Origin of the sequence: Halalkalibacter hemicellulosilyticusJCM 9152 (genome assembly GCF_000513115.1) — a bacterium.
GTDB classification, from domain to species: domain Bacteria; phylum Bacillota; class Bacilli; order Bacillales; family Bacillaceae_D; genus Halalkalibacter; species Halalkalibacter hemicellulosilyticus.
In genome coordinates, this window is the sequence record NZ_BAUU01000012.1 from 57672 (window position 1) to 115342 (window position 57671).

The 57671-nt window shown below is 36.1% G+C and carries 59 protein-coding genes, 2 pseudogenes and 2 riboswitches (2 of these 63 cut by a window edge); of the genes and pseudogenes, 21 read left to right on the top strand and 40 right to left on the bottom strand.

Annotated elements, in window-relative coordinates; all coding sequences use genetic code 11:
• The 8 genes from JCM9152_RS08915 to JCM9152_RS08950 all read right to left on the bottom strand — a co-directional run.
• Positions 1 to 937 carry the 5' portion of an assimilatory sulfite reductase (NADPH) flavoprotein subunit gene (locus JCM9152_RS08915; protein WP_035343335.1) on the bottom strand. The gene continues 905 nt to the left of window position 1, outside the view, so only the first 937 of its 1842 coding nucleotides appear in the window; the start codon lies at positions 935 to 937; the stop codon falls past the left edge of the window.
• A 284-nt stretch (positions 938 to 1221) separates the two neighbouring features.
• Complete coding sequence (tenA, locus tag JCM9152_RS08920) at positions 1222 to 1887, bottom strand: thiaminase II (protein ID WP_035343336.1); 666 nt, start codon at positions 1885 to 1887, stop codon at positions 1222 to 1224.
• A gap of 22 nt (positions 1888 to 1909) precedes the next feature.
• Positions 1910 to 2647 carry an ABC transporter ATP-binding protein gene (locus JCM9152_RS08925; protein WP_035343337.1) on the bottom strand — a complete coding sequence of 246 codons (738 nt, stop codon included), beginning with the start codon at positions 2645 to 2647 and terminating at the stop codon, positions 1910 to 1912.
• 13 nt (positions 2648 to 2660) lie between these two features.
• Positions 2661 to 3701, bottom strand: a complete 1041-nt coding sequence (locus JCM9152_RS08930) for an ABC transporter substrate-binding protein (protein WP_035343339.1) — start codon at positions 3699 to 3701, stop codon at positions 2661 to 2663.
• On the bottom strand, positions 3698 to 4486 hold the full coding sequence (locus tag JCM9152_RS08935; protein WP_035343341.1) for an ABC transporter permease: 789 nt from the start codon (positions 4484 to 4486) through the stop codon (positions 3698 to 3700). Before JCM9152_RS08935 ends, JCM9152_RS08930 begins: the two co-directional genes overlap by 4 nt.
• Positions 4487 to 4595: 109 nt before the next feature.
• Positions 4596 to 4706, bottom strand: a riboswitch (TPP riboswitch).
• Between the two features lie 53 nt (positions 4707 to 4759).
• Positions 4760 to 4957: a hypothetical protein gene (locus JCM9152_RS08940; RefSeq protein ID WP_035343346.1), complete on the bottom strand. Its 198-nt coding sequence runs from the start codon at positions 4955 to 4957 to the stop codon at positions 4760 to 4762.
• Between the two features lie 139 nt (positions 4958 to 5096).
• A complete protein-coding gene (locus JCM9152_RS08945) occupies positions 5097 to 5903 on the bottom strand; it encodes a histidinol-phosphatase (protein WP_035343505.1) in 807 nt (268 codons plus the stop codon).
• A 124-nt stretch (positions 5904 to 6027) separates the two neighbouring features.
• Positions 6028 to 6786 carry a DeoR/GlpR family DNA-binding transcription regulator gene (locus JCM9152_RS08950; protein ID WP_035343348.1) on the bottom strand — a complete coding sequence of 253 codons (759 nt, stop codon included), beginning with the start codon at positions 6784 to 6786 and terminating at the stop codon, positions 6028 to 6030.
• Positions 6787 to 7028: 242 nt separating this feature from the next.
• On the opposite strand from JCM9152_RS08950, the gene JCM9152_RS08955 reads away from it, so the two are divergent.
• The 6 genes from JCM9152_RS08955 (at position 7029) to JCM9152_RS08980 (ending at position 12319) form a co-directional block, all read left to right on the top strand.
• A complete protein-coding gene (locus JCM9152_RS08955) occupies positions 7029 to 7721 on the top strand; it encodes a DUF1538 domain-containing protein (RefSeq protein ID WP_035343351.1) in 693 nt (230 codons plus the stop codon).
• Complete coding sequence (locus JCM9152_RS08960; protein WP_035343353.1) at positions 7718 to 8446, top strand: DUF1538 domain-containing protein; 729 nt, start codon at positions 7718 to 7720, stop codon at positions 8444 to 8446. Before JCM9152_RS08955 ends, JCM9152_RS08960 begins: the two co-directional genes overlap by 4 nt.
• A 1-nt stretch (position 8447) precedes the next feature.
• Positions 8448 to 9146, top strand: coding sequence for a P-II family nitrogen regulator (locus tag JCM9152_RS08965; protein WP_035343507.1), 699 nt, complete (start codon positions 8448 to 8450; stop codon positions 9144 to 9146).
• A 238-nt stretch (positions 9147 to 9384) separates the two neighbouring features.
• On the top strand, positions 9385 to 10146 hold the full coding sequence (locus JCM9152_RS08970) for a TatD family hydrolase (protein WP_035343355.1): 762 nt from the start codon (positions 9385 to 9387) through the stop codon (positions 10144 to 10146).
• 98 nt (positions 10147 to 10244) lie between these two features.
• Positions 10245 to 11015 (top strand): glycerophosphodiester phosphodiesterase, encoded by a 771-nt coding sequence (locus JCM9152_RS08975; RefSeq protein WP_235715670.1) that lies wholly within the window; start codon positions 10245 to 10247, stop codon positions 11013 to 11015.
• Positions 11015 to 12319 (top strand): MFS transporter, encoded by a 1305-nt coding sequence (locus JCM9152_RS08980; RefSeq protein WP_035343356.1) that lies wholly within the window; start codon positions 11015 to 11017, stop codon positions 12317 to 12319. Before JCM9152_RS08975 ends, JCM9152_RS08980 begins: the two co-directional genes overlap by 1 nt.
• A 251-nt stretch (positions 12320 to 12570) precedes the next feature.
• Here JCM9152_RS08980 and JCM9152_RS08985 read toward each other — a convergent pair whose 3' ends face one another.
• Positions 12571 to 14049, bottom strand: a complete 1479-nt coding sequence (locus tag JCM9152_RS08985) for a methyl-accepting chemotaxis protein (protein WP_035343358.1) — start codon at positions 14047 to 14049, stop codon at positions 12571 to 12573.
• Between the two features lie 191 nt (positions 14050 to 14240).
• On the opposite strand from JCM9152_RS08985, the gene JCM9152_RS08990 reads away from it, so the two are divergent.
• Complete coding sequence (locus tag JCM9152_RS08990; RefSeq protein WP_035343360.1) at positions 14241 to 15197, top strand: L-lactate dehydrogenase; 957 nt, start codon at positions 14241 to 14243, stop codon at positions 15195 to 15197.
• Positions 15198 to 15235: 38 nt separating this feature from the next.
• On the opposite strand, the gene JCM9152_RS08995 is transcribed toward JCM9152_RS08990, so the two are convergent.
• Positions 15236 to 15700, bottom strand: coding sequence for an RrF2 family transcriptional regulator (locus JCM9152_RS08995; RefSeq protein WP_035343361.1), 465 nt, complete (start codon positions 15698 to 15700; stop codon positions 15236 to 15238).
• 189 nt (positions 15701 to 15889) lie between these two features.
• Here JCM9152_RS08995 and hmpA point away from each other — a divergent pair, with 189 nt between their 5' ends.
• A complete protein-coding gene (hmpA, locus tag JCM9152_RS09000; RefSeq protein WP_035343362.1) occupies positions 15890 to 17110 on the top strand; it encodes an NO-inducible flavohemoprotein in 1221 nt (406 codons plus the stop codon).
• Between the two features lie 98 nt (positions 17111 to 17208).
• On the opposite strand, the gene JCM9152_RS09005 is transcribed toward hmpA, so the two are convergent.
• Positions 17209 to 18381, bottom strand: coding sequence for an LL-diaminopimelate aminotransferase (locus tag JCM9152_RS09005; RefSeq protein ID WP_035343363.1), 1173 nt, complete (start codon positions 18379 to 18381; stop codon positions 17209 to 17211).
• A 169-nt stretch (positions 18382 to 18550) separates the two neighbouring features.
• Here JCM9152_RS09005 and JCM9152_RS09010 point away from each other — a divergent pair, with 169 nt between their 5' ends.
• Positions 18551 to 19183, top strand: a complete 633-nt coding sequence (locus JCM9152_RS09010) for a trimeric intracellular cation channel family protein (protein WP_035343364.1) — start codon at positions 18551 to 18553, stop codon at positions 19181 to 19183.
• 52 nt (positions 19184 to 19235) lie between these two features.
• Here the strand turns inward: JCM9152_RS09010 and JCM9152_RS21370 are convergent, their stop codons facing one another.
• Together JCM9152_RS21370 and JCM9152_RS09020 are read right to left on the bottom strand one after the other, a co-directional pair.
• Positions 19236 to 19799, bottom strand: a complete 564-nt coding sequence (locus JCM9152_RS21370; protein ID WP_052015794.1) for a hypothetical protein — start codon at positions 19797 to 19799, stop codon at positions 19236 to 19238.
• A complete protein-coding gene (locus JCM9152_RS09020; protein ID WP_035343366.1) occupies positions 19789 to 20166 on the bottom strand; it encodes a hypothetical protein in 378 nt (125 codons plus the stop codon). Before JCM9152_RS09020 ends, JCM9152_RS21370 begins: the two co-directional genes overlap by 11 nt.
• Positions 20167 to 20344: 178 nt before the next feature.
• Between JCM9152_RS09020 and JCM9152_RS09025 the strand changes: the two genes are divergently transcribed.
• Positions 20345 to 21406 carry an AbrB family transcriptional regulator gene (locus JCM9152_RS09025; protein ID WP_035343368.1) on the top strand — a complete coding sequence of 354 codons (1062 nt, stop codon included), beginning with the start codon at positions 20345 to 20347 and terminating at the stop codon, positions 21404 to 21406.
• Between the two features lie 81 nt (positions 21407 to 21487).
• Here the strand turns inward: JCM9152_RS09025 and JCM9152_RS09030 are convergent, their stop codons facing one another.
• Positions 21488 to 22867: a Glu/Leu/Phe/Val family dehydrogenase gene (locus tag JCM9152_RS09030; protein ID WP_035343369.1), complete on the bottom strand. Its 1380-nt coding sequence runs from the start codon at positions 22865 to 22867 to the stop codon at positions 21488 to 21490.
• A gap of 153 nt (positions 22868 to 23020) precedes the next feature.
• Between JCM9152_RS09030 and JCM9152_RS22825 the strand changes: the two genes are divergently transcribed.
• Positions 23021 to 23176 carry a hypothetical protein gene (locus JCM9152_RS22825; RefSeq protein WP_162831721.1) on the top strand — a complete coding sequence of 52 codons (156 nt, stop codon included), beginning with the start codon at positions 23021 to 23023 and terminating at the stop codon, positions 23174 to 23176.
• A 21-nt stretch (positions 23177 to 23197) separates the two neighbouring features.
• Here the strand turns inward: JCM9152_RS22825 and ytvI are convergent, their stop codons facing one another.
• Together ytvI and speD are read right to left on the bottom strand one after the other, a co-directional pair.
• Positions 23198 to 24307, bottom strand: coding sequence for a sporulation integral membrane protein YtvI (gene ytvI, locus JCM9152_RS09035; protein ID WP_035343371.1), 1110 nt, complete (start codon positions 24305 to 24307; stop codon positions 23198 to 23200).
• Between the two features lie 87 nt (positions 24308 to 24394).
• Positions 24395 to 25201, bottom strand: coding sequence for an adenosylmethionine decarboxylase (gene speD / locus JCM9152_RS09040; RefSeq protein ID WP_235715671.1), 807 nt, complete (start codon positions 25199 to 25201; stop codon positions 24395 to 24397).
• Positions 25202 to 25804: 603 nt separating this feature from the next.
• On the opposite strand from speD, the gene JCM9152_RS23245 reads away from it, so the two are divergent.
• The 3 genes from JCM9152_RS23245 to JCM9152_RS09055 all read left to right on the top strand — a co-directional run bounded on the left by JCM9152_RS23245 (position 25805) and on the right by JCM9152_RS09055 (position 27435).
• Complete coding sequence (locus JCM9152_RS23245) at positions 25805 to 26182, top strand: VanW family protein (protein ID WP_235715677.1); 378 nt, start codon at positions 25805 to 25807, stop codon at positions 26180 to 26182.
• A gap of 46 nt (positions 26183 to 26228) precedes the next feature.
• On the top strand, positions 26229 to 27182 hold the full coding sequence (locus JCM9152_RS09050) for a calcium/sodium antiporter (protein ID WP_035343375.1): 954 nt from the start codon (positions 26229 to 26231) through the stop codon (positions 27180 to 27182).
• Positions 27183 to 27252: 70 nt separating this feature from the next.
• Positions 27253 to 27435: an H-type small acid-soluble spore protein gene (locus JCM9152_RS09055; RefSeq protein ID WP_035343377.1), complete on the top strand. Its 183-nt coding sequence runs from the start codon at positions 27253 to 27255 to the stop codon at positions 27433 to 27435.
• Between the two features lie 89 nt (positions 27436 to 27524).
• Here the strand turns inward: JCM9152_RS09055 and JCM9152_RS09060 are convergent, their stop codons facing one another.
• The 6 genes from JCM9152_RS09060 to JCM9152_RS09080 all read right to left on the bottom strand — a co-directional run bounded on the left by JCM9152_RS09060 (position 27525) and on the right by JCM9152_RS09080 (position 33701).
• Positions 27525 to 28544 (bottom strand): Gfo/Idh/MocA family protein, encoded by a 1020-nt coding sequence (locus JCM9152_RS09060; RefSeq protein WP_035343514.1) that lies wholly within the window; start codon positions 28542 to 28544, stop codon positions 27525 to 27527.
• 268 nt (positions 28545 to 28812) lie between these two features.
• Positions 28813 to 30219 (bottom strand): NADP-dependent phosphogluconate dehydrogenase, encoded by a 1407-nt coding sequence (gene gnd, locus JCM9152_RS09065; protein WP_035343379.1) that lies wholly within the window; start codon positions 30217 to 30219, stop codon positions 28813 to 28815.
• A 183-nt stretch (positions 30220 to 30402) separates the two neighbouring features.
• The gene (locus tag JCM9152_RS09070; RefSeq protein WP_035343381.1) at positions 30403 to 31647 is read right to left on the bottom strand and encodes a hypothetical protein; all 1245 of its coding nucleotides are present in this window, start codon (positions 31645 to 31647) and stop codon (positions 30403 to 30405) included.
• Positions 31637 to 31900: a hypothetical protein gene (locus JCM9152_RS23250; RefSeq protein WP_235715672.1), complete on the bottom strand. Its 264-nt coding sequence runs from the start codon at positions 31898 to 31900 to the stop codon at positions 31637 to 31639. The genes JCM9152_RS09070 and JCM9152_RS23250 overlap by 11 nt, the downstream gene beginning before the upstream one ends.
• 89 nt (positions 31901 to 31989) lie before the next feature.
• Positions 31990 to 32733, bottom strand: coding sequence for a DUF58 domain-containing protein (locus tag JCM9152_RS09075; RefSeq protein WP_235715673.1), 744 nt, complete (start codon positions 32731 to 32733; stop codon positions 31990 to 31992).
• Positions 32730 to 33701, bottom strand: a complete 972-nt coding sequence (locus JCM9152_RS09080) for an AAA family ATPase (RefSeq protein WP_035343383.1) — start codon at positions 33699 to 33701, stop codon at positions 32730 to 32732. Before JCM9152_RS09080 ends, JCM9152_RS09075 begins: the two co-directional genes overlap by 4 nt.
• Before the next feature lie 535 nt (positions 33702 to 34236).
• Here JCM9152_RS09080 and JCM9152_RS09085 point away from each other — a divergent pair.
• A complete protein-coding gene (locus tag JCM9152_RS09085; protein ID WP_148296463.1) occupies positions 34237 to 34800 on the top strand; it encodes a hypothetical protein in 564 nt (187 codons plus the stop codon).
• Positions 34801 to 34811: 11 nt separating this feature from the next.
• Here JCM9152_RS09085 and JCM9152_RS09090 read toward each other — a convergent pair whose 3' ends face one another.
• Both JCM9152_RS09090 and JCM9152_RS09095 read right to left on the bottom strand, forming a co-directional pair.
• Positions 34812 to 36617 (bottom strand): sensor histidine kinase, encoded by a 1806-nt coding sequence (locus JCM9152_RS09090; protein ID WP_035343387.1) that lies wholly within the window; start codon positions 36615 to 36617, stop codon positions 34812 to 34814.
• 17 nt (positions 36618 to 36634) lie between these two features.
• Entirely contained in the window at positions 36635 to 37636 is a 1002-nt protein-coding gene (locus JCM9152_RS09095; RefSeq protein WP_052015795.1) for a BMP family ABC transporter substrate-binding protein, read from the bottom strand.
• A gap of 175 nt (positions 37637 to 37811) precedes the next feature.
• Positions 37812 to 37926: riboswitch (TPP riboswitch) on the top strand.
• Positions 37927 to 38051: 125 nt separating this feature from the next.
• Between JCM9152_RS09095 and thiC the strand changes: the two are divergent.
• Positions 38052 to 39823, top strand: a pseudogene (gene thiC, locus JCM9152_RS09100) (phosphomethylpyrimidine synthase ThiC).
• Between the two features lie 59 nt (positions 39824 to 39882).
• On the opposite strand, the gene sda reads toward thiC, so the two are convergent.
• From sda to JCM9152_RS09110, 3 genes are all read right to left on the bottom strand, one after another.
• On the bottom strand, positions 39883 to 40035 hold the full coding sequence (sda, locus tag JCM9152_RS21825; RefSeq protein WP_158318429.1) for a sporulation histidine kinase inhibitor Sda: 153 nt from the start codon (positions 40033 to 40035) through the stop codon (positions 39883 to 39885).
• A 173-nt stretch (positions 40036 to 40208) separates the two neighbouring features.
• Positions 40209 to 40856, bottom strand: coding sequence for an MOSC domain-containing protein (locus JCM9152_RS09105; RefSeq protein WP_035343390.1), 648 nt, complete (start codon positions 40854 to 40856; stop codon positions 40209 to 40211).
• Positions 40857 to 41075: 219 nt separating this feature from the next.
• Positions 41076 to 42362 (bottom strand): glycoside hydrolase family 18 protein, encoded by a 1287-nt coding sequence (locus JCM9152_RS09110; RefSeq protein WP_035343391.1) that lies wholly within the window; start codon positions 42360 to 42362, stop codon positions 41076 to 41078.
• Between the two features lie 114 nt (positions 42363 to 42476).
• Here JCM9152_RS09110 and JCM9152_RS09115 point away from each other — a divergent pair, with 114 nt between their 5' ends.
• Positions 42477 to 43349: a dimethylarginine dimethylaminohydrolase family protein gene (locus JCM9152_RS09115; RefSeq protein WP_052015796.1), complete on the top strand. Its 873-nt coding sequence runs from the start codon at positions 42477 to 42479 to the stop codon at positions 43347 to 43349.
• Positions 43350 to 43542: 193 nt separating this feature from the next.
• Positions 43543 to 44889 (top strand): amino acid permease, encoded by a 1347-nt coding sequence (locus JCM9152_RS09120; RefSeq protein WP_035343393.1) that lies wholly within the window; start codon positions 43543 to 43545, stop codon positions 44887 to 44889.
• Here JCM9152_RS09120 and JCM9152_RS09125 read toward each other — a convergent pair.
• The 5 genes from JCM9152_RS09125 to JCM9152_RS09145 form a co-directional block, all read right to left on the bottom strand.
• A complete protein-coding gene (locus JCM9152_RS09125) occupies positions 44876 to 45505 on the bottom strand; it encodes a LysE family translocator (protein ID WP_035343395.1) in 630 nt (209 codons plus the stop codon). The two genes, JCM9152_RS09120 and JCM9152_RS09125, sit on opposite strands and share 14 nt — an antisense overlap.
• A gap of 113 nt (positions 45506 to 45618) precedes the next feature.
• A complete protein-coding gene (locus JCM9152_RS09130) occupies positions 45619 to 45900 on the bottom strand; it encodes a hypothetical protein (protein WP_035343400.1) in 282 nt (93 codons plus the stop codon).
• Between the two features lie 365 nt (positions 45901 to 46265).
• Complete coding sequence (locus JCM9152_RS09135; RefSeq protein WP_035343402.1) at positions 46266 to 47147, bottom strand: hypothetical protein; 882 nt, start codon at positions 47145 to 47147, stop codon at positions 46266 to 46268.
• Complete coding sequence (locus JCM9152_RS09140) at positions 47144 to 47674, bottom strand: RNA polymerase sigma factor (protein ID WP_035343408.1); 531 nt, start codon at positions 47672 to 47674, stop codon at positions 47144 to 47146. Before JCM9152_RS09140 ends, JCM9152_RS09135 begins: the two co-directional genes overlap by 4 nt.
• A gap of 233 nt (positions 47675 to 47907) precedes the next feature.
• The gene (locus JCM9152_RS09145; protein WP_052015797.1) at positions 47908 to 48213 is read right to left on the bottom strand and encodes a hypothetical protein; all 306 of its coding nucleotides are present in this window, start codon (positions 48211 to 48213) and stop codon (positions 47908 to 47910) included.
• Between the two features lie 137 nt (positions 48214 to 48350).
• Here JCM9152_RS09145 and JCM9152_RS09150 point away from each other — a divergent pair, with 137 nt between their 5' ends.
• Positions 48351 to 48776, top strand: a complete 426-nt coding sequence (locus JCM9152_RS09150; RefSeq protein WP_035343413.1) for a CBS domain-containing protein — start codon at positions 48351 to 48353, stop codon at positions 48774 to 48776.
• 130 nt (positions 48777 to 48906) lie between these two features.
• On the opposite strand, the gene JCM9152_RS23665 is transcribed toward JCM9152_RS09150, so the two are convergent.
• On the bottom strand, positions 48907 to 49041 hold the full coding sequence (locus JCM9152_RS23665) for a hypothetical protein (protein WP_260505923.1): 135 nt from the start codon (positions 49039 to 49041) through the stop codon (positions 48907 to 48909).
• Between the two features lie 245 nt (positions 49042 to 49286).
• Between JCM9152_RS23665 and JCM9152_RS09155 the strand changes: the two genes are divergently transcribed.
• Together JCM9152_RS09155 and JCM9152_RS09160 are read left to right on the top strand one after the other, a co-directional pair.
• Positions 49287 to 49700: a DUF4395 domain-containing protein gene (locus tag JCM9152_RS09155; protein ID WP_035343415.1), complete on the top strand. Its 414-nt coding sequence runs from the start codon at positions 49287 to 49289 to the stop codon at positions 49698 to 49700.
• A gap of 14 nt (positions 49701 to 49714) precedes the next feature.
• A complete protein-coding gene (locus JCM9152_RS09160) occupies positions 49715 to 50959 on the top strand; it encodes an MFS transporter (RefSeq protein WP_035343417.1) in 1245 nt (414 codons plus the stop codon).
• A gap of 234 nt (positions 50960 to 51193) precedes the next feature.
• Here the strand turns inward: JCM9152_RS09160 and JCM9152_RS09165 are convergent, their stop codons facing one another.
• From JCM9152_RS09165 to helD, 7 genes and pseudogenes are all read right to left on the bottom strand, one after another.
• The gene (locus tag JCM9152_RS09165; RefSeq protein WP_035343419.1) at positions 51194 to 52057 is read right to left on the bottom strand and encodes a 5'-3' exonuclease; all 864 of its coding nucleotides are present in this window, start codon (positions 52055 to 52057) and stop codon (positions 51194 to 51196) included.
• 82 nt (positions 52058 to 52139) lie between these two features.
• Complete coding sequence (gene zwf, locus JCM9152_RS09170; protein ID WP_035343422.1) at positions 52140 to 53621, bottom strand: glucose-6-phosphate dehydrogenase; 1482 nt, start codon at positions 53619 to 53621, stop codon at positions 52140 to 52142.
• Positions 53622 to 53920: 299 nt separating this feature from the next.
• The gene (locus JCM9152_RS09175; protein ID WP_035343423.1) at positions 53921 to 54613 is read right to left on the bottom strand and encodes a class I SAM-dependent methyltransferase; all 693 of its coding nucleotides are present in this window, start codon (positions 54611 to 54613) and stop codon (positions 53921 to 53923) included.
• Between the two features lie 565 nt (positions 54614 to 55178).
• Positions 55179 to 55253 (bottom strand): annotated as a pseudogene (locus tag JCM9152_RS24285) (YjcZ family sporulation protein); the annotation flags it as partial.
• A 218-nt stretch (positions 55254 to 55471) separates the two neighbouring features.
• The gene (locus tag JCM9152_RS09185) at positions 55472 to 56101 is read right to left on the bottom strand and encodes a CAP domain-containing protein (protein ID WP_035343427.1); all 630 of its coding nucleotides are present in this window, start codon (positions 56099 to 56101) and stop codon (positions 55472 to 55474) included.
• A 203-nt stretch (positions 56102 to 56304) separates the two neighbouring features.
• On the bottom strand, positions 56305 to 57291 hold the full coding sequence (locus JCM9152_RS09190) for an aldo/keto reductase (RefSeq protein ID WP_035343428.1): 987 nt from the start codon (positions 57289 to 57291) through the stop codon (positions 56305 to 56307).
• Positions 57292 to 57358: 67 nt separating this feature from the next.
• Positions 57359 to 57671: the final stretch of an RNA polymerase recycling motor HelD gene (helD, locus tag JCM9152_RS09195; protein ID WP_035343430.1), read on the bottom strand. The gene runs 1994 nt beyond the window's last position; the window shows 313 of its 2307 coding nt (coding positions 1995-2307); the start codon falls outside the window, past its right edge — the gene reads right to left on this strand; its stop codon occupies positions 57359 to 57361.

Below are 57671 nucleotides of genomic sequence, written 5' to 3' on the forward strand. Positions count from 1 at the left end.
CTGTCACTATTTCTTCTGAATCCCAGTTTAATTCTTTCAATAGTAACTGAACTAACTCTGGATCATTTTCAGGATAAATCCCTAACGCATCACCCGGTTCATATGTAAGACCTGAACCTTCTAATAATAATTCAAGATGACGTGTCTCCTTATTTGAACCACGCCCGTTCAAATTTAAATTTTCTAATACTTCTGCTTGAAATGGATTCGTTCGAGAATACTCACTTTCACCAGAGGAAGCAGTCGGCATTTCTGCTAGTACTTCTGTTGATTGTGCCACTCCTTCATTTAATCCATTAAGAACACCTTCAATCCATTCTGCCGCAGGTTCATCAAAGTCTAAGTCACAGTCTACACGAGGGTATAAACGCGTACCTCCTAGCTCTTCTAATCGTTGATCGAATTCCTTACCTGTTTGACAGAAGAATTCATATGAACTATCGCCAAGAGATAAGACTGAGTAGCGAAGAGAGTCTACTTTTGGTGCGCGCTTTCCATGAAGAAACTCATGGAACGTTAAAGCATTATCCGGTGGATCACCTTCACCATGTGTACTCACAAGAATGAGTAAGTTTTCAACCTTTTTTAAATTTTTCGGCTTAAAGTCACTCATAGAAAGAACGGTACAATTAAACCCTTTTGAATCTAACATCTTTCCTGCTTGTTCAGCAAGACCTTGCGCATTACCAGTTTGTGATCCAAATAAGATCGTCACATCCTTAGAAATCACTTGTTCCACAACTGGTGTAACATTAGTAGCTGTAGTATTTCCAGTAGATTGGTTTTCCGTTACTGATACAGGTGCTGAAGCTGCTTGTGTAGCAGCTAAGTATCCCGTTAACCAAATTTTCTGTGATTCTGTTAATGTTGGTAAGAGCTTATTTAATTGCTCTACCTGTTCTTCATTAAACGGACTGTTCAAAACATGAAGTTGCAACAAATTCCACCTCACAATTAAATATAAACTAATCTTACTTGATTTTATGTAATAGGACTAGTTTTGACATAAAAATCATTCATTATTTCGGTTATAATTAAAAAATGATTACTATAATGATAGCTTCACTATTCCTATAAGTCAAGTTGGTTTTACTGCGAAATCCTTTATTTTTAACGTTTGATCTTTTTTCAAACAAAATAGAAGAAGCTGGAACAAAAGTGTTTTTAAAAGCTAAACACTTTTGTTATGTCCCAGCCTCTTCCAATGCATTTGAGTGATGATTATACTGGCCATTCTTCTAATGTATAGGCCATCTCCCAGAACATATATTCATACTTACTACTCGTAACAAAAATCTCCTCCATTCTTTTCTTCTCACCATCAGAAGCTTTACTCGCCCAATCATCTAAACGGTTAATTTGCTCCTGAACAAGATCTCCAAACCACTCATCACCATACGTATCAATCCATTTTTGATAAATGGCTACCCCTGGTTTAGCTCCCTTAAATTTCTCACCGATTTCCCAATAAAGCCAATAACACGGAAGAATAGCAGCAATCACATCTCCCAATGTTCCTTTATACGCCGATGCAAATAGGTGATTCGTATACGCAACTGCCGTAGGTGCAGGGTTTTCAACAGTTATGTGCCCTTCTTCTGATAACCCCAATTCCTTCGCAAATCCTTCATGTAACATATGCTCTGCATCAAAGGTCGATTTAGCATGAAATGCCATGCGACTCGTTGTATAGAAATCAAGCGCTTTAGCAGCACCAATCGATTGAACCTGAGCAAATTTTGATAAATAATAAGAATCTTGTTTCACATAATGCTTGAATGCATCAAGAGATAAAGACCCATCGGCTACACCTGTTACAAATGGGTGTTCAAAGCTCGCATTCCAAATCGAGTCAACTTGCTTTCTTAAATGTTCCGAAAATTTCATAAAAGTCATCCTTTCCATTCCTTTATTGTAAAGATTGCATCAATTGCTTCTTTAAGGATATATACTCTTCTGTTAAGACCATTTCCTTATTTCTCGGTCTTGGCAACGTTACGTTATATTCGGCAATGATGTTTGTTGGTTTAGGAGCCAAAACACAAATCCGGTCTGATAAAAAGATTGCTTCATCAATGCTATGTGTAATAAACAATACAGAACGTCGTAATTTGTTCCAAACGGATAATAACCATTCATGCATATGTTCTCTTGTTAATGCATCAAGCGCTCCGAAAGGCTCGTCTAATAACAACATTTCTTTTTGATGAAGAAATGTTCTCAAAAGAGCAGCGCGTTGTTTCATTCCACCTGAAAGAACATGCGGATAATAATGCTCATAGCCTTCAAGTCCAAATAAAGGTAAGAGTTCAAACGCCTTTTTCTTAGATTCTGCTAGATTTTGCTTACTAATTTCTGCTCCTAATAGAGCATTTTCTAATACCGTTTTCCATGGTAAAAGTAAATCTTTTTGCATCATATAACTTGCATGATTCCGTTGACCGACAATCGAATGGCCATTGAGAAGAATTTCACCAGCGTTCGGTATCTCTAAACCAGATATTAAATTGAATAATGTACTTTTACCACATCCACTAGGACCAATAAGAGAGACAAATTCTCCTTTTTCGATAGTTAGATGCAAATCATTAATGACGTTCGTATGATCAGAGAACGTATAGTGAATATTCGATAATTGTAAATGCATGATATCTCCTGTTCTAAGGAAGAAACTGATTCGTCATTGCTTCTTCTATTGGTACATCTACTTCAATCAATTCATTATCCAGCATCCATTCGGTATAAGTACTCCAAACATCTGTGCTTTGATACCCCCACTTCTCCGCTTCTCCTTGATAACGTTCACTTAACCACTCCTGAGAAGCACGTATTAACTCAGCATCTGTTTCGGGAGTTGCCTCGATTAAGATGTCTGCTGCTTCATCGACATGATCAATGGCAAATTCATACCCACGACTGATGGCACGCATAAACTTCTCAACAAGCTCTGGCTGTTCTTCAACAACAGAATCACTACTAATAATAACCGGAGAATAATAAGAGAAAACAGGATCAATATCTGTTAAATAAATCATGTTTATCTCTTCGCCACGTACCTCAGCCTCAACACCCGTCCATCCATAGAAAATCCATTGAAAATCGATTTCCCTTGATGTATTAACGAAAAAGTCAGACGTTCCCACCGTGACATTTTCAACTGTTGAAGAATCAGCGTCTACTGTTTTCATGACTTCTGATATCATGACATCTTCCTGTGGAGATCCCCAGCCACCATACGTCTTTCCTTCAAAATCAGAAGGTGATGTGATATCTTTTTCAACTGGTGATGCAAATCCCGACGTATGCTCTTGAATAATCGCAGCTAATGACACAACCGGAATATCACTTGAACGTGCCACCGTTACACTATCCTGTGAACTTATTCCGAAGTGGGCTTGCCCAGAAGCAACGATTTGATCCGCTCCTTCTAACGCTGGTTCGATGATTGTAACGTCTAATCCTTCTTCTTCAAAATACCCATTTGCTTTAGCCACATAAATCCCAGTATGGTTCGTGTTAGGTACCCAGTCCAATACAATGGTCGCTTCTAGTTGGTCTTCTTTTTCCTCTGTTGCAGCTTGTTCATTATCGACTTCATTCAATTTAGGCGAATCGTTATTGCTTCCACCCTCTGAACTACATCCAATTAAAGCAAAACTAGTCATAACACTCATGCTGATCATAAATAAACCTTTTTTCAACTTTCTCCACTTCCCTTTTTCATATGTTTATACTTCCAAGGCATCGCCCATCTACTAATAAGGACGGTGATAAAAAATAGCAAACAACTTAAAAATGATATAATCATAATTGAAACAAACACTTTATCGGTTGCAAAAGAATTTTGAGCTCGAACTAAATAAATGCCTAAACCTTTACTTGCCCCGACCCACTCAGAAATTACTGCAGCTAACACACTGTAGGTTGCACCAATTTTCAATCCAGTAAATAAGTATGGGAGTGCATGCGGAAATCGAACATAGCGCATAGTTTGCCAACGTGAACTCCCCATTGATTGTAATAACCTCATCATATCCCGATCACTTGATTGCAGACCTTCAATCATGTTCACAACTACAGGAAAAAATGTCACTAAAGCGACGACTAGAACTTTTGGTAAAATGCCATAGCCAAACCAAATAATAAGTAAAGGTGCAATCGCTATAATCGGAATTGTTTGAGAAAAGAGAAGCAATGGATACACACTCTTTCGTAATATTACTGATGCATCAAGTGATAGAGCAATGACTAATGCAACGATAATTCCTAAACTAAAGCCAAGTAATGCTTCAGCAGCAGTAATCCAAATATGTTCCGGCAATAATGTCCACGACTCACCAAATGCCAGAAAAATCTCAGACGGGGCTGGTAGAATATAAGGTTCTATGCCGGTGATCCGAACGATAAGCTCCCATATGAGTACAAACATAACCACAGTGACAATAGCTGGTGATCCAGCTTTTGTCACATCCTTCAATTCTTTCATGAATACCCCCTCTTCTACTTCCCTGACTGGACTATCGATTAGTTTATATACAAATGATAAAAAAACGTCTACATGCATAGAGGCATGTAGACGTTCATTCAATTACGTATACAAATAAATCATACATCCCTCCGCTGGAATTACCCAGATCAGGTTAAAGGGTCGATGTCTTCAACGGGACATCCTCTCAGCCAACCTCATAGCTCCCCGAGTACTATTCAATTCTAGTAAATGATACCACACTATCGATTATTAGCCAAATGATTTATTCGACTAACTCATTAACTCCGAAATCCACCATAAAAGCAAAACAACGACTAGAATAATAGGAAACACGAGAAAGTAAATCCATGACATATGTTTCATACTTTTTTTACTATCATATTCTTCATCCGAAGCTGCTGTTAATTTTAACGTAATAACAAGTGCAACGACACAAACAACAAATGAAAGCAGGACAGGAAATAGCATATGTGACTCCTTTAGAAACATTAAGTTCTCCACATTGTAACATGACATTTTTATAAAAACGAACTTTAACAACATAACTATAATAATATTATGTTAACTTATTGAATATAAGCTCAAAAATAGAGCTTACATTCATACTTTATAAAGAAACATGCACAGCCTTCCTATTAATAAAATACGTCCATTCCTTATAACCGATTTCTCTTAATCTTTTCCTGACAAGGTCAAAATCATCCGCTATTCGTTCAGGTGTATGAGCATCGGAACCAAAGGTGACTGGAACACTGTAAAATAATGCTCGTTCCAGAATGTCATCTGCCGGATACCACCCTCGAACATCCTTCGTTTTACCAGATGTATTTATTTCAATGGCGACTTGTTGTTCTCCGATTATTTTTAACGTTTTGTCAACAGCTTCCGTTTCTAAGTCTGAAAATGGAGGATAATACCCTTTCATCGCATCAATATGCCCTAATATTTGAAAAAGTCCACTTTTAGCTGATAAAGCAATTTGTTCATAATAGTTTTCTTTCACTTGAACTCGTTCTGATTCAGTTAATAAATCAAACCGACCACGTTGAAAAATATTTATGTCGTGAACAAAATGGACAGAGCCAATAATATAATCAAATGGATACAATTCGAATTGCCTTTGGTAATGAGTCATATGATCAATGAAAAAATCACTTTCAATTCCTAAAAGCACATGAATCTTACTCGCATATTTCTCCTTAAGCTGTAATACTTCCTCTACATAGCTGTTAAATTCACTTTTCTGCATCGCAATTCCTGGATAGAGATGATCCTCCTCACTGTAAAAATGCGGAGTATGGTCCGAGATACCAATATAATCTAAATTTAATTGAATGGCTTGTCTAATATAATCTTCTATTGTACCAATTGCATGTCCACAACGTTCGTGATGAGTATGTAAATCAAATTTAATAGTCATCGTTTCACCCTTTACAATAAGTCCTTCAAACAAATTTTACCATACTTCACTAAGTTATGCTGCCCAACTTCGTTACATATACGAAAAAGAATGGCTCTCTTTTTTGAACAAGCTACTACTATGATTTTATAATCGACAGTGGCAAATCTTTAAATCTTGTAAGCTGGTCATCCGATGTATTCTGATCTGTAATGATCTTTTGAACACTTTCTAACGAACCAATGCGTGCAAATGCTTGAACACCGAATTTTGAATAGTCAGCAAGCAAAAATGTTTCATCAGAAATTTCCATCATTTTTTTCTTAACAATAGCTTGAAGTTCATTTGAATCACTAATCCCTCTATCATGGTGAATACCTTGACAGGAAAGAAATGCTTTATTGACATGATAATGTTCAAGAGAATCAGTTGAAACTGGACCTACAAATGATAACGAGCGAGGAAGTAACGTGCCGCCAAGAGAAATAACCGTTACTTTATCATGCTGTGCTAATTCCATAGCCACCTTAAGTGAATTCGTTACTACCGTTAAAGCCATATTAGGCAAGAGCTTTGCCATATACCAAGCAGTCGTACTTGCATCTAAAATAATTCGGTCATGCTCATTAACATATTCAAGCGCAGCTTTGGCAACATTTGTTTTCTCTTTTACATTTCGAATTTCACGCTCAAAATAAGGAGCTTCTATTTGATTCGTCTTCATACTAACCGCTCCACCGTGACTTCTTCTTAGCTTCCCTTCATTTTCTAGCCGTTCCAAGTCACGTCGAATCGTTTCTTCTGTAACATTGAACAATTGGCTGAGCTCTGTTACTCGAATACTACCGCGTTCATTCACAAGTGCTGTTATCTTTTCGTGTCTTTCTGCTACAAGCATCTAGTCACCCCATATAAACCTTTGTTTATTTTTGTTTGCTTTTATTTTATCATGTTTGATTGGTTGATCATAGTGTATCTTATTATTTTATATATAAGAACATGTGTGATGAAACGACATCATAAAGGTTTAACAACTCCACATACGGGAATAGAGTTAATGTGTTTTCTCCTTTCTGTGAGTAAGAAAAACACAGGTTTCACACGATGATAGAATAGCTGAATCAATGAGAGGAGAATGAAATGAACGATATAAAGGATCAAGCTAAAGAAGTTATTTTTGCCATATTACCAATAACATTTGTCATCATTATTTTACAGTACACCATCATTTGGTTACCTACAGATGTTTTTATTCAATTTTTAATAGGTGTTTTTATGGTAAGTTTAGGTCTTTTTCTGTTTTTACTCGGTGTACATATTGGGTTGCTTCCTATAGGGGAAATGATCGGATCTACTTTACCAAAAACAAAAAAAATCAGCTTAATTTTATTTTTCGGCTTTTTATTAGGCTTTGTAGTCACCGTTGCTGAACCTGATGTTCGTGTATTATCAAGTCAAATTGATGACGTTTCTGGTGGAGACATCTCTCAAATGGTGCTTATCTATTCTGTAGCAATTGGCCTTGGCATTTTCGCTGCCTTATCCTTATTACGAATTGTATACAACATCCCTTTAAAATGGCTATTACTAGGCGGTTATGCCATTGTTTTTGTTCTAGCTGCATGTACACCTGAATCTTTTATTCCAATATCATTTGATGCCGGTGGTGTTACGACAGGGCCGATGGCTGTACCTTTTATTTTAGCTCTAGGCGTAGGAGTAGCATCTGTCATTCGTGGTAAAACTTCATCAAGTGATAGCTTTGGATTAGTCGCTCTTGCATCGATTGGTCCGATCATTGCTGTATTGATTTTAGGGGTGATTTACGGATGATATCCCGAATATTCGAAGGCTTTGCAGAAACCATACTTGAAGTAACGTTTGCACTGATTCCACTACTTATTTTCTTTTTAGTTTTTCAATTTATCTTTTTAAAATTAACAAGAAAGAAGCTGTTTCGTATATTTATTGGAATCGCATTATCATTTATAGGGCTGACGTTGTTTTTGCAAGGAGTACATGTTGGTTTCTTTCCTGCTGGTGAGCTTATGGGAGAAAAGTTAGGCGAACTCAACTACAATTGGGTTGTGATTCCCGTTGGTTTCTTATTAGGGTTCGTAGCAACTTTTGCTGAACCTGCTGTGAGAATCCTTAATACTCAAGTAGAAAAAGTATCTAGTGGCTATATTTCAGAGAGAATGATGTTGTACACGTTGTCCATTGGTGTTGCATGTTCAATCGCTTTATCAATGTTTCGTATATTAAGCGGCTTTCCTTTATGGTATGTCATTATACCAGGCTATCTACTTGTCATGATTTTAATGTTCTTCTCGACAAATACATTTATTGCAATTGCTTTTGACTCGGGCGGAGTCGCAACAGGTCCGATGACTGTCACATTTATACTAGCAATTGCCGTCGGTATTGCTTCAGTTATTGAAGGACGCGACCCACTAATGGATGGATTTGGTATGATTGCCCTAGTAGCACTAGCCCCTATTTTATCTGTTCTTATTTTAGGTTTAATTTTTGAAAGAAAGCGAGCTGAATCTAATTAAAATGGACCTTAACTTAAACTATTCACTTATTATTACAATTGTAAAAAAGGGAGACGCCAAGCATATTGTCAAGTCTACGAAGAAAGCAGGTGCTGAAGGCGGAACGATCCTTTTAGGACGTGGTGTGGGTATACATGAGAAAAAGCATTTTCTTGGTATACCTATTGAACCCGAAAAAAATATTATTTTAACAGCTGTCCCCTCAAAAATTGTTCACAACGTCATTGAGCAAATAAATGTAGATTATTCAATCGACAAACCTGGAAAAGGCTTAGGAATCGTCTTACACATAAAATCGATTCTAGGTTTATGCCATGTTCAAAACATTGAAGACAAGAAGGAGAATGAGAAACCAATGTCAAAAGAATCTATACACTTTGAGTTAATTGTCACAATCGTCAATAAAGGTGACTCTGAAAAAGTCGTCAATGCTACGAAGAAGGCGGGCGCTGAAGGGGGAACTATTATTTCTGGGCGCGGAACAGGTATACATGAAAAAGCCAAATTATTAAATTTAGCAATTGAACCTGAAAAAGAGATTATTTTAACATTAATTACAAAAGAGAAAACGAAACAAGTACTCGCACAAATTGAAGAGGATGTACAAATTAATCAACCTGGTAAAGGAATTGGATTTATTTTGGATGTTGAACGAACAATTGGGATTCATCATCTTCAAGCAGAATTAAATAAAAAATAGCACGGTTTATCATCTCGCATTAAAAACGCAGGCTGGGACATAAGAGTTTTCATAAAGGTGAAGTCGAACAAATACACAGAGGTACAAATGAACCACTTCTAAAAAACGGGGAGCACACATTGTTCAGATTCTCAGCCAAACACTTTCGTTATGTCCCCCCCTCTATTGAAAGGGTACAAAAAAAGTTAAAAACCAACTTTTTCAGTGTCCTTATTGAATGTACAAAGGAGCTATGAACATGATTGATGCACATATTCATTTAGATCAATATGATTATTTAACTTTACCTGAAAAGATAGCTCAATGGCAGCAAGCAGGAGTAAAACAAGTTATCGCCGTATCTACAGATCTCTCTTCTTCCTATAAAACTCTCGAATTACAACTTCGCTTCCCCCATTTTGTCAATGCCTGTATTGGGTTTCATCCAGAATTTTCTTATCCAAAAAGCCATGATGTAATAGAATTTAAACAGCTTCTTAAAGACGAACGTTCAAGAATTACTGCAATTGGTGAAATTGGTTTGCCTCATTATGAACCAAAGCAAGTTGACAAACTTTCCTTTTTCACAGAATTACTAGATGAGTTGCTATTGTATGCTTACCGATATGAACTTCCCGTTTCCTTGCATGCCGTTCATGATAAAGCGGCAACTGTACTTACCTTATTAAAGAAACATAAAATTAAACAAGCTCATTTTCATTGGTTCAAAGGACCTCACGATGTATTATCTGACATCGTGAATGCCCAGTATTATATTTCCGTCACACCAGAGTTATGCTACCGTAAACGAGACCAACTTCTGCTTCACAACGTCCCGCTTACTCAATTACTAATCGAAACAGATGGCCCATGGCAATACAACGATTCATTTCAAAAGCAAGAAACGACGCCTCTTATGTTAAAGAATATTGTCGATTGTATCGAACAACAGTTAGGGGGTCCTAAATTAAACATTGCGAGGCAAATCGAACTTAATACAAAGCAATGCTACCTATTGTAAAGAGGTTAAACGTTTTGTAAAGCATAAAAGAGCGGCAGGATTATTTCCACTTTTCCCGAAAGAATAATAGAGTTAACAATGAAGGAGAGTGAAATGACTTGAATAGAACAATGATTTTTGCACATAGAGGTTTCTCTGCACGATACCCAGAAAATACGATGGCCGCATTTCGAGCTGCTTATGATTGTGGAGCCGACGGAATTGAGTTAGACGTCCAATTAACAAAAGACCGTATTCCAGTCATTATTCATGATGAAACCATTGAGCGAACAACGAATGGAATTGGCTTCGTAAAGGATTTCACCTTCAATGAACTAAGGAATTGGGAAGCTGGAACTACTAAAAATAATCAGGAACAGAAATGTTTCATCCCTTCATTAGACGAATATTTCCAATGGGTCAAGCACACGAATTTGATAACGAATATTGAACTGAAAAATGGCGTGATTCCATATGAAGGGCTTGAGGAAACCACCCTTGAAATGATTGCTACATATGAATTAGAAGATCAAATCATTTTATCATCATTTAACCATTATAGCCTCGCCAAAATTGCTAAATTAAACCCTAACATTGAAACCGCGATTTTGTTTATGGAGGGATTATATAAGCCATGGGATTATGCACGGACAGTCGGAGCACGTGGATTACATTGCTTTTACCCTGTTGCTCAAAAGCCTATATTAGTTCAAGCTGCTAAAGAACAAATAGCCGTCAGACCTTTCACGGTAAATGAGGACGAGGATTTAAAGCGTCTCATCTCTTATCAGTGCCCAGCCGTTATTACCGATCACGTTGATCAAGCTTTATCGATTCGTCAAAAATATGATGATCATTCCAAGATGAGTAAAATTGAGGAGAGAACATAATGAATACTCAAAGTGCTCCTACCTTTTCCTACAAAAAGATAGCTGCGATCGGTAGTGGTTTCTTTGCCCTAACGATGATTTGGACATTCTACAATGCCTACATGCCGTTAATTTTAGGTGATTTCATTGAATCAAGAGCGATTCGCGGGGTCATTATGGGGCTAGATAATTTGCTTGCTGTCTTATTAATCCCTTTAATCGGCTCTTGGTCAGATAGGCTACAATCACCACTTGGGAATAGACTACCGTTTATCATAATAGGAATGCCTATCGCAGCCATCTTTTTCATTCTCATCCCGTACAGCGCTACCGTCACACTTTGGCTATTACTTCTTATTGATGTTATTTTTTTATTGGCGATGACGGTATATAGAGCACCTGTCATTGCCCTTATGCCCGATCATACACACCCCTCCAAACGATCCACTGCTAATGGCGTTATCAATCTAATGGGAGGAATTGGGGCCATTATGGCATTATTTTTACTATCTAACTTGTTTATCATAAATCGAGCCTTCCCATTTATTGTTGCCGGTATTTTTCTTATGCTATCATTTATCCTACTGTACTATATTGTCGATCGGAAACCACCTTATTCTAGCAATTCAAACGATAGCTTAGAAGAAACACAAGCTTCATTATCCTTTTCACATTCTTTACTCAAATTAAAAGAAAAACAATATCGAGGTCATCTTTTCATTCTCATTGCTATTTTTCTTTACTTTATTGGTTATTCAGGTATGGAAGCACAATTCACTGTATATGCTGTCGAATATTTACAGTTAGATGAAAATGTTGCAGGTATGACACTTGGATTTTTTAGTCTCTCATTTGTATTGTTTGCCATCCCAGCCGGTATTCTCGGTTCTAAATTAGGGAAAGCACCGACGATGTTTATTGGACTTATTGCGTTACCATTACTCTTTATTCTTATTCCGCTACTCCCTCTGTTCGTTAGCGTGACTAGTAATCATTCGTTTGTAATCATACTCCAAGCTGTCCTATTTTTAAGTGGAATTGCCTGGGCTTTCATTAATGTTCAAGCATATCCATTAGTTGCTGACTTAGGAGGTGTCCATCGCATCGGCTTTTTTACTGGGTTATACTACTTGTTTTCTATGGCTTCTTCTATTATTGCACCAGGCTTACTAGGTCTTTTCATGGATTTTATTGGACACTCTAGTTTATTCTATTGTGCAGCAATTACTTTCATCATCGCTTTCTATTTCTTAAAAAAAGGACACACTATTATTTCATCACATCACCATCATCAACAACTAACAAGCACCGACGTACAAGGATAATAGCCGCCACAGGTTCGTTCCATTGCGCTCCATTTCACTATGAGAATCACCCGCCGTTTTAGAGCGACAATCTTTATAAAATACTCATTCCGTTTTCCGTTCATCATGTAAAAAAACAAAAGAAGGCAACTATCGAAAACGCAAAAATGATCCGGAACCAATTTTTGGATAATAGAAAAAGGTGAATTTGAACGTGCTCAAATTCACCTTTTTCATTACAGCTAGTTATATCACAGCCTCACTCATCATTTTTATTGCTGCTTCTCAATAATGTCTTGAGCACGTTCTGTTGTCGCAGCGATTAATGCCGTAACTTCCTCATTACCGTGCTTTAATGTTTCGATCGTTGCTGTTAATTCCTCTAAACTAGCCGACGTTTCATAGATGATACTAGCTAATGAACGTGTTGAATTATCCACGTTCGTTGATTGTTCTTTTACTGTATCTGACAACGTATCGAACTCGTCAAACTGTTGTACTAATTGCTGAATCGTACTCGTAATCCCATCAAAATTATTTTTCACTGTATGTGTTGACTGTAAAATCGTCTCAAACTGACTGCTACTTAGTGAAAGCTTCTCAACCGTTAATCGATTTTGACCATTCACTTCATGCAAATTACTAGTAATCTTCTCGGTTGTTTGATGTGTAATATCAGCTAATTTCTTAATTTCATTTGCAACAACTGAAAAGCCTTTTCCCGCTTCTCCCGCTCTAGCTGCTTCAATTGAAGCATTTAAAGCAAGTAAATTAGTTTGCTCAGTTATTTCACGAATATCACTCGTAAAAGTGGTCGTTTCCTCAATTTTCTCTGTTAATGTTTGAAAGGTTTGATTTAACTCACCAACAAACGTTTGCAATTCATTCATTGAAGATTGTAATCCAAGAATTAGTTTTTGACCTTCGTTCGCTTGATCCGATGTTGCATTCGTTTGACCTTTTAATTGTGTTGATTTTTCATTTAATTGCTTCATCATCGTTAATATTTCCTGAGCATTCATTGATATTCCAATAACTTGTTCACTTTGCGTTTGACTTCCTGCTGAAATTTGATTAATGGCCGTTGCCATCTCACTTTGAGATTCATTATTCGTTCTTAGCTTCTCATTAGCTTCCTTAACATGATTCGTAATATCCATTAAACCTGTTACGAGGAATTCTTTTTCTGTTGTTTCATTATGATTAGCTTCCTCTTCTTTAGTGAGCATTTCTTGTAATGCGGAAGATTGTTGATGGTTAATTCGAATCATTCCATAGAGCACTAATGCCATTAGTATATAAATTAATAAAACAAAAGGTTGTAAAGAAGCATACAATTCATGTTGAGATTCCCCTATTGAAAATTCAACAAGAATCATTGCAAAACCTAATAATAGCCCCAGAATAAAAATTCGATGACGATAGTGGAAAGCAGAAAACAGTAAATAGAAAAAAGCGATGAAAATAATACCAAATCCTCCACCTAAAAAGATCGAATATGATATCGTATATCCAGCAACAATGACTATAAAACTATATGGAAATACAGCTTCTTTCTTTAATATGTAAGAAACGACGAGAAAGACTACGAATAATACGAGCACTTGACTTAAATAATAGATTCCTTTCCCCGTTTCTCCTTGTACAAAGGATAAAATAGCACCTACTAATAGGCTTACGGAAAAAATGATAAGCATCATTTTGTTTTTCACTTTAAAATCACGATTGATCATCTCTTGTACACGATTCATCTCTATTCCCCTTTGCGACTAAAATTATGTGTATTAAATCATGCTACTATTTTACCATTCATTAATCTATTTGTCTTTTTAAAAAAAGATGTGGATAGTTTGTGAAATGTTGAGCAAGATTAACTTGGATCATTGGAAAAGTGATATACTACTTATATAGTAAGATCACAATGAATGAAGGATGTGATGAAATGGCAAACATTAAACTAAATCGTGTTGCGTTAATTGGAACAGGATTTGTCGGATCTAGTTATGCATTTTCACTTATTAATCAAGGCATTGTCGATGAGCTTATATTAATTGATTTAAATGAAGAAAAGGCAAACGGTGATGTCATGGATCTTAATCATGGGAAAGTTTTTGCACCACAGCCTACACATGTACGATTCGGAACATATGAGGATTGTCATAATGTAGACATCGTTGTCATATGTGCTGGAGCTAATCAAAAGCCTGGAGAAACAAGACTAGATCTTGTCGAGAAAAATGTAAATATATTTAAAGGCATTGTTGAACAAGTGATGGGTAGTGGATTTGATGGTATTTTCTTAGTCGCTACAAATCCTGTTGATATTTTAACTTATGCGACTTGGAAGTTTAGCGGCTTGCCTAAAGAGCGTGTTATTGGTTCTGGGACAACACTTGATACGGCTCGTTTCCGTTTTATGCTTGGGGAATATTTTAATGTGTCACCTTCAAATGTACACGCGTATATTATTGGGGAGCATGGTGATAGTGAATTGCCTGTATACAGTCTCGCTGATATTGGCGGCGTTCCTATTATGAAGATGATTGAACGTAATGATCAATATAAAATCGAGGATTTACAGCCGTTATTTGAGAATGTTCGGGATGCAGCTTATCACATTATTAAAGGAAAAGGCGCTACCTATTATGGGATTGCTATGGCTTTAGTTCGTATTACTAAAGCGATTTTAAACAACGAAAATGCTATTCTAACTGTATCTGCTCACCTTGATGGACAATACAATCAAAAGGATGTCTATATTGGTGTTCCTACTATTATTAACCGCGAAGGAATTAGGGAAATCGTTGAGCTTGAATTAAATGAGGAAGAATCCGTTGCTTTTCATAAAAGTGCTCACATTTTAAAAGACATACTCGCCCCCCACTTTAAACTAAACTAAACATCATGCAATGAAGTTGCTTTTATAACAACAGGAACTTAACCCTCCTGTTGTTTTTTTTCTAAAGAATTAGATGAAAGATACTGAGAGAACATTTCTTTATTTTGTAAAATATCCTCCAATGTATACTGATCTAACACGTTAAAATAGGCTACCAACGCTTCATTTAAAACATGCTTCAAACCACATACCGGTGAAATGATACAATCATTTCGTGAAGCATCGAAACATTCCACTAAATGAAAATCATCCTCTGTTTTTCGCACAACTTTCCCGATATTAATTTCTTTCGGATTAATCGATAATCTTATTCCACCGTTTCTCCCTCTAATCGTTTCAATTAATCCCCACTTCCCTAGTTCATATGTGACTTTCATTAAATGATTTTTTGATATTTGATAGAAATCAGCAATTTCTTTTATATTAGAAAGCTCCTCTTTATCTTTTAATGCCAAATAAATGAGTACTCGTAATGAGTAATCCGTATAATTCGTTAATCTCATAGTAAGCCCCTTGTTTATTACAATGTTTTTTGTAAGTGAAATTATCATAACATAGTTTATTTTAAATTAATAACAACAACACTCGAAATGTGAACACTTTCAAAACATGTATATAAAATATTGCTTTTACCACCATCGCCTTTTACAATTAAAGATGTATTTAAAATATATGTTTAATGGAGGTTTATTATGTTATCGACAAAAACGATTAAAATTATTAAATCTACTGCACCGATTTTAGCAAATAAAGGAGTTGATATTACAAGCCATTTTTATGAATCTATGTTTAACGATCACCCTGAGCTATTGCATATATTTAATCATGCGAATCAAAAAAAAGGACGACAACAAACCGCTTTAGCCAACACTGTCTATGCTGCAGCACAAAACATTGATCAGCTGGAAGTATTATTGCCAAAAGTAAAACAAATTGCTCACAAGCACCGAAGTTTGCAAGTGAAAGCTGAACATTACCCTATAGTAGGTGAATATTTATTAAAAGCAATTAAAGAAGTATTAGGTGAGGCTGCTACTGAAGACATTTTTAACGCATGGGAAGAAGCATATGGAGTGATTGCTCAAGTGTTTATTGATGTGGAAAATGAAATGTACGAAGAAGCGGCTCAGCAAATAGGTGGATGGGATGGTTACAAAACATTTAAAGTGATCCGCAAACAAGTAGAGAGTGAATGCATTACTTCATTTTACTTACATCCAGTAGATCAAGATGTGATCCCAAACTTTAAACCGGGACAATACGTCACGGTTCGTGTACAAATACCTGGTGAGAAATATTTATCAAACCGACAATATAGTTTATCCGATATACCTGGAAAACCGTACTTGCGTATATCTGTAAAACGCGAAAGCGAACACCAACCAGAAGGAAAAGTCTCTAATTATCTTCACGATCAAATTGACATTAATCATGAATTAGAATTAACAGCTCCTGCAGGTGAATTCACACTTAATGAAACAAATGAGAAACCCATTTATTTTCTAAGCGGAGGTGTTGGGATTACCCCATTATTAAGCATGGCTAAATATGTTGCTTGGCATAACCCTAATCGAAAGCTTACATTTATCCACGCTGCAAAAGATGGTAAGACTCGTGCTTTCCAAGAGGAAATTAAACAACTCATGACTTTGCTAAAAAACGGCAAAAGTATTACGTTTTTTAGCGAACCGAAAAAGGATGACCATTTACATGAGGATTATGATTATAAAGGCTTTATTAAGAAGGAACATATAACAGAAATGATTACAGATCAAGGAATTTTTTATATTTGTGGCCCTGTCCCTTTCATGAAACAAATGATTTCTTATTTAAATGATCCAGGATTACAGGATAGTGAGGTTCGTTATGAATTCTTTGGACCAGCGATGGCGATAGCACCTGTGACATCATAAAATTAAATCATTTAGAAAGAGACTGGGGATAACGAAAGTGCTCAACTGAGAAGCGATTTAAGCTCCGTTGTTTAAACACTTTTGTCCCAGTCTCTAAATTAACTCAATGTCTTAAAAAAAGAACTTGTTTTTAATTGGTTGACCGCAGTTTGTAACACCACTTCGTCCTGTACAAAAGCCATTCTCATATAACCTTCACCTTCTGAACCAAATGCTGTCCCTGGGATCATGACAACCCCTGTTTCATCAATAAATCGATAGGAAAGTTCCAAGGAGCTAATCTCAAATGGTATTTTCGCCCAAACAAACATCGAAGCTTGAGGTTGATCAACTTGCCATCCTATCGAGTGTAAACCGGATACTAACGTATCTCTTCTTTTCCTATAAATGTCTCTTAAATGGTCACTAAAGTTTGAGCGATCATTTAAAGCGCGAGCTGCAGCTTTCTGAATAGGAATGAACACCCCGAAATCAAGATTCGATTTTAACCGTTTTAATGCCTGAATAACAGTAGCGTTACCGACAACATACCCAATTCGACAACCTGCCATATTAAAGCTTTTGGATAAAGAATTAAATTCAATGGCAACCTCTTTTGCCCCCTCTATCGACAGCAAACTTATTGGCTTTTTTTCATAATAAAGCTCGGAGTATGCAAAGTCATGTAAAATGAAAATGTCATGCTTTTTTGCAAAATGAATGAGCTTCTCAAAGTAGTCTTTATCAGCCATGTTTGGAATTGGATTTCCTGGTACGTTCAAAATCATTAATTTCGCTTTTTCTCTAATCTCACTTGGAATAGCCTCGAAATTAGGTAAAAACTGATTTTCTTCACTTAGGGGCATTGAATAAGGAATTGCTCCTGCTAGGCTAATACCTGCTGCATAAGCTGTATAACCAGGATTGGGTACTAAAATAACGTCTCCTTCATTTGCAAATACGCTCGGAAGATGAACGAGTCCATCCTGTGACCCCATTAAGCTTAATATTTCATGTTGGGCATGCACTTCTACATGATAATGACGAATATAATAAGAGTGAATCGCTTCATGCAATTCCGTTATTCCTTCTAATGCATACTTATATTGACTCAAATCTTGTACTTGAGACACTAATTCCTCAACAATAAAAGACGGCGGAGGTAAATCTGGACTCCCAATGCTTAAATCAATTAAACTGCTACCTTCCTTTATTTTCTTTGTTTTATATGCGGATAATTCATTAAATATACTTGTTTGAAATTGCTCCATTTTCTTAGATAAGAACACCATAAAAACTCCTCATTTCTTCAAATTCTATTGCTAATTATAACATTTTATCCACTCACACGAGTATATCCGAACAAATTAAGCAAAATCTACGAAAAAGTTCACTATTTTCAGTGTTTTTGCTTTATAATGTTTGTTAGACATCTGTGAAAGATAAGGAGTGTGCTGCGCTGTGGTGTGGGATGTATTAAATATAATCGGAACGATCGCCTTTGCTTTAAGTGGAGCCATGGTCGCACTAGATAAAGAATGTGATTATGATTTATTAGGTGTTTATGCTTTAGGCTTTTGTTGTGCCTTCGGTGGAGGAGCCATTCGAAATTTACTGATCGGTGTCCCTGTATCTGCCTTATGGGAGCAAGGGACGCTGTTTATCGTTGCTTTTATTTCTATCACCCTTTTATTTATTTTTCCTAGTATCTTTATGAAACATTGGCATAAATGGGGACATACAATGGATGCTTTTGGACTTGCTGCATTTGCGATTCAAGGAGCTATGTTTGCTAAAGAAGCACAACTGCCTCTTATTGCTATTATTACAGCAGCCGCATTGACGGGTTGTGGCGGTGGTGTAGTTCGTGATTTACTAGCAAAGCGTCAGCCGATGATTTTTAGAAAGGAAATTTATGCTCTATGGGCCATGTTAGCTGGACTATTAATCGGTTTAAATATATTCCCAACCGGTATGAGTTTATATATTTTACTTGGCCTCATTGTCACATTACGATTATTGTCCGTCCATTTCGACTGGCAACTTCCTAAATTTCAATTCAAACAGTCCAACTCCCCAACTTATAGTAAATAGAGCACAGTAAACAAGGATGAACTTAGCTTCTCGCTAGATTCATCCCTGTTTTTTAAAAAATTTCACTGATCACTTCAGACAATGACATTTCACTATCTACTTCATACGTACCGGGTTTCAAGCTATTTGCCAAACCTTGATCTTCTACTTCATCAAAGAAATCCATCGCCCGATCAATAATATTGGCTCTTTCAAGAGCTTGTCCTACATCAATACTCGTCATACCAGGGGTAACTGTTAATATCGTTCGATATATAACAGACGCTCCATCACTATTTTCATCTTGATCTTCTAACTCACTGATTCTATCACGTAATTCATTTAACTCTTCCTCATGACTTTCATCTAGTTCATCAAGAATCGTTTGCCATTCTTCCTCTGTTCTGACCAAGTAACCTTCATTTATCAGTTCTGATGTCATATCATCTAACGAATATCCATCTTCAGTCAATTGTTCATTAATATGTTCATCATCAGAGTCTGAGTGTACATTTTCATCAGTAGCCTCATTTTCTAATTCTTCTGCGGAGCCTGTGTCAACAACGTAGGCGATTCCACAGATACCACCTGCCATCAGGAGTCCTGAAGCAAATGCTCTGACCGTCTTAGCTGTCATTTGCTGCTTGTCTCCTTTCTTGCTTAACTTCTATATATGGAGTTAATAGCAAAATAACCTCATTTTCTGTTAAACCTTTTTCATGAGCAATTCCTTCCATAGAATATCCTCTTCTATGAAGGTCTAATAATTCACGTAGTACTTTACGTTCTTGAGATGTTTTCGACGGAACCTTTGCTTCTTGTGCAATAATATCCTGATCAAGTTCTAAATCTCTTATTTGCTGTTGCAAATGATCAACCTCTTGCATTACGGAAACTGAAAATTGTTCCATTTGTTTCTTCTCTGCTGATTGTTCCTTAGAAAAGAGCGACCAACAAAGCAAAATAATAGCTACTATAAAAATGAGAAGTAAAGCCCATCCCATCTGTTATACATCCTCCCTCAACCTTACGATTTTCAATCATTCTTATTATACATTGAAAGTGATGCAATTACGATTTAAAATAAGAAAATATGAAAATAGTCAGTAGTTCGACATAAATGATGTTCTATTTTATGAAAATAGTATGAGTAGCCTGTAAAAAAGTTGGAGTGATACTGTTATGAATATTTTACGCATTAGTGAAGTTCTATTCATTAGTCTTTTAGGTGGAGTCATCGCTTCTTCTATTTCTCTTCCCCTTCCATGGGTTCTAGGTCCATTACTATTTGTTGTAATCTGGAAGACGATAAGTAAGAGAGACATGATTTGGCCCGATTTCCTTAAAAATAGTGGGCTAACGATCTTGGGCATTTACTTTGGTCTTTATTTTACATTTTCTTCAGTCCAAATGATTTTTCCATTCTTATTTCCATATGTACTGCTTACAATTATTCTGATCATCATATGTATCATGATCGGAACTCTTATTTCAAAATCATTTCACATCGATCAAGTAACGAGTGTTTTAAGCACGATCCCTGGTGGACTGACTGAGATGGTCATTGCAAGTGAAAATCTGAAAGCTAACTCTTCATTTGTTCTTATCTTTCAAACGATTCGACTTGTGACAGTTCTTTTCACTGTACCATCTGTTATAATTATTTTTTTTCACACATCAAATCCAAATCGTGAATTCGTTTCTCAAACAAATGAGTCATTTTTACATGTTGAATTATCACTTCTTTGGTTCATTATACCTATTAGTATTGGATTTCTCCTAAAAGAGAAAATTCCAGCAGGAATCGTTCTAATTCCGATGCTTGTGACAGCATTTTTTAATATGTCAATGATTGATTTACCAACCGTCCCACCTCTGTTCGTCGTGCTTGCTCAATTATCAGTTGGAATCGGATTAGGCATATCGATATCCATTAAAGATATACAAAAAGGCGGTGCTTACTGTATTCATTTTCTCATTGCGACACTGATCATCATTTCTATTTCATTTGGATTAGGTTCCATATTAGCATTTTTTACTACAATGGATTATGCTACAGCTATATTGAGTATTGCACCAGGCGGACTTATTGAAATGGCCTTAACCGCTTCTTCTGTTGGTGCAGATCCAGCCGTCGTTAGCTCTTTACAAATGATCCGAATCTTACTCATCATCACGTTAGTTCCTTTAGCATTACAATGGTATTTTTCACATAAAAGCAAACGATTAAAGAAATGCTCATAGCAAGAACCGCTTATCTATTTTACGATAAGCGGTTCTAACTTAAATAGAAGTTAAGAAGCATAAAACGAAGATAACAGTTTCTTAATATAACTTTCCTTGTTTAAATAATACAGTTGAAAGCTTCATAACAGAATGGATATAACAATTTTGTCTAAGTGGGAACGGATCTCCAAAGAACCGTGGTAAAATCATTTCCATCGTCGTTTGCATCTTATTATAGAGCATATGAATAATCTCATCTTCTGTATGAAATTGTGTCTCTCTCCCTTGTAGCCATTCAAAATATGAAACAATAACTCCACCTGCATTAGCTAAAATATCTGGAATGATGATTTTCCCTTGTTGATTAATGATCTCATCAGCTTCTGCTGTTACAGGAGCATTTGCTCCTTCAACAATGATTTGAGCTTTCACATCATTGACGTTTTCACTATGAATTTGGTCTTCAAGCGCTGCCAAAATTAATACATCTACATCTAAAGACAGAATCTCATTGTTAGAATGGATCGTTGCTTTAATCCCGTGCTCGTTTAATTGTACTTCGTTTATTGGTAAATCACCGTTATGAGCCATCGTATATTTGACTAATGTTGGAATATCTAGCCCTTCTGAATTATATAGCATGACATTTCGATCACTGACGCTTATTACTTTGTTTTGTAAATACGTACAATGATACGCTTCTAGTGCTGCAACTGAACCTACATTCCCAAAGCCTTGAATCGCGATTTGTAATGGTTTATTTTCAAAAGCTAGCACTGTTTTAGCAAACTTGTTATTCGTACTCGTTAACAATGATTTATGATCATCCAAAAATTGGTGTAACATATACCGTAATGAGAAATAGACCCCTTTTCCGGTCGCTTCTCTTCGCCCTAAAGAACCACCATTCGCAATACTTTTTCCGGTAAAACTACCAAAATACGCTTGTCCAGGTCTAATACTTTTGTATTCTGCCATCATCCAATCCATTTCTCTTTCACTTGTTCCTACATCTGGTGCAGGAATATCCTTATCTGGCCCAAGGCTATCACTAAAATATTGCACATATTTCTTACAAATTAAATGTAGTTCCTTTATCGATTGTTCACGTGGATTGACAATGACTCCGCCTTTTCCACCTCCAAAAGGAACATCATGAAGTGCATTTTTCAATGTCATTAAAGCCGCTAAATTAATAACCTCCTCCTCTTGTACCGTTTCATGAAAGCGAATACCTCCTTTATACGGTCCTAGTGCATTATTGTGTTGAACTCGAAAGGATGGAATCCGAACGACATGTCCATTTTCTAATGAGATCCTTAAAAAGGACTTATGTACTTGATTTGGTGTCGATAAAATGGCCACTAAAGAAGCGAATGCTTGGGCTCTAGATTCTCCTGTTAATTCGGGTAAAAAGCTTTTGTCTTCCATTAGCGCATCTAACGATTGTTTCACAATTTCACTTGTCTGCTTTGCCATTAATAAACCTCCATTATTTTCAGTAAGTCAGTATAGTATTCTCTTACCACTCTTTTTCATGTCTTAAACTTACCATTTCGTTCTAACATAATGACAACCATATTTGCGGAAACTATCATTAATCACATATATGAAAAGGAGCTGAAGAAGAATATGTATGAAGACATTCCCGATGATCGTTACACTGCTGCAAGACTCGATCATCATCTTATTGATGAAATAAAAGCGTTAGAAACTCGCTTAAACAAAGAAGCGAATAAAGAAGTTCGGTTAATTGCTTATGAAGAAAGCCAACACAATCCTTCTTAATAAGGTACATGGGTGAGAGCATTACATTTTGCTTTCACTCATTATGTAATACCAAAGATCATGCCAAACATTTTCTTGATATAATGTAACAATGACAACTAATAGCATCGGTCCAAGTGCTAATCCAACCACACCAAATAATTGAAAGCCAATGAATAAAGACATGAGCATTAACAAAGGATGTAAGCCCATATTTGAGGATAACACTTTCGGCTCAATTAATTGTCGTACGAGCATGGCAATCCCGAATAATATAAATAAACCTATAGCAAACAAAACATCTCCAATCACAAGTGAATAAATAGCCCAAGGAATTAAAATGATACCTGTTCCTACATAAGGAATAAAATCAATGAGCCCAATGATAAGAGCGACTGTTAAAGGGTGTTCTACACCAATTATAACAAACCCTAAAAAATAAATAAGTGCAGTTATTGAAATAAGGATACACTGTGCATATACATAGCCAATGACTTTATGTTGTAATGCCTTGAAAATAGATTGACTTCGTTTTAAGAAATCTGTTGATGCGGTCGTTTTGATTTGAGACATATAAACATTCCAATCACGACTAATAAAATATAATGCTAACAATGTAACAATCATGGCCGTAAACGTTATTGGTAATGCAGATACAATATGAGAAAGGCCATTAGCAATAGACTGACCTACTGAACTCAATAATATCGCCAACTGCTCTCCTAGTTGCTCAATTCCATTCTCCAAAAAAGAGCGCTGCGGAGCATTTAAACGTTCAATAAACCCAATACTAGTATGCCACAATGGCAAGATTTGATTGTTTATATAAAATTGCAAGGAAATCGATGCCTTTTCAATATAGGGAGGTAAATAATGTGATAAGTAACGAATGCCATCAATGACTAACCAACTAACAAGTGTAAGTATTGATCCTAATACTCCAAATATAAAAAAAATGGCTACCATAACAGATACGGTTCTTGGTAGCCTTATTCGCATTTCAAAAAATGACACGAGTGGATTCATCATAAAAGCTAGAAGCACAGCTATAAGAAATGGAAAAGTTAAAGTAAATACGACAGAAATTAAATACCAGCTTAATATAAGTACAATGATTAGCAAAAGTAAACGAATGATATAACTAGATTTCACTGTACATTCTCCTCTTCCTCAGCCTGCTTGCTTAAGACATTACATAAACTCTTTCTTTTAAAAATACGTATGAACGAGCATGTCAATCTATTCATTTTTCGTTACATGACCATAAAAAATTTCATCCATTTCATTCTTAACTTTTGTTGTTATCCAATTCTTATCCACATTTGACAACTGATTCCGAGGTGTGAACAGATAATCCTCTAATCGAAATTGCTTAAGGCGACATTTGGTGTAATAAATATGGTCATGATGTAAGTTTACATCCATCATTTCATACTCATCCTTCACGTGATCAGGTATATAATCTTGAATCGAATCAATATCATGATCGATAAATATTTTATTTCCGTTTACATCTCTTGTAAAACCGCGCACACGATAATCAATGGACATCATGTCCGTTTCAAATGAATGAATTAAATATGGTAGTGCCTTTAGTGGTGAAATTTCTCCACAAGTCGAAACGTCAATATCTGCTCTAAACGTACTAATCCCTTCGTATGGGTGATATTCTGGATACGTATGAACCGTTATATGGCTTTTATCTAATTGCATCACAACCGAATCAGGTAGAGGTCCTTTTTCATTTGTATAATGTGTTGGAATTTCTACAACGGGACCTTCTGAAACAAGAATCGTCACACTAGCACCCTGTGGTACGTAATCTTGTTTGGAAACATTTAAGACATGCGCTCCAATTATCTCGGTTACATTTGTTAATATATGCTGAAGTCGATCAGCATTATACTGTTCATCAATATAATTGATATACGATTCTTTTTCTTCCTTCGTTTCTGTATAGCAAATGTCATACATATTAAAGCTTAGCGTTTTCGTCAGATTATTAAATCCGTGCAATTCAATCCGCTTGTTATCCCGATCCTTCAAATTCATTTCCCCCTTTAACCATACCTTTAGTTTTACCATTCCCCAAAAATAACTAACCAAACAAGAGTAAAAAACCAAAACTCCCTTCAATAGAAAAGGGACAATTGACTCATACTAACAGGAGGAGGTTAAATACATGATGCTTTCATTGTTCTTATTTCTTGCACTTCTACCTACACCTGTTGAAGAACCTTTAATGATTTATCATGAAAATGAGTTAATTTATTCAATTGATCATCAAGCACTACAACACCCATTGCTAGGAACGGAAATGATTAATCACAAACAATTACATGAAATAATACGTACGATAGAAACGGTTGTGCAAAAGCCGGCAAAAAATGCGACAATTGCTGAAAATGGTGATATGATTGCTGAAGAAAATGGGTATCGCTTGAATCACTTTTCCATGAATCAATTAATTGTAAAATATTACTACGAACATGGAAGCAGCAAAATTGATGCGCCTATCATCCCAACCTATCCGAAAGTTGACACTGAGTTACTTGCTCATATTAAAACGAATCATATTAGTTCGTTCAGTACTTATTTTAATAAGCGCAACAATAAACGATCACATAATATTAAATTGGCTGCAGCTCCATTAATAATTATGTTGTTTTTCCAGGTGAAACTTTTTCATTTAATCATGTCGTCGGAAAAAGAACGATTGAACGAGGTTACTTACCAGCGCCAATCATCATTCGCGGTGAACTTTCTGAAGGTGTCGGTGGTGGAATTTGTCAAGTTTCATCAACACTGTACAATGCAGTTGATTATGCTCATATGAAAATTATCGAACGCTACAGTCATAGTAAACGTGTTCCTTATGTACCTCCTGGTCGAGATGCTACAGTTAGTTGGTATGGCCCAGATTTCACTTTCCAAAATAATTATAATCAACCGATTTTAATACGAAGCTTTATTTACGGCGGTCAACTGACTATTTCTTTATTCTCCTCAGACGATATTAATGTTTAAATGAAAAATCAATACGGTACGTGAAATTATAGTGAGGTGGATCGATTTGACTTATCTCTTATTAATTCTAGGTTTTCTTTTACTAATTAAAGGGGCAAATTGGTTTGTAGATGGTTCCGCTTCTATTGCACATTCCTTAAGCATCTCTCCACTTATAATCGGCTTAACGATTGTTGCTTTTGGAACGGGGGCTCCTGAAGCTACTGTCAGTATTATTGCTGCCTTAGAAGGTAATTCTGATGTGACAGTTGGAAACATTGTCGGAAGTAATTTATTAAATTTATCTTTAGTCGTCGGACTAACCGCTTTTATTTTCCCATTGAAAGTAGAATCTGTGACAATCCGTAAAGAGATTCCTTTTGCTTTTTTATCAGCTGTCGTTTTACTCGTACTATTATTTGATTCAACCAATCAAGATACTTATTTTTTGATTTCTCGAAGTGATGGGGTCATTTTACTTTTATTTTTCACTATTTTTATGTATTACGTTTTTGAAGCAGCCAAAAATAGTCGAAACGATTCAATTGAATCAACGAATCATGCACCCAATCACTCTCTAAAAAAAAGTATACTGTTCTCGATCTTCGGACTTACTGCTATTGTTCTTGGCGGCTACTTTGTCGTAGAAACAAGTACAACGATTGCCTATCAATTTGGTATGAGCGAGACACTTGTAGGTTTAACGATCGTGGCAATCGGTTCTTCATTACCAGAGCTAGTTACCTCCATTACAGCTGCTATGAAAAAGCATAGTGAGATGGCCTTAGGCAACGTAGTTGGGAGTTCAATCTTTAATGTTTTCTTTGTACTCGGACTTGCCTCATTAATTACACCATTAACTGTCTCAAGTAAAATAATCATTGATTTAATTATTTTACTTGTACTCACAATTATGCTATTTATCTTCTCAAGAACGAGCTATACCGTTGCTAAAGCAGAGGGATTTATTTTAACCTTAGCCTATGTAGCTTATTTAATTTACATTATTATTCGGAATTAAATAACAGCATATTGCCTTATTAAACTGTCTACACTACTACTGTAAGTCAAATTACCAAAGGAGAGTAAACATGAATACTTTACGAGCTAAGGAAATTTCTCAGTCTCCTGATATGAAACATGTTACTTATTTAGATCAACAAATATATATTCAGCATGTCGATGAACAAAATGCAACTGCACGCATTTTTCCATTACACGAACCAGGCAATGAATTTGACGTTAATGTAGACCAGCTTATTGAGCACCATTGATGTATAATCAGTAAAAGAGACTGTCAGACAAAGGATACTGAAAAAGTATGTCCTTTTTCATTGACCTCGATAGACAGTCTCTTCTTTTATCATTTTATTTTCACCCGTTTCCCTGTTTTAGCGCTTTCAATCGCAGCAAATACCATTTTCATACTCTCTACATTGTCTTCACAATCGGTTTCTGCTTTCTCACCATTTTCAAGAGCAAGAAACATATCATCGAGAGAACGATGGTGCCCATCATTTCCACTTTTGTTCACTTCAATCGGTCGACTCTCATATTCGTGTAAAAATGTCTGCCCTTGATTAGGGAGTATCGTTTCATAATACAGTTCGTCTGAACCATCCCAAATGACTGTTCCTTTAGTGCCAATCATTCGCCAACTCCCATCCCATGAAGTTGGTGCACCTTCAGCACACCAAGACCCATTATAGGTGAAAACTGAGCCATTAGACATCTCAAATATACAATAAGCATTCGCTGCCCCAGAATACCACGAACCTTTTGGATTATACTCGTGACAATAGACCGAAACAGCGTCAGCCCCACTAATAAAACGAGCTTGGTCGAATGTATGAATAGCCATATCAATAATAAGTGGGCTTTCCATCGCATCTCTAAAGCCACCGAAGTGAGGTGCAAGAAAAAAGTCCGCATGAATTGATTGTTGATCTCCAATGATTCCCTTTGTAAGTTGCTCACGTAAAGAACGAATCGAGTATGAATATCGTCTATTTTGCATAATAGCATAAAAACGATTGTATTCCTTTGCTGCTGATACAAGCTGTTTAGCAGCATCTAAACTTGTCGCCATTGGTTTTTCACAAATTACATCACAATGATGACGAAAAGCTTCTAACGTTACCTCTTTATGTACTTCAGGAATGGTCGTATTAAAGACGAGGTTGGCATTCGTTTTACTTGCTGCCTCTGCAACTGAATAGAAAAAGGGAACATCTAATTTAAAGCGTTCAGCAACTTTCCTAGCACTATCCTCATTTATATCTACTAAAGCAACGATTGTTGCATCCTTTTTGTTTTGAACATAGTCCACCCAAATGTGTGACATTGCCCCACAACCTACTAATATAATTCGAAAAGATTTCATCAATAAAAGTCACTCCTTTTCTTCATTTCATTAAGAAGCCTGCTCTTCTCTAAAAACACCCTAACCACTACTCAGAGCTTAGCATAAGAAAAACGCGACAGTGTCTTTTCTTTAAAGCGGCGTGCGGAGCCATCGCTCTCCTTTGAGTTTGCCAACATCCTCTATCCTTTTCCCACATGCCTTCCTCGAATTTTATGCTTTCTTAGCTTTTAAAAAAAGCTGTTCAAAAAGGAAAACCTTTCCGAACAGCCAATGGTAGTAGAATTGCTTATTCCATCCAATTTGTATGGAATACCCCTTCTTTATCAACACGTTGATACGTATGAGCACCAAAATAATCACGTTGAGCTTGTAGTAAGTTAGCCGGTAAGACTGCAGATCGATAGCTATCATAATACGCTAATGCACTAGACAGTCCAGGAACAGGAATACCTAACTTAACAGCTGTTGCAACAACGTCACGTGCGGCATCCTGATAATTTTCAACAATTTCCTTGAAATATGGATCAAGTAATAAATTTGCAAGGCGCGGATCACGATCATACGCTTCCTTAATGTTTTGTAAGAAGCGCGCACGAATAATACAACCGCCACGGAAAATCATTGAAATATCCCCAAGCTTTAAATCCCAATCATATTCTTCAGAAGCCACTTTCATTTGCGCAAAACCTTGGGCATAAGAAACAATTTTACTTAAATAAAGGGCTTTGCGAATTTTTTCAATAAATTCTTTCTTATCTCCATCAAAAGATTGATTAGGACCATTTAAAATCTCACTTGCTTTCACACGTTCATCCTTCATGGCAGAGATAAAACGTGAGAATACAGATTCAGTAATGATTGAAAGTGGAACACCTAAATCCAATGAACTTTGCGAAGTCCACTTTCCTGTTCCTTTTTGACCAGCTGTATCTAAAATGACATCAACAAGTGGTTTGCCCGTTTCATCATCTATTTTTGTGAAAATATCTTTCGTAATCTCGATTAAATAACTATCGAGCTCACCTTCATTCCACTCATTAAATGTTTCATGCAGCTCTTGAGCGCTTAACCCTAAAACATTTTTCATTAAATGATAGGATTCACAAATTAATTGCATATCGCCATACTCGATCCCATTATGGACCATTTTCACATAATGTCCAGCGCCATCAGGGCCAATATATGTCGTACACGCATCGTCACCAACTTTTGCGGAGATCGCCTCAAAAATCGGTGCTACTAGTTCATAGGCTTCTTTTTGACCTCCAGGCATAATAGAAGGACCTTTTAATGCGCCCTCCTCCCCACCAGAAACTCCCGTTCCAATGAAATGAATACCCGATTCAGCCAATTCTTTATTTCGACGGCGTGTATCTTCGAAGAATGTGTTACCACCATCAATTAAAATATCGCCTTTATCTAAATGAGGTAATAGTTGCTCAATTGTCGCATCAGTTGCAAAACCAGCTTTAACCATTAGCATGATTTTTCTAGGTGTTTCTAATGATTGAACAAATTCTTCTATACTATATGTACCAACGACCTTTTTACCTTCTGCTTCCTTCAACATTTGTTCTGTTTTGTCAGAAGATCTGTTAAAAACAGAGACAGAATATCCTCTGCTTTCAATATTCAGTGCCAAATTTCGCCCCATAACAGCAAGGCCAATAACACCTATTTGTTGTTTACTCATCTCTACCACTCCTCTTTTTTAACATTTTATTATTCTATCATATATTCGTCATCATTTTATCATGAACATGATAATTTTCAAAAAAAATCGACTATTTTTGTTTCATTCGGAGTTTTTCTATTGAATCAAGATCACGATCTTCTATTTTTTCTTGACTATATCGCGCTTGATTGTAGAGGTGATCTAGTTTTTGAATCGTTTCTCTATCTGTAGCTGTTGCCGCTCCACCTCATGTAGCATTTGACGTGGAGTAAGAACGTTACGATAGACTTCCCCGCGCTTCATTCTATCATGTATGAGCGAGCGATAGATAAATCTAACCTTTTCAACATTTGATAATGAATCCCATTTCACACGTCTTTCCGTGATCGTAGCTACTACATGTTTAACATCATTAGTTTTACTTTTCACCCATTTTTTTATGCTGAATAAGTTTTCCTTTTCATCAACATAAATATTAACACCATCAGTAGAATCATCTCCTGATATTATTCGTGTCATCATCTTCTTCAAATACAGAATGATATTCTTAATAAACGATTTTATTTTTCGATTTATAAAATAAAGAGCCACAATCAGTAAGACCCCAGCTGCAATTATACCTAAGTAAATCACCATTTGCTCAAAAAATTTGGCAATAAATGATGCCTCCCCTGTTTCATCGAATGGTAAAACAGATTCTGCTAGTTGCGGATCAGCATAGTCTTCCTTCTCTTCATTTGGACTAGAAAAAGTTAAAAAGAATATGACTACACTACTTATGCCATTTCTCAGCATAATAAGAACCTCACGGATAAAGCCAAAATTAGCAAGTAGTACAATCGTTATAATTGTGACTAACATAAACAATCGATTTTGAATACGTAAGGATCTCCCTATTACTGGTCTTTTTTCCTTCGAATATGTTGCTCTTCTTAGCATTGAGCTATTAGAAACAAATAACGTTAGAACAAATACGACAAAGCCAGCTAACTGAAAGGTGTTTGTAAAGGGGATCAGCAAATCGATGTTCGTATAAAAAAAGTACCCAACAAAATAAAGAGGAAAGGCAATGGCCCATAAATAATGTGCTTTGAAAAGGTCATCGATGTCTTCTTCTCCATATGCTAGTCCACGATATAAAATAGTCACGTAGATGATTGAAAGTACAATCCAAACAATCATTGATATAGAAATGAAATGATTCAATAACGCTGGAAGAACGAAACTAATCGAGAGTATGATCGCCAAATAAACGATTCGCTTTTGGTCTGATCGTACATTTCGTATGAAATAACCAATTGCAAAGACAAGTGGTAATGTATATAACCACCATGCTTGAATGTCAGCTGAAAGAGCAAAAATAGAGATCGCTAAAAAAATGGGAAAGATCATTAAATACTCAAGTGCGCCGGTAAATAGAACTCTCCAATGGTTATTACGACGCATAACGATCACCTAATTCTTCCTCGTTTTGTAATAAAAGTGTTTCGACGCGGTTTCCATTTTGTTCAAGTACATCAATGTGTAACTGCACTTTTTCAGTGATAACATTCGTAATGATAAGTATGTCTGTTCTTTCTAATTGCCGGTTGATATCTTCCTCTAAAAACTCATAGAACGCCAAGCTTATATCCATTCTTGCTTTTGCCATATGATCTAACATGGCTAATAAATGGCTATGACCATTGGCCGGATGCAAACGAATCGAATTTTCCTTATTGGAATCTGAAACTAAATAAGAGTTGCAACCAAAGCCAGTAGGTATACCTTGTTCAATAGATTCATGTGCTATCGAGCTGCATATGATAAAGCTTTCTCAAGTAAATCTTCATGAACAATTGGGCGCCACTTATCCTCCGTCTGATCGAAATTCACATAAATCATCAGATGGTGATCGGCCGTATAATCATATTTATTCACTTGCATAGATCCAGTCCTAGCTGTAGCCTTCCAATTAATCGTGTGCATCGGATCACCTGATGAATATTCTCTTACACCAGCAACTAAAAAAGGATCTTCGATAATCCAACGTTTGACAATCAATTCACCTAACCAGCTTTGTGACGGTAAAGGAATGTCCTCCTTCTTAATAATTTCAGGAAAGACAGTGATGGAAGCAGTTGAATGTACCGTTTGAAACGTTTCATCAAAGCCAACAGCATCTCCGGTTGACATCGATACTGTTTCAAATTGATAGTAGCCTCTTTTAGCGCAAAGTACTTTCTGTCTTCGTTTTATTTTTTGAAAAGGCATTAAACTGAATAACGTTCGATGCATGTCACCTCTATGTGCACCTTCCACCTGACCAAATACTAAGTTAGCATTTATTTTTGATTCTAACCGAACCCAAGGTACAGGGATTAGCTTTTTATTGGCGATTTCATCAATCATTTCAATTTCCTCACCAACGTATGCCGTCGTTTGACTAAACTTTCTATTATATTCTATATTCCGTAACCCCCACTTGACATAAACGACCCCTTGAAGAAAAAAGAATGCAAGTGTTAAAAAAATAAGCCACGCTATACTCATGATGAGGTCATTCCCGTTTCAATTGACTCTGCTGGTACAGTCAACGTTGATAGAATTTCATCTAAAACATGTCCAGGGTCTTGTTTCTTATATTTGGCTGTATGTGTCAACACCATTCTATGACTAACGACGGGTTTTAACATTTCTATAATATCATCAGGTATCACATAAGAACGACCATTAATAGCTGCATATGCTTGCACAGCCTTTAATAACGCTTGACTCCCACGCGGACTTATACCTAATTCAATCTCTGGGTGGTGTCGAGTTTCTTCTACAATCGTAAGCATATACTCTAGCAAATCATCACTAATGTATACAGAAGTAAATAATTTCTGAGCGGCAATAACATCTTCAGTCGTCGCCACAGAAGAGATCGTTTCAATTGGATTATTTTCCTTAAAACGTTTTAAAATTGCGATCCCTTCTTCTTTTGATGGATAACCTAAGTCTAATTTGATTAGAAAGCGATCTAATTGTGCTTCAGGTAAAGGAAAAGTACCTTGGTTTTCTACAGGATTTTGCGTTGCAATAATCATAAACGGCTCTTCTAATTGTTTTGTTTCACCATCAATCGTTACTTGCTTTTCTTCCATGCATTCTAGCAAACTAGATTGAGTTCGAGGTGTTGCGCGATTCACTTCATCAGCAAGTATAATATTTGAAAATATCGGTCCTTTTTTAAAAATAAAATCACTTTCCTTTTGACTATAAAAATTCAAACCAGTTACATCTGTTGGTAGTAAATCTGGTGTAAATTGAATACGATTAAAAGAACACGAAAGCGATTTCGCCATTGATTTCGCTAATAGTGTTTTACCAGTACCAGGAACATCCTCTAATAGCACATGGCCAGAAGCAATCATAGCAACGAGTATTTGATCAATGCTCTTATCCTTGCCAACCATCACCTTTTGAATATTCATTTTCACTCTATTAGCTAACTCTTGAACGACTGAAACATCCATGTAATAAATCTCCCTCATTTCATTTATTTAAGAAAGCAATGTCAAAATAGAGTACATATGAAAAAGCGCGACAGAGTCTTTTTTTCCTTTGAGTTTGCTAACCCCCTCTATGCTTTTTCCACATGTCTTCCTCGAATTTTATACTTTCTTATCTTTCAAAAAAGTTAAATCAAACTTTTTCAATGCCCTTTCAAAATTCCTTCTTAGTTATCACCAGTTTGTTTGCGCTTACAAAACTAGCATCAAGTTGCTCTTTTTCAAAATCTATGATAAAAAGAGAGCACACTAGATTCAATATTTGATTTCTATTTTATAATGACCATACTTAATTTGCAAATGTTAGAAATCACTGGATCTATTAAAAAGGTTGAGATCACGTTTCTAGAAAGGATTTAAAATGGAAAGTAATCTTCATAAACATTTAAAGCATCAGTCCTTATATTGGTTAAAAAAGAAAATGACAGATCTTTGCGCAAATGAGGTCAAATTGTATGTACGGCGAAAACGACTCATAGCTGATTCAGTAGGTATTAATATGAAACGTAAAGAAGTAAGAATCATTGAAGTGAAAGCGACTCGTCAAGACTTTCTTAGAGATGAAACACTTTTAAGTGATTATGGTTATCACAATATTGCACATTACGCATATATACTAACTCCGAAGAACCTTCTTAACATAAAGGAAGTTCCAATAGGATATGGGCTACTTGAAATCGATGAATTTGATCAAATCACGGTTAAAAGAAATCCAAAACGTAATGATAAACCTTTGCTTAAAGTAGATACATTAATTAAGCGCACAGGTAGAGCCGCCACGAATGCTTATTTATATAAAGAACTATCCTATGAGACGAAGGATGTCACCGCAGGAGCATTTTCTAAAGCAGCAACTATATTCTTAATTAGTGCAACTTGTCCTAGCTGTAAAAAAAGAAATAAGTATTTAATCGTTGAAGGCCAAGAAACAGTCACTTGCCTAATGAAAAAATGTCAAACAAGCATACCTTTAGCAAAAGCTCGCATTCATAAAATTACTGGTTATAATCAACAATTTTTGGATCAACTTCAATTATTAAATGAACGTAAGAGGGATAAATAGAGAATGTCTATTTATCCCTCCTTCATTGGAAACCGCACTCGAAAAGTCGTCCCCTTTTCAGAGCTTGATTGTAGTTCAATATCACCATGATGATTTTGAATAATTCTTTTTACAATGGTCAATCCCAATCCTGTTCCATTTTCTTTAAATGTTGAAAAAGGCTCAAAAATATAAGGCTGATTTTCTTTAGGGATTCCACAACCATAATCAACAATATAAATATCATACTGACCCTCATTAATTTCAGAATAAATATGAATGGTCCCTTGGTTATTCATCGATTCGCTACTATTACGGATCAAATTATAAAATACTTGCTTAATTTGCTTAGCGTCTAATTCTAATGGCACTCGTTGTAAGTCAACATCAATATTGACATTCTCTGATTCAATCTTTTGTTTCATTAAAGGTATGATCTCATTAATGACATCGTCTAAAAAGCATGTTTTAAAATGAGGTGCACTCGGCTTTGCTAATAAAAGCATCTCTTCAATAATAAAATTAATACGTTCAAGCTCCTTCATAAGTAATGGCATACGATATTGTATTTGCTCTTCACTACTTAGAGACTGATTCATGAGTAGCAAAAAACCATGGATGACTGCCAAAGGATTTCTAATTTCATGCGCGGCTCCAGCAGCCATTTCACCGATCACAGCTAGTTTTTCAGATTGATGAATTCTCTGCTCCAGTTGCTCCGTTTCTGTAATATCATTGAAATGAAAAATCCTTCCAATCATTACTCCTTCAACGTCATGAAGAATCGATTGTGAAACAAGAAAAAAACGTTGTTCCTTCCCATTTTCAAACGATACTTTTCTATTTTCACAAACCTTCTCTGACTTTAATATATCCCAAAACTTCTTGTTTCTTGATGTATTTGGTATAGACGACACGTCTGCTAAAAATCTTGCCTCCTCCCCCAAGAGACGTTGAGCTGCTTTATTTAAAGAAATTTGGCTTGATTCATGATCAATTGTCATCATTCCTATCGGCAATGAATTGACGATTTGTTCACGATATTGTTTATCATTAATGATCGTTTCAAACGATTCTTTTAGCTTTAGTGACATTTGATTAATCGAGTTTGTTAATTCATCTAATTCTACTTGATTATTCGTATTTTGAAACGTTAAACCATATTGACCATATGCAATACGATTAACCTTCTTTATAAGTAATTCCATCGGTAATGTTAGACCGTTACTAATTCGATATGATATGTAAATAGATGCGATAATGGCTATAATCGTCACAATCGTTAGTAAAGCCAATGAAGTCTCAATAATATGAGTAAATTCCATCGATTTATTCTGTACTTCTTGATAGTTGATGACTTGATGCAGATCCACTTCATCTTGTAAATAGTGTAATTCCTCCAAATATGTTTCTTCTAAAAAACGTTCTGCAGACTCCATATCATCGAAATTTAGAAAACCTTGTAACTCATTACGGATAAGAAAATCAAGTAAGTCCATTTCTCTAGCTAACGTTCGCAAGGAATCCGGTACATCAGCAAGATTAATTTCTAATTGATTGCTAGTCATAATCTCATTATATTGATCGACAATGTCACAACAACTATCTGCCGACAACGTCTCGTAAATTAATTGCTCTTTATTAAATAATTCACGTTCCCAATGACTTAATAAAATGACCGCAGGAACACCCTGATCTCTAAGTTCAAGACTTACTTGATTGACATCCTTAATCGACTGAACAAGGAGCAACGATAATCCACTTAATACGAGTGTAATGATGAGGAGGGCAGATAGGATCTTCGTTCTAAATGTCATACGATTTAACAACTTATTCATTCCAACCTCTCCTCAATTTAAAAAGACAGTTCCCCTCTTTTATAACGTTCTATTTCCTCATGTATAAACTCAAGCTCTTCTTCAGTAAACATCGCTCCAAAAGGGGACAGTCCTGTTACTCCATCCTCATCTGATAATAGTACGCTACCAGCTGGTAAGCCTTCATCACTAAAGTAATCATTCATAATCGACATGTACACTTGTGGAATATCGTTCATGACATTTGTCAGGACATGATTAGGTGCTAAATAACTCTGATCCTCTAAATAACCAATTACATAAAATCCTATATTTTTAGCCATATGGATAATATCAGGATTATAAGCATTTCCTCTCGAGTAAACGACGTCGACTCCTTGTTCCAATAAATCTTCCATGATTTCAACTGCCTTTTCCCCATCGTCACGACTATTAACTGCTTCATAATAAAAGTTTGCTTCTGGTAAATAATATTCTAATGCGTTTATAAATTCAATATTACGTTCTGAACCTTCGAATGGATCAAGTATAGCAATATTGTTTGTTTTCGTTTTTAGAGATGCTGCCAATGCAGCGAAATATTCAAATTCACCTTGGTGAAAGGAATATGCCGTTTGGTTTGATAGATGAGCCTCTCCATGAACCGTAACAAAATGAATATCCTCATACCATAATGCCATATTCTCAAACGGCTCAGAAAATTCTCTTCCATGACCAATAATAAGATCAGCACCCCAATCAGCAGCTTGAACAATGGTTTCAGTTATTATTCTATCATTCTTAACATTTATGTCATCATACAAATTCACAGAAACAGGAAAATGTTCCTCAATCTTTAATTGACCTTTATAAGCTAAGCTGCCCCAGCTTTGATCACCTAACACATCCGAAGTAATAATTACTACTTTTGTACGCTCTACATTTGTACTCGCTTGAGTATCCTGTAATACTCCATACACACGTAGAAAAAGGACTAGCAGTAGGGTAGCAGCTAGAACAATAGAAATAAAAATAATGTATCTTACTTGTTTAGTCTGCATCATAACAGCCCCCTCTTTCCTTATTTTCTTATCATACCGAATAAATAGACTTAATGCCATAATCAAATTACTTTTTTCTAGTCATTTCGACACTAACCTAAGTAAGCTTATATGATTTTAAAAAACACTTTCCAATAAAATCCTCATGTGTTACAATGTGCGTAATTAAATATTAATATTTAACTAGGGGAGTCCAATGAGTTGGGCTGAGAGGGGAACGCACTGAAGTTCCTTGACCCTTGGGACCTGATCTGGATCATGCCAGCGTAGGGAAGTTAGTTGTGTGCGTACATATATTATATTTGCGTATTTAGCTGGGTCCATCTACTATTGATGAACTCAGCTTTTTTGCTTTCGTTCGTTGTATGGTGCAATCGGTCTCGACTATTACACTAATTAAAAAAGGAGAGATTCGATGACTACCCGATTAAACGAGCAAGTAATGTCTATCAAATCCAATTTACCAGGAAGTAAGAAGGTGTATGTTCAAGGAAGTAGAGAGAGCATCCAAGTGCCAATGCGAGAGATTTCCTTAACTCCTACGGTTAAGGAAGATAGCGAAGAACATAATGAGCCCCTTCGTGTATATGATTCAAGTGGGCCATATACAGATGAGAATGTTACGATCGATATCGAAAAGGGATTACCACCTATACGAGAACAATGGATACTAGAAAGAAACAATGTGGAGTATATTGAAGGAAGAAAGATAAAGCCTGAGGATAACGGATTAAAAGAAACCGATCCAATCATTAATGCTTTTCCTAAAAAGACTAATAACGTATTAAAAGCAAAAAAAGGGGAGAATGTCACACAGCTTCATTACGCCAAAAAAGGGATCATCACACCCGAAATGGAATTTGTTGCTATTAGGGAAGGCTTAACTCCAGAGTATGTTTGTGAAGAAGTGGCAAAAGGACGTGCCATTATCCCGGCAAATATTAACCACCCTGAAAGTGAGCCGATGATAATCGGTCGGAATTTCCATGTGAAAATTAATGCTAATATTGGCAATTCCGCCGTTTCCTCTTCTATAGAAGAAGAAGTAGAAAAAATGACATGGGCCACTCGTTGGGGAGCAGATACCATTATGGATCTATCAACCGGGAAAAATATTCATACTACTCGTGAATGGATAATAAGAAATTCTCCTGTACCTGTTGGAACAGTCCCTTTATACCAAGCGTTAGAAAAAGTAAAAGGCATTGCAGAAGATCTAACGTGGGAAGTGTATCGTGACACACTCATTGAACAAGCTGAACAGGGAGTGTCCTATTTCACCATTCATGCGGGTGTTCTCTTACGCTATGTCCCTCTTACCGTCAATCGAGTAACGGGAATTGTTTCACGTGGTGGTTCTATTATGGCCCAATGGTGCTCTATCATCACGAAGAAAACTTCCTTTATACACATTTTGAAGAAATTTGTGAAATTATGAAAGCGTATGATATTGCTTTCTCACTAGGTGATGGCTTGCGCCCGGGTTCAATTGCAGATGCAAATGATGAAGCTCAATTTGCCGAGCTTGAGACGCTAGGAGAATTAACAAAAATCGCTTGGAAACACGACGTACAAGTAATGGTTGAAGGACCAGGGCATGTGCCAATGAACCTTATTAAAGAGAACATGGATAAACAATTAGAAGCGTGCCAGGAAGCTCCATTCTATACGTTAGGTCCATTAACAACAGATATAGCACCAGGTTATGATCATATTACTTCGGCAATTGGAGCCGCTATGATTGGTTGGTTTGGAACAGCCATGCTTTGTTATGTTACACCGAAGGAACACCTTGGATTACCTAACAAAAATGATGTAAGGGAAGGTGTTATCACATACAAAATTGCCGCACACGCAGCAGATCTTGCTAAAGGGCACCCAAATGCACAAAAAAGAGACGATGCGCTTTCAAAAGCACGCTTTGAGTTTCGCTGGCATGACCAATTTCACCTCTCTCTTGATCCAGAGAGAGCCATTGAATTCCATGATGAAACGTTACCAGCAGAAGGTGCTAAAACGGCTCATTTCTGTTCCATGTGTGGCCCTAAGTTCTGTAGTATGAGAATTTCACATGATATTCGAAAATTTGCTGATGACAATGATTTAACGACAACAGAAGCCATTGAAAAAGGGATGAAGGAAAAAGCAAAAGAGTTTAAAGAAAAAGGCAACCAAATTTACCAATAACCATTTATGGAAGTCTACAAAGGATCATTAGCTTTGTAGACTTCCACTATAAATTGATTTTATTTTTGATCTAATTTACGTCTTTGAAGTTCATTCTGTATAAGTAGAATAAATTGTGGGCTAATTTCTTGTACTCTACTAGCTTTTTCGTACAAATCAAGTAGGTCGTCATTATCAATTTTCCAAAAAGTATGTGTCATTTTTTTAGTCATTTGCCTCCTCCTACTTGAATTAAACATTTAGTTTACATAATATCATTATAGTAATCTATAAACTAAAGTTCTAATTCTCTCTTTTGTCGATGGGTAAAAAAAACTATCGATTTTTGATTAATTATGTATATATTACCACCTTAGACAAAGATATAGTAGAGACTTTTGTCTGATTATTTTTTCCGATTTATTTTATTCATTAACGTTTTTTTCCAAGCGTTTGATAGCATTGGGCACTTCAATAGCTCGTTCACTTTCTTCTCATCAGTTTCTTTGCAATAAGTAGTCGTATTAACTTCTGCGACCGTAAATTGGGAGCCTTTTTTTTGTAATTGAAATGGTGATTCCCTCGAGACTACTCCTTCCTGTATCACACGAACATAATAGCCAGAATAACCTGTTTCTTGAATATGCAATGGTAATTGTTTTATGCCATGCTTTAAGGCTACTTTAAAACACGGACTTCTCGGTTGACTTACCTCTACTACAGCTTCTCCCCATAAAAATTGATCTCCTATACAGACGAGTTCTTCTGTCAAGCCTTGTATTGAAACATTCTCACCAAACGCACCATAATGAAACGATTGTTTATATCTATTCTCCCAGTATGGCAAATGATCTACGGGATATATACAAACAGCTTTATCTACACCTCCATGATTAATAAGATCTGCTTGCTCGTCCCCTGCTAAGTTGTGCTTAAATAAAAATACATCCTGATTCCCAATTGATTCTTTCATAATTCCTGAATTTGTTACTTTCTTACTTTTGTCCGAAATGACTTTGACTTTTCCAACATTAACAGATTTAATCATATTCATAACAAACGCTCCCATCCTTCTATTATGAGTCCACTGAAAAAGCACAAATTAACTTTTTCAGTACCTTTGATTTGCCAAGCAATAACTTCACTCGTTGCTTAAAGGACACCAAAAAAGTTAAAAAACAAACTTTTTCCGTGCCCTTTTCTATTATCAGTAGTTTACCATAAAAAATGGATCACTTTACGATAATTACATGTAAAATGACCCATCTTATCGTTAACGCTTTACAATTTGAAAACGATCCGCTAATAATAACCAATTTTGTGGAAATGCCAAACCTAACTTCCAATAACTGATTCCTCTAAGTTGTAATCGTTTAATTAGATCAAATTTCGCCTGAATGGATCTAGCATCCTCGAACCAAACTTCATGCTCACTTCCCTCTTCATCTGTATAAAAATAAAAAGGAGCCTGTGCATCTTCATCAAATTGAATCGCTACTTGGTATCGCTGCGCTCTTTGAATGGCCTCTTGTGGACTAATAGCTTCCGCGTAGTCTCCACCAGGTACAAAAGGGAGAGTCCAATCATAGCCATATAAATTTTGTCCTAGCATAATCTTATTAGCTGGCATTTCTGTTAATGCATATTGTACAACCTCTTCGACTGGACCGATCGGCGACACCGCCATCGGAGGTCCTCCTGAATAACCCCACTCATAGGTCATTAAAACGACAAAATCTACAATTTCTCCATGAGCCCGATAGTCATGGGCTTCATACCATTGTCCAGGTTGATCTGCTCTCGTTTTTGGTGCTAATGCAGTCGAAATTAATAGGCCATTTGCTCGAATTCTCTCAGCTGCTTTTCTTAAAAACTGATTGTACGCCTCTCGTTGATCTCCAGGTAAAAACTCAAAATCAAAATGAATATCCTTATAGCCTACACGTAATGCCTCTTCTATAATTGTATCTAGTAATCGATCTTGAACTTCTTCACTTTGTAAAATATCTACAGCTAATTCTCCACTAAATTGACCATCTTCGAGATTCGTAATAACCATCATTAATGAAGCGCCTGTCTCTTCAGCTATTTCTGGAATTCCATTTAGAGGTTGTGGATCTAAAGAACCATCTCTGCGTGCTTCGTAACTAAACGGAGCTAAATATGTTAAAAAACGTCCAACATTTCTAGCACTTATCAAAAGCTCCTCACTAACGGTTTCTCCAATTGGCTCAATATAAGCATTCGATTCTATTTCTCGTTTTGTTAATTCTGGGATATATAGCCTCATTCCAACTTGAAGTGGTTGTTGTATAGATAGCTCATTGATATCTGCTAAGAACATATAATCAAGTCCGAATTGACGACTAATTGACCACAAACTATCTCCTAGCTGAACCCAATAAAATTGTCCGACAATCGGAATCACAATCGATTGACCAATAACGAGTTGGTTAGGGTCTGGAATTTGATTTGCCTCTACAATATCCGTTACAGAAGATTCATAAGCTTGTGCGATATTCCAAAGGGAATCACCTTGTTGAATCACATAAATTTGCATAGTTCCTCCTTACTTACAGCTATATTTTTACTATTTATATGAACAGATAATTTGTCTCATGTATTTTAGAAAATTGGTTATATTATAAACAGGTCAGAAAATGGGAGGATAAGCATGTCAATTTTTAATAAAAGGCCTACATTACCGTATTGTCAAACGGAGTATGCCCCCTTACATACGGTCGTTCTATGTGAACCTAAATTTATGACCATCCGCGATGTCATTAATGAAACCCAAAAGAAATTTATGAATGAAGGAATTCATATTGAACTCGCCTTAAGACAGCATAAAGAGTTTGTTAAGCAATTAAAGAAACAACAGATTGAAGTCGTATTGCTTCCACCAGTACATCTCTTTCCTGAACAAGTATTTACAAGAGATATAGGATTTACAATAGGGCATATCGTATTCGTAGCAGAAATGGCACACAACATTCGACAAGGTGAAGAAGATTTACTTAAATCATGGTTACATGACCAAAAGATCTCTTATTATAATTTACTTGGTGATATGATTGAAGGTGGAGATGTCATTATTGATGGCAAAACTATTTATGTGGGGATAAGTAACCGTACTAATCAAAATGCGATCCATCACCTGCAAAAAATAATGCCAAACTACGAAGTCGTTTCAGTCCCCTTTACGGAAAAATATTTACATTTAGATTGTGTCTTCAATATCATTTCACCTACAGAAGCTCTTTATTATCCAAATGCCTTTTCAAAAAAGGAGTATGATTTTCTTTCTCAGCGTTATGATTTAATTGAAGTATCTGAACAAGAGCAATTCACACTAGGTACAAATGTATTATCGATTGGGCGAAAAACCTTGTTTAGCTTACCTATTAATCAACAAGTGAACCAAAAGCTAAGAGACCGTGGTTATACGGTTATAGAAGTTGATATTACAGAAATCATAAAATCTGGTGGTTCTTTCAGATGCTGTACGTTACCTATTCGTCGTGAAAAAGGGACTATAGATGAATGAAAGCTAGGAGAATCAGCCACTGCACCCTCAATGTTTCTCATTCGGGGTGCTTTTTCGTTTACCCTAAAACAATAAATATCATCAAAACCAGACCCATTTTCATGTCTCCATTACCTAATCATTTTTTAACTTCTATACATAAACCTTTCACGTCATTCAAACACTATAACTGTGAACCAGAGGAGGACAAAAGATGGCAACTAAAAGCGAAAAACCATTAGCCTGGTGGCAATTATCTTTACTTGGAGTCGCTTGTACAATAGGTACAGGTTTTTTCCTTGGATCAAGTATCGCCATTAATATGGCAGGACCTTCTGTTTTAATAGCCTATATCATCGCAGCAATAGGTACATACTGTGTATACGAGGCACTTTCTAAATTAATGATTAACGATCCACAAAAAGGGGCTTTTCGCTCATATGCTAAAAATGCATATGGCCGTTGGGCAGGATTTAGTAGCGGATGGGTATATTGGTCATCTGAAATGCTGATTATAGGTAGTCAATTAACGGCTATATCTATTTTCACTCAATTTTGGTTTCCAAACGTACCTTTATGGGTTTTGGCAAGTATTTATGCCGCGCTTGCATTATTCGTTATTCTCATTGGACCAAAAGGATTCGATCGTGTAGAGAATCTACTTGCTATATTAAAGGCAGCAGCGATTGTTATGTTTATAGTATTAGCCATTTTAGCTCTTTTTGGGTTATTTGGTCGTAATGATGCAACCATTACGGTTCCTCGTACAATAGCTAGTTTGTTTCCAAACGGAATAACTGGTTTACTTCCTGCTCTTATTTTTGGCTTCTACGGATTTGGTGGCATTGAGATCATGAGCTTACTTGCCATTCGTTTAAAAGATATGAATGACGCACCTAAATCAGGAAAAGTCATGTTAGTTCTATTGATCGTTATCTATTTATTGTCTTTAAGCTTTGCGATGCTCATGGTGAAATGGAATGAAATAAAAGTGGACGAAAGTCCTTTTGTCACAGCGTTAAATCAATATAACATTGTGTATGTACAGGATATTTTCAATGGGGTGTTTATTATAGCTGGTTTTTCAACAATGGTTGCCTCTCTTTTTGCAGTCATCAGAATTCTTGTGACGTTGGCAGAAGACCATGATGCACCTAAGCTTTTTGCCAAAAAAATTAAAAACAAATTAGAGCTACCAGCTATCTTACTAACGACGAGTGGCATCATCGTTTCCATTATTTTGTCCATTTTCATGCCAGATAATATTTATGAATTTGTCACGACTGCCGCGGGCTTGATGCTGCTATACAACTGGTTATTTATCCTTGCTTCCTTCGGGCGAATTCTTCCATTGGAAGGCTCTGAGCAAATAAAACGGATAGTAGGTTGTCTATTAATTATAGCAGCAGTAATCGGTACATTATTTCATCATACGAGTAGACCTGGCTTCTTCATTAGTTTATTATTTCTTTTTGTCATTGCTATCATCACCCTTATCATGAGTCAAAAATGGAAAAAGAAACATTCTGATGATGATACAACTTTGTTTAAAAAACTATAATATCAAGAGCTTGATAACCGAAATATACACCAAAACCAATCAAACTAAACCCAGAAATAATAGCTATTACAAAAAGAAAACGATTCGTTAAAAGATGGCGCATCGTACTTGCTAAAGCAGCCATTGTCAGATCCCAAATGGTAATGCCTAAAAAGATCGCTGCACAATAAAGAATAACATGATACGTATCATTCATCGTTATTGTTTTGGCTATGATCGATCCAAATATTCCAAGCCAAAACAATATCGATAATGGATTAAATAGAGACATAAAAAACCCCGTAGAAAATGATTTAAGTTTGGATTCACGATCTAGCGTTCGCTCCTGTGTCTTTATGCGGCCTGCACTATTAATGCTTTCCATCCCTAGATAGATTAATAGAAAGAAGCCAAATACCCATAAGAACAATTGAACATAAGGAATTTCAATAAATTGCACGACACCAAAATAGACGAAACACATATAAATAGCATCAGCTACTGTTGCACCTAAGCCAACAAGCCAGGAATTCAAAAAACCATTTTTTATACCCCGATCTATTTGAGCTGCATTTACAGGTCCGATTGGAGCTGCAAGTGATAACCCTAAAATAATATAACTAAAAAAGACACTCACCTTCTAAACGCCTCCTTACGAACGAATGGTAGGGACAGCCTATACTGCCTGTACATTCTATTCATGAAAGAAGCGTATTAACACAAAAATTCACTTTTCCCTTTATTTACCTCCTATTCATCTAATTCAATGGTTACTTGTTTTCCTCCTAGTGAAAGATAGGAATACACCTCTACCTCTGCTTTAATCTTCTTCAACCCTTGTAAATAAGGCTTCACTAAATCCTTAAAATCTTCACTAACCCCCTCTTCCTCCAAATGACCATAAACATACATTTTATTACTCGTTTCATCTAAAAGAAATGCTAAATATCCAACAGGCTTGTTTCGATCCGTAACAATATTTAACACATGGGATTGCTCATTGAAATATTCGGGTGAAAAATAAATTTGCACACTGAACCCCTCTTTTCTCAATCAAAAATAACAAACAGCTTCTTTTTTAAGTTGCTACAATCCTCTCTGAATCATGCATATAAATTCACATCATACGTAATGAGGCTAGGGCAGGTTCGTTCCATTGCGCTCTTTTCACAATAAAATAAGGACAACTTCTGAATTAAATTAAGTTACCACACAAAATCCAATCAGAAAGAAGTGTCCTTATGTTTAATAATTATAATATGAATCAGTTAGGTTTGCCTTTAGATTTAGAGGTGAAATGACAAACGAACGACTGGCCGTATGATGAAAAAGCAGATACGTATACATGTCCTTCAATACTATTCTGCTCTAACTAGTTACGTCCCCGCCTCATTTGTTTAATGTAACGATAATTGATCGATCATAAACTTAATTTCATAACCTAACCCTTCATTTACTTCTGCATACTCCTCGAACTGACTCGTACGTATAAACAAATAGCGCTCATTGTGTTCAATAATAGCGACAGACGTACGAATGTCCTCTGATACTGACTTAAACTCACTCACGATTGCTGCCTGATTACTTAGAGAGGTTTCATTTGAAAAGAAGGATTCATCATCTTCGAATTGTGAAAAACCTTCTTGTCTTAACATGTTCTGGTAATTGTCAATTAAGTGATCCAATTCATACGGTTGACGAAAATAAGTTAGTTCAAATAAGATTGGCTCTTCATTATCACCGATGAAATCCGTATAAACTTGATGTCTCGTCATATCTAAGGAATTTAGTTGGTGATAATGATAGTTAACATCATAGTAAGCCGTAAAATAATCATCGTCCATTAGGAAAAAGTCCTTTTCCTCCTCTATTCCTTCTGGATAGAACGTTTTTACACTTGATTCATTCCCCATTCGTGTTTCGTTATGATCTTCTAAATAGCTTTCTGACTCAGCATAATCCTCTTCTCCCATTGACATAAAAATTTCATTATCTAAATCGCTCATTTCGGCATTTGATTCACCAGAAAACGTTCCAGCCATATCGGTAGTAGCTAGTTCTTCATCACCTGCAAATTGATTCATTCCTAGAACATAACCAATTCCAAGCATGACTATTACAAGAGCAGCAACTTGAATTTGTTTAGGAATATAAAAGCGACGTGCCTTTTTCTCTTCCTTTTTTATATAATCCATAATTGACCTTGGATTTGAATGTGTCGGCAATTCATCGTATTGTTCCTTTAGCTGATGAAGCTTTTTCTCTAATTGATCTGTCATAGTTGAACACCTACTTTCTCATATTCCGCCTTTAGCTTTTGCTTCGCTCTTAACATTCTCGTTTTAATCGCCCCTTCTGTCACTTCTAAAACAGAGGCAATTTCTTGATAATTTTGACCATGAAAATAATGCAAAATAATCGGAACTCTATATTTTTCATCCAATTGTTGAATCATTCCGTGTAATTCTTTCGATTCCTCATCAAAATAATCTTCAATAAACGTTTGCTCTTTGGCAAAACGTTGAAACTCAATCGTTTTTCGCTTCATTTGCTGTTCCTTACGGTAAAAGTCTCGAACAACATTCATCGTGACTGTATAAAGCCATGTCGTAAATTTTCCACGATTATGCTTATGGAGAAAACGATATACTTTTAAAAACACTTCTTGCGTCACATCATCAATATGAGTCGGCGACACACCAATTTGAAAGGCAAACTTTTCAACTGTTTTAATATGCATTTCAACTATTTGGCTAAATGCATCGTCATCCCCTTGTTTTGCCCTTAACAACAACTGTTCCTCCATCGTCGTTCCCTCCGTCTACTCAATTAGAAACTCTACATATATAACGAAGCTCTAACACAAAAAGTCACAAAAATACAAAAATCAAATTTTAACAGCTAAAACCTATTCAATAATATGATAGATCAATAACTAACTAAATAGAATAGTTACACGACAAACAAGCTTTAATATCCCAATTAAAAAGTGGGTACTTTAAAAGGACCGAAACCTTTTTAAAGCACCCACTCGTTCTTTTAGCGATTTTGTAAATACGTTTCAATAACTGCTTTCACTCTCTCTAAATCTTTTGTATGAGCTTCAATGATATAATGATCGCCTTTCAAATGAGCTTCAACATCTGAAATGCCTTGACTTTCGATAAACTTCAACACATCCTCAATTGTATCATTTTCTGTCAACAATTCTTTTTTTCCGATATAATCCTCTTCTAAATACACATCATACGTATCATGACTATTTTTTATTGACTGAGGACTTGCATTAAACCGACCGAAAATCGGGAAAAAAATCGTTCCTCTCGAATCACTTGAATAATTCATGTTCTCACCCTTTCTTTGTCTTATTATGTGTGAATATTTACCGTTCTATAAGCTTTTTTCATTGGATATTTTTACTTTTAAATAGAGGGAATATTGTCAAACAATTGAAACATACTGACAAGGAAGGAGGGAATAAAATGAACACGATTTCAGAATGCATGTCAACGAACATTGTGACAATCAATCCCGATCAAACGATTCAAGAAGCAGCTGATTTAATGAAACAGCATGACATTGGTTCCATTCCTGTTGTTGAAGCAGATCAACTCATCGGTATTGTGACAGATCGAGATATTACACTTCGTTCTACTGCAAACGGAGCTGATGCACACGTTCCAGTGAAGGATTGCATGACTACAAATATCACTGTAGCTTCCCCTAGTACCGACATCCATGAGGCAGCTAATTTAATGAGTGAGCATCAAATTCGCAGATTGCCTATTGTCGAAAATAATCAACTAGTCGGGATGGTTTCAATCGGTGATTTAGCCCTTGATCATCAGTTAGTCAATGAAGCGGGACAAACCCTATCGAGCATTTCAGAGCATGAGCATCGATCATAATGGAAAGCAATATCACCCAAGAGTACTCAATACGATTGTTCCACTTCTTCTAAACATACCTCATCAAACATGCTTAAAGACCAACCTAATGCAAGGAAAAGGTTGGTCTTCATCATGCTACTTAAGTATGTTATTGTTTGTTTTTACGATTCTTTTTTTCCTTACGATTTAATTCTTGTGCTTCTGTTTCCTGAGCCATTTCAACATTATTAGGTTGTTCCTGTTGTTGAGCTGGATTATTTTTATTTTTGTTACGCTTAGCCAATCTAATCACCCCCCTTTCGCCTTTTATTATGAGCAATAAATAGAAAATCATTCCTATTTATTCAGACGACTTTAATGGATGACGATTATCAAAGATAAACAATCTTGTTCCAGTTAAAGTCGTATTAGAGGCCAAAGAAGATCGTCAGCTAAGCGTGCATTTATGTGAAATTATCTGTTTGTTTCTTATTGAAGCAAGATTTTCTATCATAATCACGTTATAATAAAGGTAAAGGAGGCATATAAATGGGAATTCCAAAACCACTCGTTCAGACGAATCAAATGTTTATTTTATTAACGGTAGCACTATCATTATTAACAAGCATTTGGTTATTACTAATACCATTAACCATTGGTCTATATACACTTTACTCTAGACAAAACCCTATCATTAAAAACAGTTATCGTTTTCTTAAGCATCCTCATGAAAAGTATGTACAAGAGGATCCTGATCAGCAATATTTTAACCAATGGATTGCGACAATATGTATAGCTCTATCTCTTATCAGCTTCTTAAGTAACCAACCTATATTTGGCTATCTATTCTCAATCATGGTTATCATTGCTTCTGCATTAGCCCTTGGAGGGTTTTGTATTGGCTGTGTCATCCGTTATCGTTTCTTAATGTGGAAACATAAGCGTAATAAACATCAATCCTAGAGAGAAGGACAATTATGCAAGCACAAGCCTTAAATCAAACTAAAAACATTCCAAAGAACGAATCAAAAACGTTGTACCATATTTTATTTATTATTGGATTTGTTCATTTGCTTAATGACGCCATTCAAGCACTTGTACCAGCTATGTTCCCTATTCTCCAACAATCAATGGGTCTAACATTTACACAACTGGGGATGATCGCATTTGCTCTTAATTTAACGGCTTCTGTCATTCAACCAATTGTTGGAACCTATACAGATCGTAACTCATCTCCCTACGCTCTACCAATCGGGTTATCATTTACATTTTTCGGTGTATTGGGCCTTGCATTTGCTCCATCATTTTCTATTGTCATTATATCTGTCATATTTATTGGTATTGGTTCTGCAACTTTCCATCCTGAAGGTTCACGTGTTGCATACATGGCCGCAGGAGAAAGACGCGGACTAGCGCAATCCATTTATCAAGTAGGTGGAAATAGCGGTCAAGCGTTAGCACCAATAATTACAGCAATAGTGTTAGTCCCACTAGGGCAATTTGGCTCTATTTGGTTCACACTTGTTGCAGCGATAGCCATTGCATTACTTTTTTATATTGCCAAATGGTATTCAGCTGAAATGAAGAAAAATGTGAAAAGCATACAATTAAAGAGACATTCGACCGAATATCATCCATCAACAACAACGAGGAAGGTCGTAACACTAGCGATGATTCTTCTCATTTTTCTCGTTTTCGCTCGTTCTCTCTTTCATGCTGGTCTTACTAATTTCTACGCATTTTTTGCCATTGAAACGTATAGTATATCGATTCAACAAGCGCAAATCTATTTATTTTTATTTTTGGCTTTCGGTGCAATTGGGACATTTGCCGGTGGTCCACTAGCAGATCGTTTTGGTAAAAAAACAATCTTGATAATATCTATGCTAGGATCAGCACCATTAAGTTTACTATTGCCACATGTGACACCAGTAATTGCTTATCCTTTAATCTCCATCATAGGCTTTATTATTTTATCTAGTTTTTCGGTCGCAGTCGTCTATGCACAAGAACTTGTTCCTGGTAAAATTGGACTCGTCTCCGGTCTCATTGTCGGATTAGCATTTGGAATGGGCGCTATTGGATCAGTTATACTTGGGGTTCTTGCTGATGTAATTGGTTTAAACAATACGATTTTTATCACAGTTGCTATACCAATTGTCGGTTTGTGCTCATTCTTTTTACCTAATGATCAATGGATTACTGACAATATTCAATCATAGCAACGACCTATTCAGAAACTAAAAAAGCTGGGACATCATGAAAGAGTTAAATTGAAAATCCGAACAATATGCGTATGTATCACCAAAAAAGTTACAAACCAAACTTTTCAGTACCATGCGTAGCAAACAGTTGCCCGCGGAAAGCGAAGTATAGTTCAGGAGCGACTTATGTACACCTCCATCTATTTGTTCGTAAATTCATTTATCAACACACTTTTGTCCCAGCCTCAGCATTTATGGTAAAAATTGATCAATCCCTTTTAGCTCAAGCTTTGTTATCATGTCCATTGCACGTTTACGATCAATATCAAGACACGCTTCTTCTAATTGACATTCTATCGGTACTTCACAATGTATGGTAGCTAATTTATAGCATATATCAATCATTTCACGATCTGCTTCAATTTTTTTGCGTTGAGCTGGTGTTAACGAAGCGACTTGTTCTTTAATTCCCTCTACATGATCGTATTTTAATAATAATTGCAGAGCTGTTTTCTCTCCAATCCCCTTTACTCCAGGATAGTTATCACTCGTATCCCCCATTAGTGCCTTTAATTCAATTAGTTGTATCGGTGTAATACCTTTCTCTATAATGAAAGATTCCTTTGTATACGTATGATAATTTCCGTATCCTTTTTTCAACAATATGACTGACACATGATCATCTAGTAACTGAAGAATATCTTGATCTCCTGTTAATATGAGCACATCATTTTCTTCTTTCAACTGCTTGGCCAATGTTCCGATACAATCGTCTGCCTCATATCCTTCTAGACCAACGTTTGGAATCGTTAATTCTGACATGACTTCTTTAATTAATTCAAACTGAGGAATTAATTCCAATGGAGGCTCGCCACGATTTGCTTTATATGGCTCATAAATTTCCGATCTGAATGTTTTACTTCCCATATCCCAACAACAGATCACATGCGTTGGATGAAATTCATTGATCGCCATAAACAAATGCTTCAGACTCCCATGAATAGCATTTGTCGGCGTCCCTTGACTATTAATCATATAATATCCTGACATAGCTGTTGCAAAAAATGACCTAAACAAAAGAGCCATCCCATCCACAAGCATTACTTTTGGTCTCATCTCATTTCTCCTTCTTTTTGATTTAAGCAAAACAATGCTCTAAGGATTATATTTATTAACCCTTAGAGCATAGTTTTTTACTCTAGTCAACATCATCAACGACTGGCCACCATTGGAATCCATCCTTGGATAGTAAATCATCAGAAGCTTGTGGCCCCATCGTTCCTGATTCATAAATAGCTAAATCACTATGACCATTTGACCAAGCTTGGGAAATGGTATCGATATACGTCCAAGACAAGTCAACCTCATCCCAGTGGGCAAAGTTTGTTGCATCTCCTAGCATACAATCATAAATCAATCGTTCATATGCTTCTGGAGTATTGGCTGACGCATCACTATCATTGCTGTATGTTAATTCCACCGGAATAGATCTTCCAGAGCTCCCTACTTTTTTCCCATTCAAATGCAACGTAATCCCTTCATCTGGCTGGATGTTAATTTCAAGTAGGTTTGCTTTCAATTCATCATTTTCGCTATAATAAAGCTTCATTGGACGATTTTTAAATTCAATGACAATTTTCGTCGACTTTGCCTTCATTCGTTTTCCTGTTCGAATATAGAATGGTACACCTGCCCAACGATGATTATCAATAAGAAGCTTTGCTGCGACAAATGTTTCCGTATTTGATTCAGGATCAACATTCTTTTCACTACGATAACCTGTCACTTCTTTTCCTTTAACCTTACCTGGACCGTACTGTCCACGTACAACGTAATCTTGAATTTGATCAAGTGATAATTTGCGTAAAGCACGGAATACCTTAATCTTCTCACTGCGAATTTCGTTAGTCGTTAACCTAATCGGAGGATCCATTGCAAGCAATGAAACCATTTGAAGCATATGGTTTTGTACCATGTCACGCAATGCGCCAGAGTGCTCATAATAGCCGCCACGATCCTCAACACCAAGCACTTCACTTGAAGTGACTTGTACATTAGATATGTACTGATTGTTCCACAATGGTTCAAAGATCGCATTCGCAAAGCGAATCACTTCAATATTTTGCACCATCTCTTTACCCAAATAATGATCAATTCGATATATTTCATTTTCAGAGAATGCTTCTCTTATTTCATTATTTAATTTCTGAGCAGATGGTAAATCATGACCAAATGGTTTTTCAATCATTAACCTTGTCCAACCATTCGTATCCGTTACTTTTTCTTGCTTCAAATTAACGGCAATCGTGCCAAAATATTGCGGTGACATAGCCATATAGAAAATACGGTTACCTGGTATGTTGTATTTCTCTTCAAGTTTTGAAAGCATTAAATCTAACTTTTGGTACGATTCTTTATTTGTTACGTCAAATGCTAAATAATAAAAATGAGAACGAAACTCTTCCACTAACTTTGGATCTTCATCCTTTAAAGATTCACTAATCACTTCTCGCAACGTTTCATCAGACCATTGTCTACGAGCGACTCCAACTACTGCAAATTCATTTGAAATTTTGCCAGCCTTATAAAGCCTGAAAATAGATGGAAAAAGCTTTCTTTTCGCTAAATCTCCTGTCGCTCCAAAAATAACCATTGTCGTTTTAGGGTAATTTGATTCCATTATTTTGCCTCTCTTTTTCTTTAGGACTCTTTTAAATCTGTATTTAAATGTATCGCACTTTACTATGAAAAATCAACTATTCTGATTTTCATATTCCACTCCATTCCCTTAATAACCAAGCTCACATATAGATTATCAATGATTTAATCATAATTATACGGCCTTTCCTCCATCCTTCTCTTAAAAATCATTCTATTTGTCATGTTTATCGTTTTTTTATGTCTAAGAATTCATTATTATTCAAAAAATGATAAACCGACTAACGTGAATAGTCAAGAGATTTCTGAAAATTTATACTTTTACTCTTTTTGACAACGCCAAATAGCACTGTTCATTTTAGAACGAAATTTTGTTACCAATTGCTCATGCTGTTCTAGTATATCCCATGTTGCTTCATCAATCTCGTCTGTAAGTTGAAATTCACTACCGCTATTTTGAGTTTCGGCAATTGATTCTTCTTCAATATGTGTAAATCCCGATTGCTGAAGGATATTGAACCAATCGTTTTTTTGATTAAATTGTTTAAACCGATAAAATCTTTGTAGTTGTATTAACTCTTCGTCTGTGATTTGATCAGTTAATATCATTTCATGTATGATGAACCTCCCACCTTTATTTAAAACACGATAGCATTCAGAAATAGCATGCTTATCAGCAAAAGCTAAAACCGACTCTGAGAACACAAAGTCAAACGTCTCATCTCGAAATGGCATTGATTCAACTGAAGCATGAATAGCTACTATAGGTTGATTTTTCAATTCGAATCTTGCCTTTGCACTCAGGAGCATTTCCTCATCTTGATCAATAACCGTTATATGACTTTGACTTCTATTATAAATAAATGAAGCACTCACACCGGTTCCACAACCAATTTCTAATACCGAACTCTCTTTAGATATCGATTCTTTTCCCACTAGTCTTTTTGTACTATTTATACCACCTGGATGTGCACTATTAATCGAGAGCTTTTTTAACAAATCGAGATAATTCATCATATCCTCCTCTAACAGTTCTTCATTTTAACCAAGGCTTTTGTACATTTCACTTGACAAATAGGCTTACTCACAATCAATGTGACAGCTGTGTAATAGGATACATGGAGACACTTACTTAAGGAGGGAACGATCATGTCCTATTATGAAATGTGTTGTAAATACAAGGGCCAACGAGTTTGCATTACCGATAAATGCGGAAGAAAACATGTCGGTACTATAACTCATGTCACAAACACTCATGTTTTTATTCAACCTGATAGCTCTCAATTTGGTGGCTTCCATTATGGTTACTGGGGATGGAGAGGCTATCCAATTGCTTTCGGTTTTATAGCAGGACTCGCGCTCGCATCATTGTTTTTCTGGTAAGATAACCTTGCTAACAACAGCTGCTACTTTCCCTTAAAGGAGAAAAACTACTCCTTTAAGGGCTTTAACAACCGTAGCGACCACACAATACTTCGATTTGTCTAACATAAGCCAAATTTCTTGATTGGCATAATTAAAATCCATAGCCGCCATAACCATATGACGGAGAACTACCATATCCAGTACCTAACCAGCTTGCACCAACGATCACAAGCAATATAAATAAAACAACTATTAACGCAAAACCGCCAGAATAACCTGCTGTGCTCATTTTAATCCTCCTTCATTCATTGTTAAAGCATCACTGCTTCACACTCACTAACGTATGAACAAATCACTTCTTCTGATTGGGCGAAACTCCAAAGTAACTAATATGTTTCGACATTCAAAGAGCTTGAGTTCATCTAAATGAAGCGAAACAAAAAGAGATTTCTAGAAGATCATAAATGATTCTTACAGAAACCTCTTTTGAAGTATGGAATTGATTCATTATCGTGTTTGAATAAACATTTGTACCCATGCACTATGATAAAACCCTACCCCAATTGCGTCATATTCGGGCTTAAGAATATTTTCTCGGTGACCAGGAGAATTCATCCAGTCTTGCATCACTTGTTCAGGTGTCGTTTGACCTTTAGCAATATTTTCTCCTGCGGTTCGGTAACTAATACCAAATGAGCGGAGCATATCAAACGGTGAGCCATAGTTAGGGCTAGTATGAGAAAAATAATTTGAGTTAATTAAATCCTCCGCTTTTTTATGGGCGACATGTTTAAGGTCTTGCCTATGTTGTAATGAACGCAGACCGACTCTTGCTCGTTCTTGATTGACTAGTGCTACCACTTGATCTTCAAACGTACTATGATGCGATGCTTCTGGCTTTAAACGAATAACCTCTCCCACATGCATGTTTAATGGCTCTACATCAGGATTCAATCTCATTAGCTCACGATAATCTAAACCATAACGTTGAGCAATAAACCAAAAACTGTCCCCACTCGAAACTTTATAATGTGAGAAGGGTGGTTCATTAAATGTCTGCATTTCTGCATTAGCAAAGCAAGGAAGGCAAATGACAAAAGCCATTGCGACTAAAAAGCTTAGACGTAATCTTTTCATGTAAGGATCCCTCCGCTAGAAGTCTTTTCTTCCTTAGTTTGCCTTCCTCTTCTAAATCAATACATATTGATTCCCTTCGATATAAAGCTTTTCCACTAACAACATATTAAGATTTTAATTAAATACCTATCAAATTCAAAAATTACTGGAGAATATGGATGAAGCATTTGTACTAAAACTCTGTTTTCCAAACTCTCTTTACTTTAGTAAACACCTCTAATATGTTGATGAACTTCTTCTTTGTAGAAAGAGCTAAGCTTTTCCATTTCTTCTTTTGAAAATGGAGCAACGTTAATAGCTTCTAAGTTATCCTCAATTTGTTTGACCGTTTTAAATCCTGGGATTGCACAAGTTATCCCCTCTTGATCGAGAATCCACCTTAGGGCTGCTTGTGTTAATGAACCTCTACCTTCCTTCATCCAATTAACTTTTTCACTTAATTCTACACCTTTTTCAAACGGAAGCCCTGAAAAAGTTTCCCCAACATTAAACGCTGCACCATCACGGTTAAAATGACGATGATCATCACTTGAAAATGATGAATCTTTTGAAAACTTCCCTGTTAATAGCCCACTTGCTAATGGAACCCTAGCTAATATGCCGATTTGCTTTTCAATCGCTTTCGGTAATAAATGTTCTAAAGGCTTTTGACGTAATACATTAAAAATGACTTGTAATGCTCTCACATTCGCATAGTTTTCGATACAATACAAGCCTTCTTCAACCGTTTCAACACTTACACCATAATAACGAATCTTCCCTTCTTGTTGTAATTGATCTAATACTTGAAAGACACTACCTTCTTTTATGATTTCAAAAGGAGGACAGTGAACTTGAAACAGATCAATTTGCTCCCTCTGTAATCGTTTTAGACTTGCTTCACAATAGGCACGAACTTGTTGAGGAGAATACGTTTTTATGTCATGAATATCGCCGGCACGACAAAACTTTGTCGCGATATAAATATTATTCTCTTTACCTTTTGTTGCTTTAGCGATTAGCTCTTCACTATGGCCATCACCATATACATCTGCTGTATCAAAAAAATTAACGCCTAAGTCCATTGCTCGATGCAATCCACGTATCGCTTCTTGATCGTCAGATTGTCCCCAAGCACCACCGATCGCCCAGGTTCCAAAGCTTAATTCACTTATTCTTAAATCAGTACTACCTAGTTGATTATATTTCATTATTTTTCCTCCCTCTATATAACGAAATCGCTTTCTTTTTTACTATACATGACGTATTAAGTCATTGTCATGTATAGAGCTCTTTGTTTTTCGGCAACAAAGGACTAAGCATATCGTCATAACATAATGTTAAAGAATGCATCGCTCTTGTACAGGCTGTATAAAGTAGGTTTCGTTCCTTTTCTTCTGAATAAGAATGAATGGATGCATCATAAATAATAACACAATCATATTCCATCCCTTTTGCTAAGTAAGCAGGAATCACTTGAATTGAGCTTTGTATTTCTGACGTATCTTTCTTTACATAGGTCATATTTAAATCATTGCTTAGCTGATGATAAGCTAAATACGTTTGCTCATCAGATTTGCAAATAATTGCA

Coding starts and splice junctions, on each gene's coding strand:
- tenA (WP_035343336.1), bottom strand. CDS start 1,887: ATGAAATTTTCGGAACATTTAAGAAAGCAAGTTGACTCGATTTGGAAT.
- JCM9152_RS08925 (WP_035343337.1), bottom strand. CDS start 2,647: ATGCATTTACAATTATCGAATATTCACTATACGTTCTCTGATCATACG.
- JCM9152_RS08935 (WP_035343341.1), bottom strand. CDS start 4,486: ATGAAAGAATTGAAGGATGTGACAAAAGCTGGATCACCAGCTATTGTC.
- JCM9152_RS08940 (WP_035343346.1), bottom strand. CDS start 4,957: ATGCTATTTCCTGTCCTGCTTTCATTTGTTGTTTGTGTCGTTGCACTT.
- JCM9152_RS08950 (WP_035343348.1), bottom strand. CDS start 6,786: ATGCTTGTAGCAGAAAGACACGAAAAGATAACAGCACTTGTGAATGAA.
- JCM9152_RS08955 (WP_035343351.1), top strand. CDS start 7,029: ATGAACGATATAAAGGATCAAGCTAAAGAAGTTATTTTTGCCATATTA.
- JCM9152_RS08960 (WP_035343353.1), top strand. CDS start 7,718: ATGATATCCCGAATATTCGAAGGCTTTGCAGAAACCATACTTGAAGTA.
- JCM9152_RS08965 (WP_035343507.1), top strand. CDS start 8,448: ATGGACCTTAACTTAAACTATTCACTTATTATTACAATTGTAAAAAAG.
- JCM9152_RS08970 (WP_035343355.1), top strand. CDS start 9,385: ATGATTGATGCACATATTCATTTAGATCAATATGATTATTTAACTTTA.
- JCM9152_RS08980 (WP_035343356.1), top strand. CDS start 11,015: ATGAATACTCAAAGTGCTCCTACCTTTTCCTACAAAAAGATAGCTGCG.
- JCM9152_RS08985 (WP_035343358.1), bottom strand. CDS start 14,049: ATGAATCGTGTACAAGAGATGATCAATCGTGATTTTAAAGTGAAAAAC.
- JCM9152_RS08990 (WP_035343360.1), top strand. CDS start 14,241: ATGGCAAACATTAAACTAAATCGTGTTGCGTTAATTGGAACAGGATTT.
- JCM9152_RS08995 (WP_035343361.1), bottom strand. CDS start 15,700: ATGAGATTAACGAATTATACGGATTACTCATTACGAGTACTCATTTAT.
- hmpA (WP_035343362.1), top strand. CDS start 15,890: ATGTTATCGACAAAAACGATTAAAATTATTAAATCTACTGCACCGATT.
- JCM9152_RS09005 (WP_035343363.1), bottom strand. CDS start 18,381: ATGGTGTTCTTATCTAAGAAAATGGAGCAATTTCAAACAAGTATATTT.
- JCM9152_RS21370 (WP_052015794.1), bottom strand. CDS start 19,799: ATGACAGCTAAGACGGTCAGAGCATTTGCTTCAGGACTCCTGATGGCA.
- JCM9152_RS09020 (WP_035343366.1), bottom strand. CDS start 20,166: ATGGGATGGGCTTTACTTCTCATTTTTATAGTAGCTATTATTTTGCTT.
- JCM9152_RS09025 (WP_035343368.1), top strand. CDS start 20,345: ATGAATATTTTACGCATTAGTGAAGTTCTATTCATTAGTCTTTTAGGT.
- JCM9152_RS09030 (WP_035343369.1), bottom strand. CDS start 22,867: ATGGCAAAGCAGACAAGTGAAATTGTGAAACAATCGTTAGATGCGCTA.
- JCM9152_RS22825 (WP_162831721.1), top strand. CDS start 23,021: ATGTATGAAGACATTCCCGATGATCGTTACACTGCTGCAAGACTCGAT.
- JCM9152_RS09055 (WP_035343377.1), top strand. CDS start 27,253: ATGAATACTTTACGAGCTAAGGAAATTTCTCAGTCTCCTGATATGAAA.
- JCM9152_RS09060 (WP_035343514.1), bottom strand. CDS start 28,544: ATGAAATCTTTTCGAATTATATTAGTAGGTTGTGGGGCAATGTCACAC.
- gnd (WP_035343379.1), bottom strand. CDS start 30,219: ATGAGTAAACAACAAATAGGTGTTATTGGCCTTGCTGTTATGGGGCGA.
- JCM9152_RS09070 (WP_035343381.1), bottom strand. CDS start 31,647: ATGCGTCGTAATAACCATTGGAGAGTTCTATTTACCGGCGCACTTGAG.
- JCM9152_RS09075 (WP_235715673.1), bottom strand. CDS start 32,733: ATGAGTATAGCGTGGCTTATTTTTTTAACACTTGCATTCTTTTTTCTT.
- JCM9152_RS09080 (WP_035343383.1), bottom strand. CDS start 33,701: ATGGATGTTTCAGTCGTTCAAGAGTTAGCTAATAGAGTGAAAATGAAT.
- JCM9152_RS09085 (WP_148296463.1), top strand. CDS start 34,237: ATGAAACGTAAAGAAGTAAGAATCATTGAAGTGAAAGCGACTCGTCAA.
- JCM9152_RS09090 (WP_035343387.1), bottom strand. CDS start 36,617: ATGAATAAGTTGTTAAATCGTATGACATTTAGAACGAAGATCCTATCT.
- JCM9152_RS09095 (WP_052015795.1), bottom strand. CDS start 37,636: ATGCAGACTAAACAAGTAAGATACATTATTTTTATTTCTATTGTTCTA.
- sda (WP_158318429.1), bottom strand. CDS start 40,035: ATGACTAAAAAAATGACACATACTTTTTGGAAAATTGATAATGACGAC.
- JCM9152_RS09105 (WP_035343390.1), bottom strand. CDS start 40,856: ATGAATATGATTAAATCTGTTAATGTTGGAAAAGTCAAAGTCATTTCG.
- JCM9152_RS09110 (WP_035343391.1), bottom strand. CDS start 42,362: ATGCAAATTTATGTGATTCAACAAGGTGATTCCCTTTGGAATATCGCA.
- JCM9152_RS09115 (WP_052015796.1), top strand. CDS start 42,477: ATGTCAATTTTTAATAAAAGGCCTACATTACCGTATTGTCAAACGGAG.
- JCM9152_RS09120 (WP_035343393.1), top strand. CDS start 43,543: ATGGCAACTAAAAGCGAAAAACCATTAGCCTGGTGGCAATTATCTTTA.
- JCM9152_RS09135 (WP_035343402.1), bottom strand. CDS start 47,147: ATGACAGATCAATTAGAGAAAAAGCTTCATCAGCTAAAGGAACAATAC.
- JCM9152_RS09140 (WP_035343408.1), bottom strand. CDS start 47,674: ATGGAGGAACAGTTGTTGTTAAGGGCAAAACAAGGGGATGACGATGCA.
- JCM9152_RS09145 (WP_052015797.1), bottom strand. CDS start 48,213: ATGAATTATTCAAGTGATTCGAGAGGAACGATTTTTTTCCCGATTTTC.
- JCM9152_RS09150 (WP_035343413.1), top strand. CDS start 48,351: ATGAACACGATTTCAGAATGCATGTCAACGAACATTGTGACAATCAAT.
- JCM9152_RS09155 (WP_035343415.1), top strand. CDS start 49,287: ATGGGAATTCCAAAACCACTCGTTCAGACGAATCAAATGTTTATTTTA.
- JCM9152_RS09160 (WP_035343417.1), top strand. CDS start 49,715: ATGCAAGCACAAGCCTTAAATCAAACTAAAAACATTCCAAAGAACGAA.
- JCM9152_RS09165 (WP_035343419.1), bottom strand. CDS start 52,057: ATGAGACCAAAAGTAATGCTTGTGGATGGGATGGCTCTTTTGTTTAGG.
- zwf (WP_035343422.1), bottom strand. CDS start 53,621: ATGGAATCAAATTACCCTAAAACGACAATGGTTATTTTTGGAGCGACA.
- JCM9152_RS09175 (WP_035343423.1), bottom strand. CDS start 54,613: ATGAATTATCTCGATTTGTTAAAAAAGCTCTCGATTAATAGTGCACAT.
- JCM9152_RS09185 (WP_035343427.1), bottom strand. CDS start 56,101: ATGAAAAGATTACGTCTAAGCTTTTTAGTCGCAATGGCTTTTGTCATT.
- JCM9152_RS09190 (WP_035343428.1), bottom strand. CDS start 57,291: ATGAAATATAATCAACTAGGTAGTACTGATTTAAGAATAAGTGAATTA.